We start from the raw sequence: 57,671 nt of genomic DNA, 5'->3' as shown, positions 1-57,671 counted from the left end.
AGAAACGCTTCCTTAATGAGGAAGGCCTGATCATGGTTGCGACCATCGCGTTCGGCATGGGCATCGACAAACCCAACGTGCGTTTCGTCGCGCACATGGCCCTGCCAAAGTCGCTGGAGGCGTACTACCAGGAAACCGGCCGGGCAGGGCGCGACGGTCTGCCCGCCGATGCCTGGATGGCCTATGGTCTGCAAGACGTGCTGATGCTCAAGCAAATGCTGCAGAATTCCGAAGGCGACGAGCGACACAAGCGACTCGAGCACCACAAACTCGACGCCATGCTGGCGCTCTGTGAAGAAACCCGCTGCCGCCGTCAGACCTTGTTGGCGTATTTCGACGAAGACATGCCCAACCCCTGCGGCCACTGCGATAACTGTGTCGATGGCGTGCAGACCTGGGATGCTACCGAGCCTGCGCGTCAGGCGCTGTCGGCCATTTACCGCACCGGCCAGCGCTACGGAGTCGGCCATCTGGTGGACGTCCTGCTCGGCAAGTCCAATGACAAGGTCGAAAGTTTCGGTCACCAGCACCTGTCGGTGTTCGGCGTCGGCAAGGGACGTTCCGAAGGCGAATGGCGCTCGCTGTTCCGCCAACTGGTCGCCCGCGGGCTGGCGGACATCGATCTGGAAGGCTACGGCGGCCTGCGGCTGAGCGACACGTGCCGCCCGTTGTTGCGTGGCGAAGTCACGCTGGAACTGCGTCGCGACCTCAAGCCACAAACCACGGTCAAGAGTCATTCCGCCAGTCAGGCCAGTCAATTGGTGCGTGGCGAGGAGCGCGAGCAGTGGGAAGCGTTGCGCACCCTGCGCCGCAAACTGGCCGAGGAACACGCCGTGCCGCCTTACGTCATCTTCCCGGACTCCACGCTGCTGGAAATGCTGCGCAGCAAACCCGGATCGATGGCCGAAATGGCCAGAGTCGGCGGAGTGGGCGCGCGCAAGCTGGAGCGTTATGGCGAAGCCTTCCTGGAAGTGCTCAGTGGCAAGGCCGAGGCACCCCGGGTGGTGGCCGATATTCGCCACGAACTGATCAGCCTGGCCCGCGCCGGCATGACCCCGATGCAGATCGCCGGTCAATTGCAGTGCTCGGAAAAGAACGTCTACACCCTGCTCGCCGAAGCCATTGGCAAGCAACAGCTGTCTGTCGAGCAGGCGCTGGATCTGCCGGAGGACCTGCTGGGCGAGATTCAGGATGCGTTTCTGGATGGAGAGGGCGAACTGCCTCCGGTCTCGGCAGTGATCGAACAATTCACTGGGCGTGTTCCTGAAGGTGTGCTGTATTGCGTGCGCGCTGCTCTGCAATCCGAATTCGAGATATAGAAGCCTGCGACGAGACGCCACGGTCGGCCGCTTGCCTGTTTGCAAGGAGCATGCTTAGCTCGCTAACAATTAGTTTTGATCATGAGTGCTCTATGCCATTGACTGATGAACACCGTTTCGGGATGCAACTTGCGCACCTTACGCGCGGCTGGAGAGCCGAACTGGATCGTCGTCTTGCTGACCTGGGTCTGTCGCAAGCCCGTTGGCTGGTCCTTCTTCATCTGGCCCGTTTCGGCGAACCGCCCACTCAGCGTGAGTTGGCGCAAAGCGTTGGCGTCGAAGGGCCAACCCTGGCGCGGTTGCTCGACAGCCTTGAAGGTCAGGGGCTGGTGCAGCGTCAGGCCGTGGTCGAAGACCGCCGCGCCAAGAAGATCCTGCTCTGCGACAGCGCCTTGCCGCTGATCGAGCAGATCGAAACCATCGCTAATGTGTTGCGAATCGAGTTGTTCGAGGGCGTGGACGAAGAGGATCTGCGGGTGTGCATGCGCGTGCACGCGCAAATTCTGGCCAATCTCGAAAGATCCTGAGACGCGTCTGCGAGTTCTCCCCCATACTCTGGCTACGGATAGTGAAGTTCATCGGGATAGGTGAGAAGCCTGCTGTGGTTTCCATAAGGGTTAGCATGCTGAAGAGTTCTCAGGCGGGTATCGAGCGGAGTGGCCTCACGGTGTCCAAGGTCCGCAGTCGCTTTCACGCGCCGATGATGGCTGTCTCGGTACTGGCCTCGTCGCTGTTTTATTCGACGTTTGCTTCGGCGCTGGGCCTGGGTGAAATCACCCTGCATTCCGCGCTCAACCAGCCGTTGAATGCCGAGATCGCGTTGCTCGAGACCGATGGTCTCGGGCCTGAAGACATCATTGCCAGGCTGGCTTCGCCCGAGGCGTTCGCCAAGGCCGGCGTCGAGCGCGTGTTCTTTCTCAATGACCTGCGTTTCACTCCCGTTATGCGGGGCGGCCGTGGTGTGATCCGCGTGGTTTCGAACAAGCCGGTCACCGAACCCTACCTGAGTTTTCTGGTGCAGGTGGCTCGCCCCAATGGCGACCTGCTGCACGAATACACCGTTCTGCTCGATCCCGCGACTTCACCGGCGGGCGTTGCCGCGACCCGCAGTCGCAATGCGCAGGGCTCGCCGCAGTCGGCGGTGCCCGAGTCGCGCATGCCGGTCGCGCCGCCGCCTGCCGTGCAAGGCAAGCATTACACCGTCGTCGGTGGCGACACCCTCAATGCCATCGCCGGACGCCTGACAGGTTCGGGCAGCAAAGTGCCGGCCAGTCAGATGGCTGACGGCATTCGCGCCCTCAACCCTCAAGCGTTTGCGCAAGGTGCCAGTTCCGGGCTCAAGCCGGGGCAGGACCTGCTGTTGCCCGACTCGGCCGTGCTGCCGACCACCACTGATCCCGGCACAAATGCGGCCACGCCACAGACGCAGGGGCAGGCGCAGCCTGCGCAAATGCGTGAAACCGCCGAACAGATGACCGCTGCCGCCATCCAGACTCAGCAGTTGACCAAGGCGCTGGACGAGCTCAAGGCCCAGACTCAGGATCTTCAAGAGCAGTTGGTCGGCAAGGACAAGCAGATCATTGCTTTGCGAACCGATCTTGCGCAGGCCCAGTCAACGGTGAGGCCGGTTGCTGCACAGCCAGCACCGGCTGCAACCCCTGTCGCACCTGTTCAGCCGCCCGCTCCAGTGGCGGCGTCGGTCAGCGAACCGTTCGTGAGTGTGCCGGTCCTGTTGGGCGGTTTGCTGATTCTGTTGCTGCTTCTGGCATTTGCCTACAACCGCCGACGTCAGCAGCGCAGCCAGACCGCGACCCCAGCCGCCACGCCGGATGATTCGCTGATAAAGCCCGCCCAGGCTGCAATTCTGCCAGTGTTCGAAGTGCCCGCGGTGGCCGCGCAACCGGTCAATACACCTGCGCCGACACCGAGCAAAGCACCGGCCTCCCAACGAATGGCCGGTGCCGCGCCCGACGCGCTGGATGGCGTGAGCATCTACATCGCCTACGGGCGATTCAGCGAAGCCATCGGCATTTTGCGCAACGCGCTTGAAAAACAGCCTGACCGTGAAGACATCCGCATTCGATTGCTTGAACTGCTGGCCGAGCAGGGCGACAGCGCCGGGTTCGCGCTCGAAGAACAGGCGGCGTTGGAGCATAACGTGACGCCACAGGCCATTCAGGACATTCGTGAACGTTACCCGCAACTAAAGGCCCGCGAGGCGCAACGGGCTGCCGCCGTGGTACCGGCAGCCGCCCTCGGGGCAATGTCGCTGGACAAATCCGACGCGGCACCTGCGGCAGATGTTCTGTCTGAAACCAGTCAGCCTGCTATCACCGAGCTTGATGAAACCACCGCAGCAGCGCTCAACCCTGAGCCGTCAGACGAGTTTCAATTGAACCTGGACGATCTGTCGATGGATGCCGACTGGGATCTCGTTGACCCCTTCGATGCGCCGCCGACACGCAGCAAACCGGCCGCCGCTGTGGTCGCGGCGCCTGAGATCGATCCGGGATTCTCGTCCGATCTCAATCAGTTGCCGGAAGTCTTCGAACTGTCGGACGAGCAGTTTCTCAGCGACTTCTCCGAAGAGGATTCAGTCGAGCCTATCGAGGTGATACCGCCGTCGGGTACTGACGACCTCAGTGACGACTTTCTCGACAGTTTCATGAACGACGACTCGGAGTTCGACCTGCTGGATCTCGACGAGGCACCGTTGAGCCAGATCAATCAGGCGCAGGTGTTGATTGACGACGGGGATATTGAGTCGGCGCGGAAAATCCTGCAGCAGGTCATCGCCGAATCGGACGAAGATCACCAGCGTCTGGCGCGGGAAATGCTGGCAGGGATCAGCTGAGAACGCCTGAACCGGCGCTTTGCAAAGGGTGCCCGGCGCCGCGATAAACGTCCCCGTGCGTGAGCACGGGGCCGTTCAGTTCGGCCAGGTTGTCGCTCAGTGTTTGCTGCCCTGAGTCGACATCGCCAGCAGTTGCTTTTCCTGATTCCAGTCAAACGGCTCGTCATTCTGCCCGGCTTCGTAACGACGTTCTTCGAGCGCCTGATACAGGTCGATCTCGTCGTCCGGCATGAAGTGCAGACAGTCACCGGCGAAGAACCACAGCAGATCACGTGGGACCAGATGCGCGATCTGCGGGTAGCGCTGAATCACCTGGCACATGATGTCCTGCCCCAGGTACTGACTTTCGATCGGGTCTTGCGGCAATTGCTCGACCAGTTCGTCGAAGCGCTCCATGAACAGTGCATGGCTTTCTTCGGGAACCTGCTCGGCCTCGCCCAGCGCGACCAGAATACTGCGCAAGTGCGCCAGCAGACCGAGATGGTGGTCGAGAGTGGCGTCGGCCATGGTGTAATCCTCAAATGCAAAAACAGGCGCGAGAGTATAAAGCTCTACGCGCCTGTTTTGTGGATCGGCTGAGCGATCGGCTCCGGTTTAGCGAATCTTGCCCGGTGTCGCCGTCAGTTCTTCCTTGTCGAAGTCGTCCACATCGATCACCTTGCGGCGTGCCGCTTCAGCGGTTCTCAGTGTCTGCGCCTCGTCAGCCTGCAACACGCCGACACGCAACGCGGCGTCGATGAGCGGCTCGCCTGCGTCGGGCACCACCTGCCCACCTTTGACAGCGGTCTGCAGCTTCCTGTGCAGGGGATACGCGGCACTCAGCAGGTCGCTGGCATGTTGCAGCGCGCCGACCGGATCTTCGGCCGATTGCGGGCGATAACAGCCTGCGAGCAGCTCTTCCAGCGTCGGATCGCCCTTGGCACGGCCCAGCACTTGCGCGACTTCGGCATCGAGCCTGTCTGACGGGCCTTTGTGTCGACGGCCGAACGGGAAGACGATGACTCGCAACAGTCCGCCCAACAAACGGTTCGGGAAGTTGCTGAGAATCTCGTCCATCGCACGTTCCGAATGCCCCAGGCTTTCTTCCATCGCCCAGCGGAACAGCGGACTCATGTGATCCGGTGATCCGAGGTCGTGGTAGCGCTTGAGGGCCGACGAGGCAAGGTACAGATGGCTGAGCACGTCGCCCAGGCGTGCAGACAGACGCTCGCGACGTTTCAGCTCGCCACCCAGCAGCATCATGCTCAGATCGGCAAGCATGGCGAATGCCGCCGCCTGACGATTCAGTGACCTGAAATAACCCTGGCTCAGGCTGTCGCCCGGTGCGCGTTCGAAATGACCGAAGCCCAGGTTGAGGATCAGCGTGCTGGCTGCATTGCTGACAGCGAAGCCGATGTGCTTGAGCAATAGCGTGTCGAACTCGGCCAGCGCATTGTCATGGTCGGCACGTCCGGCCAGTGCCATCTCCTTGAGTACGAACGGATGGCAACGAATCGCGCCCTGGCCGAAGATCATCAGGTTGCGCGAAAGGATATTGGCGCCTTCGACAGTGATAAAGATCGGCGCGCCTTGCCAGTTGCGACCCAGGTAGTTGTTCGGGCCCATGATGATGCCTTTGCCACCGTGCACATCCATCGCATGGCCGATGCACTCACGGCCGCGTTCGGTCAGGTGGTATTTGAGAATCGCTGACAGGACCGAAGGTTTTTCTCCCAGGTCGACGGCGTTGGCGGTCAGCATCCGTGCGCTGTCCATCAGCCAGGCGTTGCCACCGATGCGCGCCAGCGCTTCCTGAATGCCTTCGAAGGCTGAAAGCGGCACATTGAACTGCTCACGCACCTTGGCGTATTGGCCGGTCACCAGACTGGTGTACTTGGCTGCGCCAGTGCCCACGGCAGGCAGCGAAATCGAGCGGCCCACCGACAGGCAGTTCATCAGCATCATCCAGCCCTTGCCGAGCATGGGCTGACCGCCGATCAGGTAGCTCAACGGCACGAACACATCCTTGCCGGAGTTGGGGCCGTTCATGAATGCGGCACCCAATGGCACATGCCGGCGACCGATTTCGACGCCCGGTGTGTCGGTCGGGATCAACGCCAGGCTGATGCCCAGGTCTTCTTCCTCGCCCAGCAGATGCTCCGGGTCGTACGCCTTGAAAGCCAGGCCGAGCAGGGTCGCGACCGGACCGAGGGTGATGTAGCGTTTCTCCCAGGTCAGGCGCAGGCCGATCACTTCTTCACCTTGCCATTGGCCTTTGCAGATGATCCCGGTGTCCGGCATGGCGCCGGCATCAGAACCTGCCAGCGGGCCGGTCAGAGCGAAGCAGGGGATGTCATCGCCGCGGGCCAGGCGCGGCAGGTAGTGATTGCGCTGTTCGTCGGTGCCGTAGTGCAGCAGCAATTCGGCCGGGCCAAGGGAATTGGGGACCATGACGGTTGAGGCCAGATCACCGCTGCGGGTCGCCAGCTTCATGGCGACCTGCGAGTGAGCGTAGGCCGAAAAACCCTTGCCGCCGAATTCCCTGGGGATGATCAGTGCAAAAAAACCGTGCTGCTTGATGTGCGCCCAGGCTTCAGGCGGCAGGTCCATAGCCTGGCCGATCTCCCAGTCGCTGACCATCGCGCACAGTTCTTCGGTCGGGCCGTCGATGAACGCCTGCTCTTCTTCGGTGAGGCTGACTTTGGGGTAGGCCAGCAGCTTGTCCCAATCGGGACGTCCGCTGAACAGCTCGCCGTCCCACCAGACCGTACCGGCGTCGATGGCGTCACGCTCGGTCTCCGACATGGGGGGCAAAACTTTCTTGAACCAGCTGAACATTGGCGCGGTGAAATGTTTGCGGCGTAGATCGGGCAGTATCAGCGGTATGAATACCGCCAGCCACAGCACCCAGAAAAGGGTCAGCAGCCAGCCCGGCGCATGGCTGAAAATACCCATCGCCAGCAGGTACACCGCGACCACGCCAAGCGCGGGCAGCGGGTCGGTACGTCGATGAGCCAGCCAGGCAATGCCCACGACCAGCACAACAATCCACAACAGCAGCATACGTATTCCTCCGTGATGAAAGCCGCTCTGGCGGCCATCAAGAACTGGTCGCCAGGCAGAGGTGTGGCGACATCGATAGTGACCCTGTGTCGACAAGGAAGTTGCCAGCGGATCAGGTAGACTGAGCAGTCAGTTTTCACAGTCAATGCGAGGGGAACGCAATGCTCAAGATCTGGGGACGGAAGAATTCCAGCAATGTGCGCAAGGCACTCTGGATTGCCGAAGAAGTCGGGGTGCCCTATGAAACGCAGGATGCCGGCGGTGCATTCGGCCTGGTCAACGAGGCGGCCTATCGCGCCAAGAACCCCAACGGGCGCATCCCCATGATCGAAGACGGCGATTTCGTGCTCTGGGAATCCAACGCTATAGTGCGCTATCTGGCAGCTCGTCATGCCCCTGATTCCGACTTGTATCCCGCTGATCTCAAGGCCCGTGCGCTGGCCGACAAGTGGATGGACTGGACCTCCTCGACCATCGCCGCGCCTTTCAGCCCTGTGTTTTGGGGCGTGGTGCGTACCCCGGCCGAGCAGCAGGACTGGGCGGCCATCAACGCAGGTATCCAGCAATTGCACGGCCTGTTGCTGGTCGCAGACGACGCATTGTCCCGTCAGCCCTACCTGTCTGGCGAAGCTTTTGGCATGGGCGACATCCCGCTCGGTTGCTTTGCCTACGGCTGGTTTGAAATGCCGATTGAACGTCCGCCACTGCCTCACCTCCAAGCCTGGTATGAACGCCTCAAGACGCGTCCGGCCTACCGCAAGGCCGTCATGAGCCCGTTGACTTGACATCAGAGCTACGCAGAAGCCGCGCCGGGCAAGGCCCGACGGCTTCTCTTCGCGCTTCGATATTTACTATTAACAAATGTGTCTGTACTTGAGTGGCCCGGCCACGCACCATTGTTTGATCGGGCGCCAGTGACGTGCACGGCGGCTTTCAGCCCATCCCCTTCTTTCCATTCTGATTTGGTACTTTTTCCGATATGTCTTCAGCTCTGTCCATCCGGCAGCTAACCAAAACCTATGGCAACGGTTTCCAGGCCCTGAGTGGTATCGACCTGGACGTTGCCGAAGGTGACTTCTTCGCCTTGCTCGGCCCCAATGGCGCGGGCAAATCGACCACCATCGGCATCATCTCGACGCTGGTCAACAAGACCAGTGGCACGGTGAACATTTTTGGTCACGATCTGGACCGTGAGCCGGCTGCGCTCAAGCGCTCCATCGGTGTCGTGCCGCAGGAATTCAATTTCAATCAGTTCGAGAAAACCTTCGACATCGTCGTGACCCAGGCCGGCTACTACGGCATTCCTGCCAAGGTCGCCAGGGAGCGCGCCGAGCAGTACCTGACCCAACTGGGATTGTGGGACAAGCGCGATGTGCCTTCGCGTTCGCTGTCAGGCGGCATGAAGCGCCGTCTGATGATCGCTCGCGCGCTGATTCACGAGCCGCGTCTGCTGATTCTCGATGAGCCGACCGCAGGTGTGGACATCGAACTGCGTCGCTCGATGTGGACCTTCCTCACAGAGCTGAACCGCAAGGGCATCACCATCATTCTGACCACGCATTACCTGGAAGAGGCCGAGCAACTGTGCCGCAACATCGGCATCATCGACCATGGGACGATAGTGCAGAACACCAGCATGAAGCAGTTGCTCAGCACCCTGACCGTCGAGACATTTCTGCTCGACCTCAAGGCGACCTGGCAGACCGCGCCTCAGTTGCCGGGCTTTCCGAGCCGTCTGCTCGACAGCCACACGCTGGAAGTACAGGTCGACAAGAATGTGGGCATCACAGCGCTGTTCAGCCAGTTGGCCGCGCAAAACATCGAAGTGCTGAGCCTGCGCAATAAATCCAATCGTCTCGAGGAACTGTTCGTGTCTCTGGTGGAAAAAAACCTGGCAAAGGTGGCGCTATGACTGCTCAGACCGGCGAGCTGCGCCCCAACCTGATTGCCCTGAAGACCATCGTTTACCGTGAAGTCCATCGCTTCATGCGCATCTGGCCGCAGACTCTGCTGCCGCCTGCGATCACCATGGTTCTGTACTTCGTCATCTTCGGTAACCTGATCGGTCGTCAGATCGGTGACATGGGTGGCTTCACCTACATGCAGTACATCGTGCCGGGGCTGATCATGATGTCGGTGATCACTAACTCCTACGGCAACGTGGTATCGAGCTTCTTCGGTGCCAAGTTCCAGCACTCTATCGAAGAGCTGATGGTTTCGCCGGTTTCACCGCACACCATTCTGGTCGGGTACACACTTGGCGGCGTGCTGCGGGGTCTGATGGTCGGTTTCATCGTCACGATGCTCTCGATGTTCTTCACCGACCTGCAGGTGCATCACCTGGGCGTGACCATTGTCGTGGTCGTGCTGACCGCTACGATTTTCTCGCTGCTGGGCTTCATCAACGCGGTGTTTGCGCGCAACTTCGACGATATTTCGATCATTCCGACGTTCGTGCTGACGCCGTTGACCTACCTGGGCGGCGTGTTCTATTCGATCAATCTGCTGCCGCCGTTCTGGCAGACCGTGTCGCTGGCCAACCCGGTCCTGCACATGGTCAACGCGTTTCGCTACGGCATCCTCGGTGTGTCTGACATCAAGATCAGCATCGCGCTGGCGTTCATGATCGTCGCCACCTTCGTGCTCTACTTCGGCTGCGCACGGTTGCTGGTAAGCGGGCGCGGCATGCGTCAGTAACATCTTGCCCGGTAACATCCTGAACAGTGACCCGCCACTCGGCGGGTCACTGCGTTGAGCCTGCCTGTTCAGATCATGAAACACACCCTTCACCCGCTATCCCTCGCCTGCGACCATCCTTGAGGCTTTCCGTCTTGAGGATCACCCATGCGCACAGGGATGATCGCGCTTGCTCTGGGCCTGCTGGCCCTGCGTTTGCTGCCTGTTTTGCCTGGCACCGGGTTACTGCTGTTGATGCCCGTTCTGGCACTGATGCTGTTGCCGTTTCGCACTTACCCGCTGGCCTTGTTTCTGTTGGGGTTTACTTGGGCCTGTCTGTCGGCGCAATGGGCGCTGGACAATCGTTTGCCAGCCAGGCTCGACGGCCAGACGCTCTGGTTGCAGGGCAAGGTGGTCGGGTTGCCGAGTGTTGCCGAAGGGGTGGTGCGGTTCGAACTGGCCGACGGTGTGTCGCGCCGGGCGCAGTTGCCGAAATTGATGCGCATCGCCTGGTATGGCGGCCCCGACGTGCGCAGTGGCGAGCGGTGGCGATTAGCGGTAAAACTCAAACGGCCAGGTGGGCTGGTCAATCCCGATGCATTCGACTACGAGGCGTGGCTGCTGGCCCAACGCATCGGCGCGACCGGCACGGTGGTGGACGGTGAGCGTCTGTCACCGGCTCGCGCTGCCTGGCGCGACACCCTCCGCCAGCGACTGCTGACCGTCGATGCGCAAGGGCGCGAAGGTGGGCTGGCAGCGTTGGTGCTGGGTGACGGCTCAGGGCTATCGCCCACTGACTGGCAGGTGCTGCAAGACACCGGAACCGTGCATTTGCTGGTGATCTCCGGTCAGCACATCGGTTTGCTGGCCGGCGTGGTCTACGCGCTGGTTAGTCTCTTGGCGCGTTGGGGGCTGTGGCCGCGATCTGTGCCGTGGTTACCCTGGGCCTGCGGTCTGGCATTCGGTGCGGCGCTCGGTTATGGATTGCTGGCCGGGTTCGATGTGCCGGTGCGACGAGCCTGTGTGATGGTCGGCATGATCCTGCTGTGGCGTCTGCGCTTCCGGCATCTGGGCATGATCTGGCCGCTGCTGCTGTCACTCAATGCCGTGCTGATCTTTGAGCCGCTGGTCAGCCTGCGGCCCGGCTTCTGGCTGTCCTTCGCCGCCGTAGCGATTCTGATGCTGATTTTCAGTGCACGCCTCGGTGCCTGGAGCTGGCTGCAAAGCTGGACCCGCGCCCAGTGGCTGATCGCGGTCGGGCTGCTGCCGATCCTGATGATGTTGAACCTGCCCATCAGTGTTAGCGGGCCGCTGGTCAATCTGCTGGCGGTGCCCTGGGTCAGCGTAATCGTCCTGCCGCCAGCATTGATCGGCACATTGTTGCTGCCGGTTCCTTATTTGGGTGAATCCCTTCTTTGGCTGGCGGGTGGGGCCTTGGACGCACTGTTCGTGTTTCTGGGCTGGATGGCGGGGCATATGCCCGCCTGGCTGCCCAGCGCACCGCCGACCTGGGCGCTTGGATTGAGCCTGCTCGGGGCGTTATTACTGTTGTTGCCCAAGGGCGTGCCGATCCGGTTGCCGGGTTGGCCGCTGCTGCTGTTGTGTATTTTTCCACCGCTCAAGTCGGTGCCGCTCGGGCAGGTCGAGGTGATGCAACTGGATGTCGGTCAGGGGCTGGCCATCGTGCTGCGCACGCGTCATCACACGCTGTTGTATGACGCCGGACCGCGCTTTGGCGAGTTCGACATCGGCCAGCGCGTGGTCGTACCGGCCATTCGCAAGCGCGGCGTACGGCATCTGGACCTGATGCTGCTCAGCCACGCGGATGCCGATCACGCCGGTGGCGCCTTGGCGGTTCTGGATGCGCTGCCGGTCAGGCGCGTACTGGGTGGTGATGTGGTCAGGCTCGCGCCGCAACTGGGTGCCCGCTCATGCGAGAACGACGAGCGCTGGGAATGGGATGGCGTGGTGTTTTCGACCTGGCGCTGGGAACAGGCGCCGCAAGGCAACGCGGCGTCCTGCATGCTGAGCGTCGAGGCCAGCGGCGAGCGTCTGTTGCTGACCGGCGATATTGACGTCGATGCCGAACGGGCAGCGCTCGACAGCGGCTTCGATCTGCGCGCGCACTGGTTGCAGGCGCCTCATCATGGCAGCCGTACATCGTCTTCCAAAGCGTTTCTCAAGGCGGTGATGCCGAACGGCGTGCTGATCTCGCGCGGCCGCAACAATGCGTTCGGTCACCCGCATCCGCTGGTCATGGCCCGCTATCGATGGCTGGGCATCGCCCCTTACGACAGTGCCGAGATGGGCGCGATCCGCCTGCAACTCGGGGCGTTCGGCACGCCTCAGGCCCAGCGGGCGCAACGGCGTTTCTGGCGTGACTGAATCCACGGATATCGATCTGGTCGTTCGGCACCCGTCGACCCTATGGTAGAGTGGCGCCAATTTTTCAAGGGAGTGGTCACTGTGTGGGAACTGGTCAAATCGGGCGGCTGGATGATGTTGCCGATCATTTTGAGTTCCATCGCCGCTGCCGGCATCATCATCGAGCGTCTCTGGACCCTGCGGGCCAGCCGCATCACGCCGCCGCATCTGCTGGGGCAGGTCTGGCAGTGGATTCAGGAACACAAGCTGGACAACGACAAGCTCAAGCAACTGCGTGCCGACTCGCCGCTGGGTGAGATCCTCGCGGCGGGCCTGGCCAATTCCAAGCACGGTCGCGAGATCATGAAAGAGTGCATCGAAGAAGCCGCTGCCCGGGTCATCCACGATCTGGAACGCTACCTCAGTGCGCTGGGCTCGATTGCTGCCATGGCGCCGCTGCTCGGTCTGCTGGGCACCGTGCTGGGCATGATCGATATCTTTGGCTCGTTCAACGCCTCGGGCGCCACCGCCAATGCGGGTGTGCTGGCGGGCGGTATCTCCAAGGCGCTGATCTGCACGGCATCCGGCCTGATCGTTGCGATCCCGGCGATTTTCTTCCACCGTTTCCTGCAGAGCCGTGTCGATGAACTGGTGGTCGGCATGGAGCAGCAGGCGATTCGCCTGGTCGAAGTGGTGCAGGGTGACCGGGATGTAGATCTGATCGACGCCAAGGTCGACCTCAAAGCCCTGGCCAAGGCGGGCGGGAGCAAGAAGAAGTGAAGTTTCGTCGCCGCAGGCCGCGGGAGACCATCGACATCAATCTGGTTTCATTGATCGATGTGGTGTTCATCCTGCTGCTTTTCTTCATTGTGACCACCACGTTCACTCGCGAAACCCAACTGCGGGTCGATCTGCCGCAGGCGGTTACCGGTACGCCGGAAGTGGATGCGAGCGTCAAACATCTGGACATCGCGATCAACGCCGACGGGATCTTTTCCCTGAACAATCAATTGCTGCCCAAGAACGATCTGGCCACCCTGATCGAAGCCTTGCAGCGTGAGTCGGCTGGCGATACCAGCCTGCCGCTGTCGATCAGTGCCGATGGCAAGACGCCTCATCAGTCGGTCATTACCGCGATGGACGCCGCAGGAAAACTGGGCTTCAGTCATCTGCGCATGACCACGGTCGAGGCCACACAGGCTAACTGATGGCATTCACTGACCGTTTGCTTGACGCCTGGTACAACGGCCACCCCGCGCTGGCGCTGCTGCGTCCTCTGGAAATCCTCTATCGTCGGGTCGTCGACGGCAAGCGTGCGCGATTCGTAGCGGGCGAGGGCGATATCTACCGGGCGCCGGTGCCGGTCATCGTGGTCGGCAACATCACCGTGGGCGGCACTGGCAAAACCCCATTAATTCTGTGGATGATCGAGCATTGCCAGCGGCGCGGTCTGCGGGTAGGGGTCGTCAGTCGTGGCTACGGCGCCAAACCGCCGAGCCTGCCGTGGCGTGTGCGGTCCGAGCACGGTGCCAGCGAGGCGGGTGATGAGCCACTGTTGATCGTGCAGCGTTGCGGCGTCCCGTTGATGATCGACCCCGATCGCAGTCAGGCGGTCAAAGCCCTGCTAGCCGCCGAACCTCTCGACCTTATTCTGTCCGATGACGGATTGCAGCATTACCGGCTGGCGCGTGATCTGGAACTGGTGCTGATCGATGCTGCCCGAGGGCTCGGCAATCGCCGTTGCCTTCCTGCCGGTCCGTTGCGCGAGCCCGCCGAACGACTGGCCAGCGTCGATGCGGTGCTGTTCAATGGCGCAATGGCAGATCGCGACGACGGCTATGCCTTTACCCTCAAGCCTGCTGCCTTGGTCAACTTGCACAGTGGCGAGCGTCGGCCGGTTGATCATTTTCCGCCTGGCCAAGCTGTGCATGCAGTGGCCGGAATCGGTAACCCGCGACGTTTCTTCAATACCCTCGAAGGATTACACTGGCGGCCTGTGCAGCACGCATTCGCTGACCATGCTGTCTACAGCGCTGAAACGCTGACCTTCACGCCATCGCTGCCACTGGTCATGACCGAGAAGGATGCCGTCAAATGCCGCGCCTTTGCGGCTGACGACTGGTGGTATCTGGCGGTGGATGCAGTGCCTTCCGACGCGTTTGTCAGCTGGTTCGACGAACAGCTGACACGTCTTTCTCCATGACTGCTTCAGGATCTCCTATGGACACCAAACTACTCGATATCCTTGCATGCCCGATCTGCAAAGGCCCCTTGAAGCTCAGCGCAGACAAGACCGAACTGATCAGCAAAGGCGCAGGCCTGGCCTATCCGGTTCGTGACGGGATTCCTGTGATGCTGGAAAGCGAAGCGCGCACATTGACCGCCGATGAGCGCCTCGAAAAATGAGTGCAGACTTCACTGTTGTCATCCCGGCGCGTTACGGTTCCAGCCGCTTTCCGGGCAAGCCGTTGAAAAGCATCGCTGGCAAGCCGATGGTTCAGCTTGTCTGGGAACAGGCACTCAAGAGCGGCGCGCAGCGCGTGGTAATCGCCACCGACGATGCCCGTATCGTCGAAGCCTGTCAGGCGTTCGGTGCCGAAGTCCTGCTGACGCGCGACGATCACAATTCCGGAACCGACCGCCTGGCCGAAGTGGCTGCGCAACTGGGTCTGGCGTCGGATGCCATCGTGGTCAACGTGCAGGGTGACGAGCCGATGATTCCGCCGTCGGTGATCGATCAGGTGGCAGACAATCTTGCCGCGCACCCCGAGGCCGGAATCTCGACACTGGCCGAACCCATTGACGATGTGGCTGCGCTGTTCAATCCCAATGTGGTCAAGGTTTCTTCTGACATCAACGGTCTGGCACTGACGTTCAGCCGTGCGCCGCTGCCTTGGGCGCGTGACGCCTTGGCCGCCAGTCGTGACGAGTTGCCCGAAGGCGTGCCTTATCGTCGCCACATCGGGATTTATGCCTACCGGGCCGGCTTTCTGCAGGACTTCGTCAGTTGGGGCCCGTGCGTGCTGGAAAATACCGAAAGCCTCGAGCAACTGCGCGCGCTCTGGAATGGCGTACGGATTCATGTTGCCGATGCCCTCGAATCCCCGCCGGGCGGTGTCGATACGCCCGAAGACCTCGAGCGCGTAAGACGCTTGCTGGAGGCTTGATGGTGCCTCTCCAGTGGTTCGAGAGGTCCGCTCGATGACCTTGCAGGTACGGCCCGCCGTTTCGCTCAAGCCGTTCAATACCTTTGGCGTGGACGTGCAGGCGAAGTTGTTCGCCGAAGCGCACAGCGACGACGAGGTACGCCAGGCACTGGCGTACTCGGCTGAGCACGCTGTGCCACTGCTGGTCGTCGGCGGCGGCAGCAATTTATTGCTCAGTGGCGATGTGCAGGCATTGGTGTTACGTATGGCCAGTCGCGGTATCCGTATTGTGCGAGAGGACTGTTCTGAAGCCATCGTCGAAGCTGAGGCGGGCGAGCCGTGGCACCCTTTCGTGCAGGCCTGTCTGCAGATGGGGCTCGCCGGGCTTGAAAATCTCAGCCTGATCCCCGGCACCGTCGGCGCTGCGCCGATGCAGAACATCGGTGCCTACGGCGTGGAGATCAAGGACGTCTTCCATAGCCTGACCGCACTGGATCGCCAAACCGGAGAGCTGCGCGAGTTCGTTCTGGAGGATTGCGCTTTCGGCTACCGAGACAGTGTGTTCAAACGCGAGGCTGGCCGCTGGCTGATTTTACGTGTGCGATTCCGGCTTACTTCCCAAGCCAGGCTGCATCTGGAATACGGCCCGGTTCGTCAGCGTCTGGAGCAGATGGGTATCAAGCAACCCACGCCCTTCGACGTCAGCCGTGCCATTTGCGCTATCCGCAGCGAAAAACTGCCAGACCCCGCGGTGTTGGGTAACGCTGGCAGTTTCTTCAAGAATCCGGTCGTTTCTGCCGAGTCCTTTGCAGCACTCAAGCTTGAATACCCGGATGTGGTCGGTTATTCCCAAGGCGATGCCGGTGTCAAACTGGCGGCTGGCTGGTTGATCGAGCGGGCTGGCTGGAAGGGGTTCCGTGAAGGCGACGCAGGCGTGCATGCGCTTCAGTCACTGGTGCTGGTCAATTATGGGCAGGCCACTGGCGTGCAACTCTTGAACCTTGCGCGCCGCATACAGGCTGACATTGCAGAGCGATTCAAGGTGGAGCTGGAGATGGAGCCGAATCTTTACTGATTCATTGGGCTTTGGCTGGCAGTCATGAGCGCGCGGCTCGATCTGCTTTTAACGTCCAGTAATGCTGGCATGCCTTTCTAGCGCTATAGTGGAAACACCACCATTTGCGGCGACCCCCGAATCAGGGTCAGGACGAAGGAGCCCCAGCGCAGCCGGGGCCGGAACCGGAGCCAAGGGGCTTGCCTACTTTGCCCCGTCAAAGTAGGGCGCCGTAAGGGCGCAAAGGTGACTCGAGGCGAGCGCCAAGGTCACTGAGTCCGCAAACCATGGCTGATACGACCCACCTGCACGGATCGAATGTCCGCGCTGAAAGGCTCGATCAATTCTCCAGGCCCTAAATCGCAGGTATAAAAAAGCCCCGCCTGTTTACACAGGCGGGGCTTTTTCATGCGCCGTGATTAGACGAGTGGTTTAGGCTCGTTCTCTTTCTCGGCATGTGGCGACTCAGCGTTTTCCTCAGTATGCAGCGCAGGCTGCACCGATTCTGCTTCTACGACAACAGGTGCAGGCTCCGCAGCAGCCGGCGCGGCAGAAGCAGCCTGTTCGGCTTCCTTCTGACGGCGAGCTTCTTCTTCGCGCTTGCGACGACGAACCTCACGAGGATCGTTCGGCGCACGACCGGTGCTGCTGACCGGCAAGGCCGGTGCTTCGACAACTGCAGGTTCCTGAGCTTCCTGCACGGCAGGGGCTTCTTCAGCGACCGGAGCTTGTGGCGCGAAGTAAGAAGCTGGCTCCTCCTTCACGAACGCAGGCTCGGCAGCAGGCGCGGGTGCAGGTGTCGGCAGTTCCGCAGATTCAGTGACGTGCACTTCTTCTTCCTGAGCCTTGGCCTCGACCGGAGCTTGCGGCTCTGGAGTCGGTTCAGGCGTTGGCTTGAACGGTACGACGCGTTCTGCGTGAGGGGCTTCGAACAGTTCGGTCTGCGCGGCGAAGGCTGGCGCCTCGGTCACTGCTGGCTGAACTTCGACCTCCGGAGCTGCATGCGCCTTCGGTGCCTCATCCGCAACGGGTGCTTCGACAGCAGGCAGCTCGACCGTCGGCTCAGCCGCAGCAGGTGCTTGCTCGGTGGTTGCTTCAACGACAGGTGCATCAACAACCGGCTTGTCGATAGCTGGCGCTTCGGTAACAGGCGTTTCAGAGGTCGATGCAGGTTCGGCAGCGGCGGCCGGAGCTTCGACGGTGTCGTTGGCGCGTTCAGCCTGCTGATTGGCCTGAGCCTCGGCGGGAGCGCTGATCACGATGCCTGCGGCCGCAGCGGTAACGGCCAGAGCGGCGGCGTTATCGGAGCCTTGCTCTTCTTCATTGCCGTTTTCTTCCGAGCCTTCGATCACGTTGCCATTGGCATCGCGCTGGCGTTCGCGACGATTGCTGCGACGACGCTGACCACGGGAGCGACGACGAGGGCGTTCGCCTTCATTGTTGTCCTGATTGTCATCGTTTGCCTGCTCTTCGTTCAGCAACACTTCTTCTTCGCTGGCCTCGGCAACGGCCTGCTCGGTACGTGGCTGACGCTCTTCACGCGGAGCGCGAGGCTGGCGTTCTTCACGAGGTGCGCGTTCCGGGCGCTCTTCGCGAGCCAGGCTCACCGCAGGGGCGGCATCCAGTGGCTCACGCAGTTCACGTACCGGACGCTCTTCGCGACCTTCACGCGGCTTGCGCTCGCGGGAAGTGCGGGCCGGGCGTTCTTCACGCGGCGCTGCGGTCTCGTCACGGGCCTCGCGAGGGGCACGCTCTTCACGCGGTGCACGTTCTTCGCGTGGGGCGCGTTCCTCACGTGGCGCACGCTCTTCGCGCGGTGCGCGTTCTGCTCGTTCTTCACGTGGCGCACGCTCTTCACGAGGCTTGCGCTCTTCGTCGCGGCGGTTGTTGCGGCCACGGCTCTGTTGGCGACCGTTACGGCGCTCTTCATTGCGGGCAGGGCGTTCAACGGCAGCCGGTTTTTCGACGACGGCCGGTGCGGCAGGCTCTTCCTTGGTGGCGAACAGGCTCACCAGGGATTTCACCAGGCCCTTGAACAGGCTTGGCTCGGGCAGAGCTTGCGCAGGCGCAGGCGCCGGCGCAACGGCTTCTACCGGAACAGGCGCGTTGGCACGGGCTGGCGCGGTCTTGACCGCGGCTTCCTGGCGAACCAGGGTGCGGGTCGCTGCAGCCAGTGGGGCGATTTCTTCCACTTCGGCAGCGGCAGCGGCGATTTCGTAGCTGGACTGGTTGTTGTTGGCCTCCGGGCTGTCATCACGCAGACGCTGGACTTCGAAGTGCGGCGTTTCCAGGTGATCGTTCGGCAGGATGATGATGCGCGCACGGGTGCGCAGTTCGATCTTGGTGATCGAGTTGCGCTTTTCGTTGAGCAGGAATGCAGCGACCGGGATCGGCACCTGGGCGCGTACTTCGGCAGTGCGGTCCTTCAGGGCTTCTTCTTCGATCAGGCGCAGAATGGCCAGCGACAGCGATTCGACGTCACGGATGATGCCGGTGCCGTTGCAGCGTGGGCAGACGATGCCGCTGCTTTCGCCCAAGGACGGACGCAGGCGCTGGCGGGACATTTCCAGCAGGCCGAAGCGCGAGATGCGGCCAACCTGAACGCGGGCGCGGTCAGCTTCAAGGCTTTCGCGGACCTTTTCTTCCACGGCGCGCTGGTTCTTGGCCGGCGTCATGTCGATGAAGTCGATGACGATCAGGCCGCCGATGTCGCGCAGGCGCAACTGGCGGGCAATTTCTTCGGCCGCTTCAAGGTTGGTCTGCAGGGCGGTTTCTTCGATATCGCTGCCTTTGGTGGCGCGGGCCGAGTTGATGTCGATGGACACCAGGGCTTCGGTCGGATCGATGACGATGGAACCGCCGGAAGGCAGTTCAACGACGCGCTGGAAGGCGGTCTCGATCTGGCTTTCGATCTGGAAACGGTTGAACAGCGGAACGCTGTCTTCGTACAGTTTGATCTTGCTGGCGTATTGCGGCATCACCTGGCGGATGAAAGTCAGGGCTTCTTCCTGAGCTTCGACGCTGTCGATCAGGACTTCGCCGATGTCCTGGCGCAGGTAGTCACGGATGGCGCGGATGATGACGTTGCTTTCCTGATAGATCAGGAACGGCGCGGAGCGATCCAAGGACGCTTCCTTGATGGCGGTCCACAGCTGAAGCAGGTAATCGAGGTCCCACTGCATTTCTTCGCTGCTGCGGCCCAGGCCTGCGGTGCGAACGATCAGGCCCATGTCGGCAGGAGCGATCAGGCCGTTGAGCGCTTCACGCAGCTCATTGCGCTCTTCGCCTTCGATGCGGCGCGAGATGCCACCGGCACGCGGGTTGTTCGGCATCAGGACCAGGTAACGGCCCGCCAGGCTGATGAAGGTGGTCAGGGCTGCGCCCTTGTTGCCACGCTCTTCTTTCTCGACCTGAACGATGACTTCCTGGCCTTCGCTCAGGACGTCCTTGATGTTGACGCGACCCTCAGGGGCTTTCTTGAAGTATTCGCGGGAGATTTCCTTAAGGGGCAGAAAGCCGTGGCGCTCAGAGCCGAAATCGACAAAGGCAGCCTCAAGGCTTGGTTCGATGCGAGTGATTCGGCCTTTGTAGATGTTGGCCTTCTTCTGCTCGCGTGCACCTGACTCGATGTCCAGGTCGTAGAGGCGCTGGCCGTCTACCAGTGCAACACGCAACTCTTCGGGTTGAGTTGCGTTAATCAGCATTCTTTTCATGTAGTACCGTCGGTTTCCGGGCTGCCGGAAACGGCGTTCGGCACACACGACTTCTCACGGTCGGTGTCAGGGCACGTCAAGAGTGGTTGGACACTCCAGTGTCTAGCGATGTTCTCGTCCAGAAGGGGCGAGGCGTCGCGACGACGTTTCCTGCTTGCTGTGGTGACCTAGGACACCCTTTCAGCAAAAGCTTTGTCAGGAGGAGGAATCGACCATCGGTAGCGGACGAGATGAAGCGTCTAGAACAAGCCTTTTGCTACACAGTCCGATGGTTGTGCGTCTCCACCCTACACGTATCCCTGATAATTCGGGTGCTGCCGCGCGCAGAATCCGCAGCGGGTTGGCATTTACCGCGATCTTCGATAGGGAAGGTCGCGCATCATGGCTTGAGGCGTTGTTCCCGAAACGTTCGCTCGTAGCGTCTGGAAGCGACTGCACCTTGTGAACTGGCCGTGAATTATTCGCACTGAATGCGAGCAGTCTGCTCAGCGATCTGGCGTGTTTCCGGCCTCATGTCACCCGCGCTTGTTACGTTTCCAGCATGCTGCGTTGTCACCGAAAGCCCCGTAGGACGGCCTCACGTCCTCGTGAATTGCGTTGGTCAGGGTCGGTTGTCAACCGTTGGTCCGCTGTCCGGCCGCTTTTGGCGGCGTTCGCGACTATAGCAGCAATCATTAAGTGCTTCAAATCCATAAAAAATTGTTATGATTTGCCGCATGACGAATATTGCCCCTCCAACCCCCGGCGTCCAGCTGGTTGAGGTTGCGCCGGAACTTGCCGGTCAACGCATCGATAATTTTCTGATCACTTATCTCAAAGGTGTGCCCAAAACCTTGATTTACCGCATTTTGCGCAAAGGCGAAGTGCGTGTGAACAAGGGGCGGATCAAGCCCGAGTACAAGTTGCAGGCAGGAGATATCGTCCGCATTCCTCCCGTTCGCGTCCCCGAGCGCGACGAGCCCGTGCCCGTTGCGCAGGGTTTGCTGCAGCGCCTCGAAGCGGCGATTGTCTACGAAGACAAAGCGCTGATCGTGCTCAACAAGCCGGCTGGCATTGCCGTGCATGGCGGCAGCGGCCTGAGCTTCGGGGTCATCGAGGCGTTCCGCCAGTTGCGGCCGGATGCCAAGGAGCTGGAGTTGGTCCATCGCCTGGACCGTGACACTTCGGGTCTGCTGATGATCGCCAAGAAGCGCAGCATGTTGCGTCATCTGCACGAGGCCCTGCGCGGCGACGGTGTCGACAAGCGCTACATGGCGCTGGTGCGTGGCAACTGGGCGACGGCCGTCAAGCAGGTCCGCGCGCCGTTGCTCAAGAGCAATCTGCGCTCGGGCGAGCGCATGGTCGAGGTCAACGAGGAGGGCAAGGAGGCGCTGACGATCTTCAAGGTGCTGCGTCGCTTCGGCGATTTCGCCACCATGGTCGAAGCAAAGCCGGTGACCGGTCGTACTCACCAGATTCGCGTCCATACCCTGCACGCCGGGCATGCCATCGCCGGTGACACAAAATACGGCGATGAGGACTTCAGTCGCGAAATTCGCGATCTGGGCGGCAAGCGTCTGTTTCTGCACGCTTATATGTTGACGGTGCCGCTGCCGGACGGCGGCAAGCTGACGCTGCAGGCACCTGTGGATGAAATGTGGGCCAAGACTGTGGAGCGTTTGAGTGCGCCGTGATTACGATCTGCTGATTTTCGACTGGGATGGCACGCTGGCAGACTCGATAGGGCGCATCATTGAGTGTATGCGCACCGCCGCGATCGGTGGCGGCATGGAGCCCCGTGACGACGATGCGATCAAAGGCATTATCGGCCTGGGTCTGCCCGAGGCGATACGCACCCTGTATCCGTCGATCACGGCCAACGACCTGATTGACTATCGTCAGCGCTATGCCGACTGCTACATGGCGCTGGATAACGCGCCTTCGCCACTGTTTGATGGCGTTCGCGAATCCATAGAGGCCTTTCGGCAGGAGGGCTATCGTCTTGCCGTCGCTACTGGCAAAGCGCGTCGCGGGCTGGATCGGGTGCTCAAAGCCAACGCCTGGCTGGATTATTTCGACATCACCCGGTCTGCCGACGAAACCGCCAGCAAGCCTGATCCGTTGATGCTGAGCGAAATCATGGCGCACTGTGAGGTTGCGCCTGGACGTGCACTGATGATCGGTGATTCGTCATTCGATCTGCAGATGGCGCGCAATGCGGGCATGGACTCGATCGCGGTGGGGTATGGTGCGCAATCGCTGGATTCTCTGCGTGAGTATCAGCCTCGCCTGGCCATCGAGCATTTTTCAGAACTGCGCAGCTGGCTGAATCGGCGCAGCGTTTAATTATCGGGTTGGAGCAAGTTGAGCATGTCTGACGAATGGAAAGTGCCTGCCTCCCAGAGGGCGGATGAGGCTGTTGCTGGCAGGGAAGAGGCCAAGAGCTGGAAGTTGCTGGAAAAAACTTTGCTGGCCAGCGTGCAGGAGCAGCGCCGTGCGCGTCGCTGGGGAATCTTTTTCAAGCTGCTGACTTTTGCAGTGCTGTTTACGGTGCTGATCGTCCCGATGCTTGATCTGAGTGGTGGTGCCTCTCGCAGGGCCAGTCATACGGCAGTCGTTGATGTGCAGGGCATGATCGCCGACAAGGAGTCTGCCAGCGCCGACAACATCATCTCCGGCCTGCGTGCGGCATTCGAGGATGCCAAGACCAAAGGTGTGATCCTGAACATCAACAGTCCGGGTGGCAGCCCGGTGCAGTCCGGCTATGTATATGACGAGATTCGTCGCCTGCGTGCGCAGAAGCCAGACATCAAGGTCTATGCGGTGATCAGTGACCTGGGGGCGTCCGGTGCGTACTACATCGCCAGCGCGGCCGACCAGATCTATGCCGACAAGGCGAGTCTGGTCGGTTCCATTGGTGTTACGGCGGCCGGTTTCGGTTTTGTCGGGGTGATGGAAAAACTGGGTGTGGATCGGCGTACCTACACGTCCGGCGAGCACAAGGCCTTTCTTGATCCGTTCCAGCCGCAGAAAGCCGATGAAACGCAGTTCTGGCAAGGTGTGCTCGACACGACACATCGTCAGTTTATCGCCAGCGTCAAGCAGGGGCGCGGTGATCGCCTGAAGGACAAGGATCATCCGGAGTTGTTCTCCGGTCTGGTCTGGACCGGCGAGCAGGCGGTTCCGCTGGGGCTGGTGGATGGCCTGGGCAGTGCTGACTATGTGGCGCGTGAAGTCATCGGTGAGAAGGATATCGTCGACTACACCGTCGAAGAGTCGCCTTTCGATCGTTTCTCCAAGAAGCTGGGCACCAGCATCGCCGAGCGGCTCGCGATGCTGGCCGGTTTCAACGGCCCGACGCTACGCTGATCGTCAAGTTGCGCTTATAAGCGCCTGGCCGATGGTCGGGCTCTTTTGTTTCAGGCTCGGCTTCAAGTCTGATCAGGGGATCGAGATGCCTTCCTTTATTAGCATGTCCACCAGGCGAATCAGTGGCAGGCCGATCAGGCTGGTTGCGTCGCTGCCCTCGGTGCTGCGAAAAAGACTCACGCCCAGTCCTTCGGCCTTGAAGCTGCCGGCGCAGTCGAAGGGCTGTTCGGCGCGCAGGTAGCGCTCAAGGGTCGGCGTGTCGAATTCGCGCATGTGGACGGTGAAGGGCACGCAGTCCACCTGGCAGTGACCGGTCTGGGTGTTGAGCAGGGCCAGGCCGGTCAGGAAGGTGACGCGATTGCCGCTGGCGGCTGACAGCTGCTCCAGAGCGCGCTCGAAGGTGTGAGGTTTGCCCAGCATCCGGTCGTCAAGTACCGCTACCTGGTCCGAGCCTATGATCAGATGGTCTGAATATTCGCCAGCCAGTGCCTGGGCTTTTTCCTGCGCGAGGCGTTTCACGAGGTCCAGGGCCGTTTCGTCGGGGCGTCGGCTTTCGTCGATATCGGGCGATTTGCAAGTGAAGGGCAGGCGCAGTCGGGCAAGCAGTTCGCGTCGGTAAGATGAGCTGGAAGCTAAGAGCAGGGAAGGCATGCGGTTCTCCATGGGCTGAGCGCCGATTCTAATGAGAGGCGCTAGTTGCGAACAGGCCTGAATTTCCTTTGACATGCCAAGGGGGCATCCCTAGAATGCTGCGCCTATGTTGAATGACCCGATTCCACCTCACGTTGACCCGCGCAAATTGGCTGATCGCGGCACTACCCTTCAGGGTGAAGTGCTGCTGGCCGATTTGGAGAGACTCTGCGACCCGCTTGCCGACAATGTCGGTACGGTGCAGGCCAAATTCGTTTTCGAGCGTGACGAACGCCGTTCCGTGGTTATCCACAGTGCGATAGACGTCTCGGTCAAGATGGTTTGCCAGCGTTGTCTTGAGCTGGTCACCCTGCCGATCCACAGCGAGTGCAGTTACGCTGTGGTGAAGGAGGGTGCGAATACCCAGTCGTTACCGAAAGGTTATGACGTGCTGGAACTGGGCGAAGATCCATTGGATCTGCTGGCATTGATCGAGGAGGAGCTCTTGCTCGCCTTGCCAATCGTGCCTGCTCATCATCCGGAAGAATGCCAGCAACCGGCGGGTCTCGATGAGCCCGAACCGAGCGTGGACGAGGTGACACGGTCCAACCCGTTCAGTGTATTGGCGCAGTTAAAGCGTGACCCAAACGTTTAGGAGTTAATCAATTATGGCTGTTCAGCAGAACAAAAAATCCCGCTCTGCCCGTGACATGCGTCGTTCGCACGACGCTCTTGAGGCAAGCACTCTGTCGGTAGAAAAGACCACTGGTGAAGTTCACCTGCGTCACCACGTATCGCCAGAAGGCGTATACCGTGGCCGTAAAGTGATCGACAAGGGCGCTGACGAGTAATTTCTTGTCCGCTCCGATCATTGCGATCGACGCAATGGGCGGGGACTTCGGTCCCCGCAACATTGTTCGGGCAAGCCTCGCGTGCCTGACTGCTACGCCCTCGCTTCATCTGGCCCTCGTCGGCCAAGCCTCCCTTATTGAAGAACTCATTGCCCGCCATCGTGGTGTGGATCGCTCGCGCCTGCAGATCGTACAGGCCGACGAGGTCATCGCAATGGATGAGCGTCCGTCCCAGGCCTTGCGCAGCAAGCCTGGCTCGTCGATGCGTGTCGCACTGGAGTTGGTTGCGGACGGAAAGGCTCAAGCCTGTGTCAGCGCAGGAAACACCGGGGCGCTGATGGCTCTTTCTCGATTCGTGCTCAAAACGTTGCCCGGCATTGACCGTCCGGCGATGATCGCAGCCATTCCGACGCGTACGGGCTATTGTCAGTTGCTGGACCTGGGCGCCAACGTCGATTGCAGTGCCGATACGCTGTATCAGTTCGCGGTCATGGGGGCGGTGATGGCCGAAACGCTGGGTGTGACCAGACCAAAGGTTGCGTTGCTGAATATCGGCACCGAGGACATCAAGGGCAATCAGCAGGTCAAGCTTGCCGCTGGCTTGTTGCAGGCAGCGCCGGGTCTCAATTACATCGGCTACGTCGAAGGCGATGGGCTGTATCGCGGTGAGGCCGATGTGGTGGTGTGCGACGGTTTTGTCGGCAATGTGCTGCTCAAATCCAGTGAAGGCCTGGCATCGATGATCGCTGCCCGGGTCGAAATGCTGTTCGGTCGCAATCTTCTGACTCGCGCCGTGGGTGCCTTGGCGTTGCCGCTGTTGAAGCGCCTGCAGGCCGATCTTGCCCCTGCTCGTCATAATGGCGCCAGTTTGCTGGGCCTGCAGGGCATCGTAGTGAAAAGTCATGGTTCGGCGAGCGTCGAGGGTTTTCAGAGTGCGATACAGCGTGCGCTGATCGAGGTTGCACAAAACCAGCCGGAACGCCTTCGTGGGCGGATCGAGGCGATGTTTCAACACGGCCGGACGTGAAAATGTGACGCATTAGACTGCTCAGTCATCCAAACGGGCAGTCATGTAAATTTGGATACCTGTGCTCGGCCCGGCCGAGTACCTATTTTCAGCTCCAATCATTCAGAGGCTTGTTAAATGTCTGCATCCCTCGCATTCGTATTTCCGGGTCAAGGATCGCAATCGCTGGGCATGCTTGCCGAGCAGTCCGTACAGCATCCGCTGATCCTTGATACTTTTGAACAAGCGTCCGAAGCGCTGAGCTATGACCTCTGGGCGCTGACTCAGAGCGGCCCTGCCGAGCTGCTCAATCAGACCGACAAGACCCAGCCTGCGATTTTGACCGCATCGGTCGCGCTGTGGCACGTCTGGCTGGCTGAGGGTGGCGCGATTCCTGCGTTCGTGGCCGGTCACAGTCTGGGTGAGTACAGTGCACTGGTTGCCGCCCAGAGCCTGAGCCTGTCCGACGCAGTCAAGCTCGTCGAGCGCCGTGGTCAACTAATGCAGGAGGCTGTTCCGGCCGGTCAGGGTGGCATGGCTGCGATTCTGGGTCTGGACGACGCCGATGTTATGGCGGCCTGTGCCGAAGCGGCGCAGGGCGAGGTGGTGAGTGCGGTGAATTTCAACTCGCCCGGCCAGGTGGTCATTGCCGGTTCCGCCGAGGCGGTCAAGCGGGCGATGGAGCTGTGCAAAGCGCGTGGCGCCAAGCGTGCATTGCCGCTGCCGGTGAGCGTGCCTTCGCACTGTGAATTGATGCGTCCGGCTGCCGAGCGCTTCGCCGAGTCCATCGAAGCCATCGAATGGCAGGCTCCGGAAATCGCTCTGGTGCAGAACGTCAGCGCCAGCGCCGTCAGTGATCTGGCGACGCTCAAGCGTGATTTGCTGGAGCAGTTGTATAAGCCGGTGCGCTGGGTGGAGTCCATCCAGTGCCTGGCGAGCCGTGGTGCCACCCAACTGGTGGAGTGCGGGCCGGGCAAAGTGTTGGCTGGTCTGAACAAGCGTTGCGCCGATGGCGTGACTACTTACAACCTGGATACCCCAGATGCCTTTGCCGCCGCCCGTGCGGCACTGGTCTGATTAGGAGAAGCCTGCATGAGCCTGCAAGGTAAAGTTGCACTGGTGACTGGTGCCAGTCGCGGTATTGGTCAAGCCATCGCTCTGGAACTGGGACGCAATGGTGCGGTTGTCGTCGGAACAGCGACATCCGAGTCCGGCGCCGAGCGTATCAGCGCTGCGTTCAAGGAAGCCGGCATCGAAGGTTTCGGCCTGATGCTGGACGTGTGCAGCGCCGAATCCGTGGATTCGGTACTGTCGACCATTCAGGAGCGTGTCGGTGCACCGTTGATCCTGGTCAACAACGCCGGTATCACACGTGACAATCTGATGATGCGCATGAAAGATGACGAATGGTATGACGTCGTCAACACCAACCTGAACAGCCTGTTCCGCCTTTCCAAAGGCGTGTTGCGCGGTATGACCAAGGCGCGCTGGGGTCGTATCATCAGCATTGGTTCGGTTGTGGGTGCCATGGGCAACGCCGGTCAAGTAAACTATGCTTCCGCAAAAGCCGGGCTGGAAGGTTTCAGCCGTGCTCTGGCCCGTGAAGTGGGTTCGCGTGCAGTGACCGTGAATTCGGTAGCGCCAGGTTTCATCGATACCGACATGACGCGTGAGTTGCCGGAAGCGCAGCGCGAGTCCCTGCTGACCCAGATTCCTCTGGGCCGTCTGGGGCAGGCGCAGGAAATCGCCAATGTGGTTTCCTTCCTTGCGTCCGAAGGCGCAGGCTACGTGACCGGGGCGACAATCCCTGTCAACGGCGGCATGTACATGAGCTGATGTGACGAACTGTTTCAAAAAAATGTCATACGAGCTGTCTAAAATCCGTTATAAAGCTGCAATCTATTAATGGGCAAACGGGCGATTGGGTGAGGGGAAGAGCGTTATGCTTGAAATACGTAAAACCTCTTCTATACACTTACCCTCTGGCCAGATGCCTGAATATTTCCACTAGGAGTTAAAACTAGGTATGAGCACCATCGAAGAGCGCGTCAAGAAAATCGTTGCCGAGCAACTTGGCGTCAAGGAAGAAGAGGTTGTCAACACTGCTTCTTTCGTTGAAGACCTGGGCGCTGACTCCCTGGACACCGTTGAGCTGGTAATGGCTCTGGAAGAGGAATTCGAGACCGAAATCCCTGACGAAGAAGCGGAAAAGATCACTACCGTTCAAGCTGCTATCGATTACGTCAACAGCCACCAGGCTTAAGATTTGTAATCGCTGCTTGCTGTCACGGGAAAACCGCACTGCTTTAACCGGCGTGCGGTTTTTTCTTTAAAAAACGTTGTGATGTTCCGTTAACGAGAGAGAAGGAGAGTCCTGTGTCGCGTAGACGCGTCGTGGTCACCGGGATGGGCATGCTTTCGCCACTGGGTAATGATGTGCCCAGCAGTTGGCAAGGCATTCTGGCGGGCCGCAGTGGCATTGGCCTTATCGAGCATACGGATCTGTCGGCCTTCACCACCCGCTTCGGCGGCTCGGTCAAGGGATTCAACGTCGAAGAATACCTGGCGCCCAAAGAAGCGCGCCGGCTCGATCTCTTCATTCAATACGGCCTTGCAGCCAGCTTTCAGGCTGTGCGCAACGCAGGTCTTGAAGTCACTGACGCAAACCGCGAGCGCATCGGCGTGGCCATGGGTTCGGGTATCGGTGGCCTGACCAACATTGAAAACAGCAGTCGTCTGCTGCACGAGCAGGGCCCGGGGCGGATTTCTCCGTTCTTCGTGCCAGGCTCGATCATCAACATGATTTCCGGTTTCCTGTCCATCCATCTGGGTGCACAGGGACCCAACTACGCCATCGCGACCGCCTGTACCACGGCAACCCATTGCATTGGCATGGCGGCGCGCAATATTGCCTACGACGAAGCCGACGTGATGATCGCCGGTGGCGCCGAAATGGCGGCCTGTGGCCTCGGTCTGGGTGGCTTCGGTGCGGCGCGGGCGCTGTCGACCCGCAATGACGATCCGACCCGTGCCAGTCGTCCGTGGGACAAGGGGCGTGACGGTTTCGTTCTGTCCGACGGCGCCGGTGCCATGGTGCTCGAGGAGCTCGAACATGCCAAGGCGCGTGGCGCGACGATCTATGCAGAGCTGGTCGGTTTTGGCATGAGCGGTGATGCGTATCACATGACTTCGCCACCGGATGACGGTGCCGGTGCTGCGCGTTGCATCGTCAACGCGTTGCGTGACGCCAAGGTCAATCCCGAGCAGGTGCAGTACATCAATGCGCACGGCACATCGACGCCGGCTGGCGATCTGGCCGAAGCTTCGGCGATCAAGTCGGTGTTCGGCGACCACGCCTACAAGCTCGCGGTCAGCTCCACCAAGTCGATGACTGGCCACCTGTTGGGTGCGGCCGGTGCCGTCGAAGCCATCTTCAGCGTACTGGCGCTGGTCGATCAGGCCGCTCCGCCAACCATCAACCTGGATGAGCCGAGCGAAGGCTGTGATCTGGATTTCGTGCCTCACGAAGCCCGCCGCATGCCGATCGATGTCGTATTGTCGAACTCCTTCGGGTTTGGCGGCACCAATGGCTCGCTGGTGTTCCGCCGGTTTACGGAGTAATGATCAGCTGGATCGACGGCTGCCTGGCCGACGCTGTGTCCCTGAAGGACAGAGGCCTGGCGTACGGCGACGGGGTGTTTGAAACCGTCGCGGTCAGGGCAGGGCGGCCGTTGTTGTTCGAGCGTCACCTGCAGCGTCTTGAAACCGGTTGCCAGCGCTTGGCGATCCCGGTCGATGTCGCGCTGGTCCGTACGGAAATGACTCGCTTCGCCGCCCAGCTCGGCGAGGGTGTGATGAAGCTGATCCTGACCCGCGGCGACAGTCAGCGCGGTTACGGTCCGGCGCCGGACACCCATTCCCGGCGGATCCTGCAGGGCGGCCCTTCGCCCTTTTACCCGACGGCGCATGCCGAGCAGGGTGTTCGCCTGTTTCCCTGCAAGACCCGTTTGGCCGAGCAGCCGCTGCTGGCCGGTCTCAAGCACATGAATCGTCTGGAACAAGTGCTGGCACGTTCGGAGTGGCAGGACGGTGAGCATGCCGAAGGTCTGGTCTGCGATACCTCCGGTCGTCTGATCGAGGGCGTGTACAGCAATCTGTTTTTCGTTATTCAGGGGCGACTGCTGACCGCCGATCTGAGTCGTTGTGGCGTGGCGGGCGTGATGCGCGCCGAGTTGCTGGATCAGGCACGAATGCTGGGCATCACGGTCGAAATCCGTGATGTGCACGCGTCTGACCTGGAGCAGGCTGACGAAGTGTTTCTTTGCAACAGCGTCTATGGCATCTGGCCGGTTCGTCGCTTTGAACACCTCGGCTGGCCGGTTGGGCCGCTCACCCGTAAACTGCAAGGCATTGCTCGCGCCCTTCTGGATATCTGATTCGTGATCCGAAAAATATTGGTGTTGCTGGAAACCGCTATCGTCCTGGCAGGCTTGGCGTTGGGCTTCGCGTACTGGCAGCAGTATCAGGCGTTGCACCAGCCACTCGAGGTGGTTCAAGAGCAATTGCTGGACGTGCCTGCCGGTTCGACGCCGACTGGCGTACTCAATCGTCTACAGGCCGATGGCGTCATCAAGGATGCGTTCTGGCTGCGCCTCTACTGGCGCTTCAATCTTGCCGGCCAGCCGCTGCACAGCGGTGAGTACCGCATGACGCCGGGCATGGACGTCGAGGCACTGTTTGGCGTCTGGAAGCGCAAGGAAGTGGTGCAATACAGTCTTACGCTGGTCGAAGGCTGGAATTTCCGGCAGGTTCGCGCCGCACTGTCCAGGCAGGCCAAACTCGATCAGACGCTGGCGGGCCTGAGTGATACCGAGTTGATGGCGAAGATCGGCCACCCGGATGTGTTTCCCGAGGGGCGATTCTTTCCCGACACCTATCGCTACGTGCGCGGCATGAGTGACGCCGAAATACTCAAGCAGGCCTACAGTCGCCTGGAAGAGGTTCTGGAAGAGGAGTGGGTCGCGAGAGCGGCGGATGCGCCGTATGCCGATCCCTATCAGGCCCTGATCATGGCCTCGCTGGTCGAGAAGGAAACCGGTGTGCCTCAGGAGCGTGGCCAGATCGCCGGCGTGTTCGTGCGCCGCCTGAAGCTGGGCATGCTGTTGCAGACCGATCCGACCGTGATCTATGGCATGGGCGAACGCTATAACGGCAAGCTGACCCGCGCCAATCTGAAGGAGGCCACGCCCTATAACACCTACGTGATCACCGGCCTGCCGCCGACGCCTATCTCGCTGGTCGGGCGCGAAGCCATTCATGCCGCGCTCAATCCGGTAGCAGGCGACAGCCTGTACTTCGTGGCCAAGGGCGACGGCAGTCACGTGTTTTCCAATGATCTGGACGCTCATAACGCGGCGGTTCGTGAATATCAGATCAAGCGGCGCGCAGATTATCGATCAAGCCCTGCGCCGCTCCCTGCGCCCGCTCCGACGGCCGCGCCCGAGCCCGATTCAACCCCTTCGGAGCCGGTGCCCGGCGCTGTTCCGGATACCTCGCAAAGCGAGCCTGACTCGCAATGAATATGACTAAGGATTGCCTGTGACTGGCCTGTTCATCACCCTCGAAGGCCCGGAAGGCGCCGGGAAAAGCACCAATCGTGAATACCTGGCGGCGAAATTGCGCGCTCAGGGTGTGCCGGTGCTGCTGACCCGTGAGCCCGGCGGTACGCCGTTGGCCGAGCGCATTCGCGAGCTGTTGCTGGCGCCCAGTGACGAGTCGATGTGCGCCGATACCGAGTTGCTGCTGGTGTTCGCCGCTCGTGCGCAACACCTGGCCGAGGTGATCCGTCCGGCACTGGCGCGTGGTGAGGTGGTGCTCTGCGACCGTTTCACGGACGCCACGTACGCTTACCAAGGCGGTGGCCGTGGCCTGTCGGTCGAGCGCATCGCGACGCTTGAGCGGTTCGTTCAGGGTGACTTGCGGCCTGATCTGACGCTGGTCTTCGATTTGCCGGTCGAAGTCGGTCTGTCGCGCGCTGCGGCACGCGGCAGGCTCGATCGCTTCGAGCAGGAAGGCCGTGCCTTTTTCGAAGCGGTGCGCAGCACCTATCTGGCTCGAGCTGCCGCCGAGCCTTTGCGCTACCGGCTGGTGGACGCGGCGCAGACTCTGGCGCAGGTTCAGCTCTCACTGGACGCCTTGCTCCCGCAACTGCTGGAGCTGCGACGTGGCTGAGGCCTACCCATGGCAGCAGGCGCTCTGGCAGCAAATGGCCGGGCGCGCCCAGCATGCGCACGCTTACCTGCTGCACGGTCCGGCCGGCATCGGTAAGCGGGCGCTCGCTGAACGGCTGATGGCCAGTCTGCTGTGCCAGCGGCTCGACGGCGGGCTTGAGGCCTGCGGAACCTGCAAGTCCTGTCTTTTGCTGGCGGCTGGCAGCCATCCGGACAATTACGTGCTGGAGCCGGAAGAGGCCGATAAGCCGATCAAGGTCGATCAGGTCCGCGATCTGGTCAGTTTCGTGGTGCAGACTGCGCAGATGGGCGGGCGCAAGGTGGTGCTCATCGAGCCGGTCGAGGCCATGAACATCAATGCCGCGAACGCGCTGCTGAAAAGTCTCGAAGAACCTTCCGGTAACACCGTGCTGCTGCTGGTCAGCCACCAACCCAGTCGCTTGTTGCCGACGGTCAAGAGCCGTTGCGTGCAGCAGGCCTGTCCGCTGCCTGACGAGCGGACAAGCCTGGCCTGGCTGAGCAACGCATTGCCTGATTGCCCGGAGCAGGAGCGCCTCGAACTGCTGACGCTGGCGGCTGGCTCGCCGCTGGCCGCCGTCACGCTTCATGCCCAGGGCGTGCGTGAACAGCGCGCCCTGGTGGTGGACGGCGTCAAGAAACTGCTCAAGCAACAGCAGTCGCCGACTCAATTGGCAGAAGGCTGGAAAGATATTCCACTGTTGTTGCTGTTCGACTGGTTCTGCGATTGGTCGTACCTGATCCTTCGTTATCAACTGACTGAGGATGAAGAAGGTCTCGGACTGAGCGACATGCGCAAGGTGGTGCAATACCTTGCCCAGAAATCGCCACGCGGCAAAGTGCTGGAGATACAGGATTGGGTGCTGGCGCAACGACAGAAGGTCATGTCCAAGGCCAACCTCAATCGTGTGCTGTTGCTCGAAGCGTTGCTGGTGCAGTGGGCAGGCCTGCCCGGACAGGCGTAGACTCCGGGTCATCAACCGTTGAGGTATTGTCATGAGCTTGCCGCTTAACCCAGGTCCGCGTAACGGCATTCTGTCCCTGACCATCAAGGACAAGGCCGTTCTGTACGCCGCCTACATGCCGTTCATCAGGAATGGCGGTCTGTTCATTCCGACCAGCAAAAGCTACAAGCTGGGCGACGAGGTGTTCATGCTGCTCAACCTGATGGACGAGGCCGAAAAGGTTCCGGTAACCGGCCGCGTCGCCTGGATCACCCCCAAAGGCGCGCAAGGCAATCGAACCGCCGGTGTCGGCGTGCAATTCAATGACGGCGACAATACCGCCCGCAATCTGATCGAAACCTACCTGGTCGGCGCTTTGAAGTCCGACCGTCCCACTCATACGATGTAGTTGTGCGCGTGCCCATGCTTGTAGATTCCCATTGTCACCTCGACCGACTTGATCTGACCCAGCACGATGGCTCCCTTGATGCAGCCCTCCAGGCGGCGCGGGGCAGGGGAGTCGGGCATTTTCTGTGCATCGGTGTCAGCGCTGACAACGCCGGTGCGGTGAAAGCGCTGGCCGAGCGCTACGACGACGTCGATTGCTCGGTCGGCATTCATCCGCTCGATCTCAAGCCGGGCGAGGCGCCTGCGCTGGACTGGCTGCTGGCCGAACTCAATCATCCCCGGGTGGTGGCGATTGGTGAAACCGGCCTGGATTATCACTACGAGCCGGAAGCTGCTGAATTGCAGCAGGCATCGTTCCGCCTGCACCTTCAGGCTGCGGCCACCACCGGCAAGCCGGTCATCGTGCATACCCGTGGCGCACGCGCCGATACCCTCGATCTGCTGCGTGAAGCTGCCTTGCCGCAGGCGGGCGTGCTGCACTGTTTCACCGAGGATTGGGACATGGCCAGGGCGGCGCTTGACCTGGGCTTCTACATCTCGCTCTCCGGCATCGTGACATTCCGCAATGCCGATGCCTTGCGTGACGTGGCCCGGCAGGTGCCTGCCGACCGGTTGCTGGTCGAGACCGATTCTCCTTATCTGGCACCGATCCCCTATCGAGGCAAGCCGAACCTGCCGCAATACGTACGCGAGGTTGCCGAGTTTCTGGCCATGTTGAGAGGCGAGTCGTACGAGCGCTTCGCCGAGCAGACCACTGAGAACTTTGCCCGGCTGTTTCCGCTCGCGCACCTGTCACGCTGAGCCGACGAACCCTGAATCGCAGACAAAAAAAACCCGGATTCTGGGGGGGTGAAGCCGGGTTAAGACCATTAGGAGTAAAACAAAGGCACGCTGTCCATTGGCGCCTTTACTGGCTCGTCACTTGGGGGGATGACGCGCCAACGGTTTAATTATTGACCAGTATTGCCGGGCGTCCAGTGCGGACTGTTCATTTTTTAAACAGTTTTGGAATACCAAACCGGTTATTGAGCACCATAACCACTCAAGCCTGATGGCGCTGTCTTCAAATGCCCGCAGTACGGGAGCGAAACCCGACCATTGCAATCCACGGATGACCGATAAATGCCTCGATTCGCTCATATCCGGCGATATGGTCGGATGATCCGTGCAATTTGTCGCCAATTGGGCATAATACGCGGCTTCGATTTCGATCCCAATCAGACCTTCCTATGCAGAAAGAACCTCGTAAGGTCCGTGAGTTTCGCCGCCGTGAGCAGGAAATTCTCGACACCGCGCTAAAGCTGTTCCTTGAGCAGGGCGAAGACAGCGTCACGGTCGAGATGATCGCGGACGCTGTTGGCATTGGCAAAGGCACGATCTACAAGCACTTCAAATCCAAGGCGGAAATCTACCTGCGCCTGATGCTCGACTACGAGCGTGATTTGAACGAGCTGCTGCACTCGGCCGATGTCGATAAAGACAAGGAAGCGCTTTCGCGTGCCTATTTTGAGTTCCGCATGCGCGATCCTCAGCGTTATCGCCTGTTTGACCGTCTCGAAGAGAAAGTGGTCAAGGGCAATCAGGTTCCCGAGCTGGTCGAGGAGTTGCACAAGATCCGCGCCTCCAACTTCGAGCACCTGACGCTTCTGATCAAAGGCCGCATCACTGAAGGCAAGCTCGAAGACGTCCCGCCTTACTACCACTACTGCGCAGCCTGGGCTTTGGTACATGGCGCTGTGGCGCTGTATCACTCGCCGTTCTGGAGCAACGTGCTGGAAGATCAGGAAGGCTTTTTCCACTTCCTCATGGATATCGGTGTGCGCATGGGCAACAAGCGCAAGCGCGACGGTGATACGCCTCCCGAAACCAGGCCGGATCCGGCTTCTGCCTGATTGTAGCGGCGGCATTCAGAGTGCCGCCGTTCAAGGTTATGCACACCTCCAGGCAGATATGGCGCGGAAGCTGCATCCGACGACCATTCGCCGGTTTTCCGTCACCGGTATCTGGAGGGGATGATGCGTAGCCTGGTTTTGCTGCTGACGTTTTTGGCGTTGGGCGGCTGCATGAAAGTCAGCGACATGGGGGAGGGGGTTCGCGAGCAATTCAGTGATGCGGGGCTGCTCGATCACAGTGAAACCCGCCGAATTGCCAATTGGCGCGTACAGCCCGATTCGTTCATCTACATCGCACAGGGTCCCTTCGTGCCGCCTGGCAGGGCTTATCCGCGCCCCAATGTCGTGGCGGAAGAAGCCTTCAAGGGTTTCGTCGAGTATTTCCCGATGGTTCGTCGGGCTCCGGCGCCGTTGGGCCTGGACGATGCCATGATCGAGGCGCGCAGTGCCGGTGCGCACTATCTGCTCTATACCCGCTTCGCCAAGGCGGATGATCGCATCAGCAACGGCGATCAATGGTCCGATCAGGAAGCTGTCGATCGTCTCGGCGTCGACACAGGTGTCATCCAACTGATGCTGATCGAAACCAGTACCCGCTTCCTTATCGACAGCGCGCGGATCCGCAGCCGTGGCGGATTGCTGACGCTTTACGACAAAAGCCCCGAAGATTTGCTAGGTCCGCCCCTTGAGGACTACGCTCGTACCTTGTTGGGTGTTGAGCGTTAGGAGTAAGGCATGACCGATTCAGGCAAGGCTAACGATTTGTTCGCGCAGATCCCCAAGAGCAAAGGGTTGCCGCCTGTACATCTGTGGAATCCGGAATTCTGTGGCGATATCGATATGCGTATCGCCCGCGACGGTGTCTGGTATTACCAGGGCACTCCTATCGGACGCAAGCCGATGGTGCGCCTGTTTTCCACCATCCTGAGTCGCGATGGCGACGATTACTTTCTCATCACGCCGGTCGAAAAGGTCGGTATCAAGGTCGATGACGCGCCTTTCGTGGCGGTCACGTTGCAGGTGAGCGGCGAGGGCGAGGATCAGGTTCTGCGTTTCGTGACCAATGTCGAGGACGAGACCGAAGCCGGTCCCGAGCATCTTCTGCGGGTGGTCACCGATCCACAGACCCAGGAGCCCGCCCCTTATATTCACGTGCGGACCAATCTTGAGGCGCTGATTCACCGCAACGTGTTTTATCAGTTGGTGGAGCTGGCGGTCACTTGCCAGATCGACGGGCAGCGCTGGCTGGGTGTATGGAGCCATGGTGTGTTCTTCCCGATCGGCCTGGAGCCCTGATCGGCCCGGTATAGGGCAGGCTCAATTGCCTGTCGGCAGTTCGGCGGTTAAAGTGCCGCTCCCTGATTTTCCTGAGGTTTTTGCATGAGCCAGTCCATTGCTATCGCCGTTGTAGGCGCGACCGGTACTGTCGGCGAAACCATCGTCCAGATTCTGGAAGAACGCGATTTCCCGGTGGGTGATCTGCACCTGCTGGCCAGCCTCGAGTCGGCAGGGCATTCCGTGCCTTTTCGAGGCAAGAACGTGCGCGTGCGTGAAGTCGAGACGTTCGATTTCAGCAAGGTCAGGCTGGCGTTCTTTGCCGCAGGGCCTGCAGTCAGCCGTAGCCATGCCGAAAAAGCAGCGGCTGCCGGGTGCAGCGTCATCGACCTGTCCGGCGAACTGTCGGTTGAACGGGCACCCAATGTCGTTCCTGAAATCAACGCGCAGTTGCTTACAGCGCAGGGTGCCTCGCCACACCTGATCTCCAGCCCGAGCGCTTCAGCCACGGCCGTTGCGTTGGTGCTGGCGCCCTTGCGCTCGCTGCTGGACCTGCGCCAAGTGGCGGTAACGGCGTGCCTTGCGGTCTCGGCACAAGGCCGCGAGGGTGTGAGCGAGCTGGCGCGTCAGACCACCGAGCTGCTCAACGTTCGTCCGCTGGAGACCCGTTTCTTTGATCGGCAGATGGCGTTCAACGTGCTGGCCCAGGTCGGCAAGCCCGATGAGTCGGGACACCTGCCGCTGGAAAGACGCCTTGTCCAGGAGTTGCGTGAATTATTGAGCCTGCCTTCACTCAAAGTCGCCGCCAGCTGTATTCAGGTGCCGGTTTTCTTCGGTGACAGTTTCACCGTGTCCCTCCAGGCTTCGGCCCCGATCAATCTTGATGCCGTGAATGCAGCTCTTGAGGCGGCGCAAGGCATCGAGCTGGTGGATGCCGGTGATTATCCGACCCCCGTCGGCGATGCCGTTGGTCAGGATGTGGTGTACGTAGGACGCGTGCGGGCCGGAATCGATGATCCGGAACAACTCAATCTGTGGTTTACGTCCGACAATGTTCGCAAAGGTGCGGCGCTCAATGCTGTGCAGGTTGGCGAATTGTTGATAAAAGACTATGTGTAAAAGATACTTGGCAACACTTTGAATAATTGTTCTAGCGGCGATACGCCTTACACCCAACGCAGGACTACCTCTCCGGATACCGGAGAATCTTTAAACAAGGGATGGGCTATGGTTCAGGTTCGTAAACTGGTATTAGCGATCGCTGCGGCTTCGGCGCTGTCATCAGGGATGGCGCAGGCGTTGGGGCTCGGGGAATTGTCTGTCAAGTCGATCCTGAACCAGCCACTGGTAGCCGAGATCGAGTTGACCGATGCGCAGGGCGTCAATGCCGCGCAGGTTGTGCCCAGTCTTGCAACAACCGCTGATTTCGCTCAGGCGGGCATTACACGCCAGGCGTTTCTCAATGATTTGAGTTTTACGCCGGTCATCAATGCCAACGGCAAGAGTGTCCTGCGTATCACCTCCAGCAAGCCGGTACGCGAGCCTTATGTAAAGTTCCTGGTTCAGGTGCTGTGGCCGAACGGACGTCTGTTGCGTGAATACAGCCTGCTGCTGGATCCGCCGAAGTTCTCGCCGGAGGCCGCCGCCGCCGCTGCCGCCGCTCCTGCTCCGGCAGCCCCTGCGGCTCCCGCTCCCAGCGCTGGCGCACCGGCTCAGTTGCCGACCGTCGCTCCGTCGGCCGAGGTAGCGCCGGCCGCCGAGCCTGCCCAGCCACCCGCCACTCCGGGCGCGGCCTTGCCGCCGCCTGCTGCGGACAAACAAGCCCAGTACGTCACCGCCAATAACGACACCTTGTGGGAAATTGCCGCAAAGGTTCGCACTGCGGGCACCGTACAGCAGACCATGCTTGCCATTCAGGCGCTCAACCCTGACGCGTTCATGGGCGGCAACATCAATCGGTTGAAGAAAGGTCAGGTCCTGCGCCTGCCTACGCCTCAGCAGACCACGGCCTTGCCGCAGCCTCAGGCAGTCGCGGAGGTTTCGCGGCAGTACAGCGCGTGGCGTGAAGGTCGTCGCTTGCCCGCCGGGCCGCGTCAGGTCGACGCCACGCGTCGTGATCGTGCCGGTGCCGCGCCTTCCAAAGTCGATACTTCCGACAACCTGAGCCTGGTTTCGGCCAGTGGCAAGCCTGCCGCCAAAGGCGCGGCCGGTGACAGCGATCTGAGCAACAAGCTCGCCGTGGCACAAGAGGCGCTGGACACCTCGCGTCGTGATAACGCCGAGCTGAAAAGTCGCATGAATGACCTGCAAAGCCAACTCGACAAGTTGCAGCGTCTGATCGAACTCAAGAATGACCAGTTGGCCAAGATGCAGGCTGCCGGTGCGAGTGTGCCGCCGGCCAACCCTGCGGCCGCCACGCCAAATCCGGCCACTGCGGCGGTTCCGGCTTCGCTGGTCGATGCCAATGGCACGCCTGTGAAGCCTGCTGGTGAAATTGCACCTGAAGACGCGTTGCCGGCAGGCGCTGCCGAAGTGGCTACGCCTGCTGCCGACCAACCGCTGGCGGTGGAGCCGGTTGCGGCTGCGGAAGAAGAGGATTCGCTGCAGAAAATAATCAACAACCCGATTCTGCTGGGCTTGATTGGTGGTGCGGTGCTGTTGCTTCTGGCCTTGATCCTGCTGTTCCTGGCCCGTCGCCGCGCAGCGAAGGCCGAGGCCGAGAAGCATCGGCGCATGGCGCGGGCGCTGGCTGAAGAGTCTCAGTTCGTGTCCGACATGGACATGAACGCTCCGCCTGCCAGCTTCGATGGCCTTGACGTGCCGCCACCCAACGTCCGGATGGGCGCGGCACCTGCGGCAGCGGCCGCCGCACGTGAGCGACCGGCCGATCCGCTGGTGCAGGCTGAAATCCATATTGCTTACGGGCGCATGAATCAGGCTGTCGAGCTGCTTGAAGAGTCGATCAAGGAATCGCCTGAACGCGACGATATCCGTCTCAAGTTGATGGAAATCTATGCCGAACAAGGCAATAACAAGGCTTACGCTGCGCACGAGCGCAAACTGGTGGCCTCGGGAAAGCGTGAAGCTGAGGGCGAGCAGCTAAAAGATTCACACTCGACCCAAACGTCTGTGGCACCGGTTGCTGCGCCTGCGGCTATTGAGCCGGCCTCCGTGGCGGCACCTGTCGCAGCAGCGGCCGCGGCTGCCAGTGCCGCTGCCCTGGCGGCTGAGCTGGACGCCAAATATGTCGAAGAATTGTTGGCTGACGATGCTGCAGAGCCAGAGCCAGAGCTGACAGCTGCGCCTGAACCCGAGCCAGCGGTTATCGAGCCGCAGCCTGAGGCAGAGGCGTTCGATCACGATTTCGATCTGAGTCTGGACGAGTTCGACGAGCCTTCCGCTGCGCCATTGCCAACCGTGACCGATCCTGACGATCTGTTGCTGGACGAACCGCTCGTTGCGACAACGCCTGACGATGACGAGCTCAGCTTCGAATCCATCATGCAGGAGCAGGAAGCGGCCCGTGCGGCGGCAACGTCTGATGACCTCGCCGATTTTGATCTGGACCTTTCTGAAGAAGACCCGGCGCTCAAGAACGAGGATGACTTCCTGCTGGGGCTTGGCGATACGCCTGCGGAGCCTGCTGTCAGCGCTGCGCCGCCGGTCAGCGATGATCTGGAGCTTCCGGAAGATTTCGACCTGTCGCTGGCGGACGAGATTGAGTCGGATCAGGCCAGTCAGGCCTTCGCCTCGGAGATCGATGATGTCAACGCCGAGCTGGACCGTCTGTCGCAGAACCTTGAGCATCCGCCGCTCGACGAGCCAAGGTTTACCGCCGAAGACGCCATGGCGCTGGATGACGAGCCGGATTTCGACTTCATGGCCGGTACCGATGAGGCGGCGACCAAGCTGGATCTGGCGCGTGCCTACATCGACATGGGTGACGCCGATGGCGCTCGGGATATTCTCGACGAGGTCGTCAATGAAGGGGATGACGGTCAAAAGAGTGAGGCCCGGGACATGCTTTCGCGCCTTGCCTGATTGGATTCTTGTCTGAACCCGGACGGCCGCTTTTGCGGCCGTCTGCTTTTGGCACGTTATGTGGCGTCTTTTTCCGGTGGCCGTATAATGGCCGACTTTTCGCAAACCCACAGGCTGTAACACCTTGGCGAACATAGATAACCCGGCCGCCGAGATGGCGCCCGAGGGCTTTTCCCGAATCGCGCTGGGCGTGGAATACAAAGGGTCGCGCTACAGCGGCTGGCAACGCCAGGCATCCGGTGTGCTGACTGTGCAGGAAACGCTTGAGAATGCGCTGTCCCGAGTGGCCGATTCGCCAGTCTCTCTGATGTGTGCCGGGCGTACCGACGCTGGCGTTCACGCGTGCGGACAGGTGGTGCATTTCGATACCCGTGCCGAGCGCTCCATGAAAGCCTGGGTCATGGGGGCCAACATCAATCTGCCTCACGACATCAGTGTGACCTGGGCCCGGGTCATGCCCGCCGATTTCCACGCACGCTTCAAGGCTATCGCCCGCCGTTATCGGTACGTGATCTACAACGATCAGATTCGTCCGGCACACCTGGGTCAGGAAATTACCTGGAATCATCGTCCGCTGGACGTGACACGAATGGCCGAGGCCGCGCAGCATCTGGTCGGAACCCACGACTTCAGCGCGTTTCGCGCCGGACAGTGTCAGGCCAAGTCACCGATCAAGCAGCTGCATCACCTGCGCGTGACGCAGCACGGCAAGATGATTGTCATCGATGTGCGCGCCAATGCCTTTCTGCACCACATGGTGCGCAACATTGCCGGTGTGCTGATGACCATTGGCGCGGGCGAGCGTCCGGTCGAATGGGCGCGTGACGTGCTGCAGAGCAAGGTGCGCCGCACGGGGGGCGTGACAGCGCATCCGTACGGGCTTTATCTGGTGCAGGTCGAGTATCGGGAGCAGTTTCCGTTGCCCGATCGCTACATCGGCCCGCACTTTCTCACGGGCTTCGCCGAACTTGACGGCTGACGCCCCGGCAAGCTTTTGCTAACATCCGGGACTTTCCGAAAGGTCTGAGGTTTTCACTACATGTCAGCCGTTCGCAGCAAGATCTGCGGGATTACCCGCATAGAAGACGCTCTGGCCGCTGTCGAGGCAGGTGCCGACGCCATTGGCCTGGTGTTTTACGCCAAGAGTCCGCGTGCCGTGACGGTGCAGCAGGCGCGCGCCATCATCGCTGCGCTGCCGCCTTTCATCACTACGGTCGGGTTGTTCGTCAACGCAAGCCAATGTGAACTCAACGAAACGCTGGATGCCGTTGCGCTGGATCTGCTGCAGTTTCACGGCGACGAAACGCCGGAGGAATGCGACGGCTATCATCGCCCGTACATCAAGGCGTTGCGTGTGAAGGCGGGTGACGATATAGAGCGGGCGTGCCAGGCCTATCGCAACGCACGTGGCATTTTGCTCGATACCTACGTCGAGGGCGTTCCGGGAGGGACGGGTGAGACCTTCGACTGGGCGCTTATTCCGAACGAGTTGAGCAAGCCGGTCATTCTCGCGGGCGGGCTGACGTCTGCCAACGTGGCGCAAGCGATTGGCCAGGTCCGGCCGTATGCAGTGGACGTCAGCGGCGGCGTCGAAAAAAGCAAGGGCATCAAGGATCGTGAAAAGATTCTCGCTTTCATGAGTGCGGTCCATGGTGCCTGATGTGACGGCTGCGCTTCGGCCGCCGTCCATAAGCCTGTTCCCGGCACAAGTCTTGCGGGTCGAATTGAGAGAAGGGCGGTGCCAGCGCGTATCGTCCTCGTTGCAAAAAAAACCGTGGTAGAGGGTGTGCAGGTCAGGCCGGCGGTCGACCGTTCCCCTTTCTCATCGCCAAATAAACGAATTTAGCTAAGGGCATGCGTCTGGCGTGTAAGCGCCATGCGTTCGAGCCACACCGGTACTGGAGAGATAAAGCATGAGCAACTGGTTGGTAGACAAACTGATCCCATCGATCATGCGTTCCGAGGTCAAGAAGAGCTCGGTCCCTGAAGGACTCTGGCACAAGTGCCCGTCCTGCGAAGCAGTGCTCTACCGGCCCGAGCTGGAAAAGACCCTGGACGTCTGCCCCAAGTGCAATCACCACATGCGCATCGGTGCGCGTGCGCGTCTGGATATTTTCCTGGATGCCGAAGGCCGTGCCGAACTGGGCGCCGATCTGGAACCGGTTGACCGTCTGAAGTTTCGTGACGGCAAGAAGTACAAGGACCGCCTGACCGCTGCGCAGAAGCAGACCGGTGAGAAGGATGCCCTGATCTCCATGAGCGGCACATTGCTGGGCATGCCGGTGGTCGCGTCGGCGTTCGAATTCTCCTTCATGGGCGGTTCGATGGGTGCCATTGTTGGCGAGCGCTTCGTGCGCGCTGCCGATTACGCACTGGAAAACCGTTGCCCGATGGTCTGCTTCGCAGCTTCCGGCGGTGCGCGCATGCAGGAAGCGCTGATTTCCCTGATGCAGATGGCCAAGACATCCGCCGTGCTGGCGCGTCTTCGTGAAGAGGGCCTGCCGTTCATCTCGGTGCTGACCGACCCGGTTTATGGCGGTGTGTCCGCCAGTCTGGCGATGCTGGGCGACGTCATCGTTGCAGAGCCCAAGGCGCTGATCGGTTTCGCCGGTCCACGCGTGATCGAACAGACCGTTCGTGAAAAACTGCCCGAAGGCTTCCAGCGCAGCGAATTCCTGCTGGATCACGGCGCAATCGACATGATCATCGCCCGCAGCGAGCTGCGTCCGCGCCTGGGTAATCTGCTGGCACAGATGATGAATCTGCCGACGCCCAAGTTCGTGGCGCCGGTTCTGGAACCTGTTGTCGTGCCGCCGGCTCCGGCCACGGTATGACCCCTTCCAGCCTGGGCGACTGGCTCGCCTATCTGGAGCAGTTGCATCCGTCCGCAATCGAAATGGGACTGGATCGCTCTCGCCAGGTAGCGCGGCAGATGGGACTTACGCGTCCCGCGCGCCGGGTGATCACTGTAACGGGCACCAATGGCAAAGGGTCGACCTGCGCCTTTGTCGCCGCCTTGTTGCAGGCTCAGGGTTTGAAGGTGGGTGTCTACAGTTCTCCGCACCTGTTGCGTTACAACGAGCGGGTGAAGGTGCAGGGCGTCGAAGCGACTGATCTTCAGTTATGCGACGCCTTCGCCGCCGTCGAATCCGCGCGTGGCGACGTCACGCTGACCTACTTCGAAATGGGCACGCTCGCGGCGTTCTGGCTGTTCGAGCGTGCGCAGCTCGACGCTGTCGTGCTGGAAGTCGGTCTGGGTGGCCGTCTGGACGCCGTGAATCTGGTCGACGCAGATATCTCGCTGGTTACCAGCATCGGCATCGATCATGCCGACTGGCTGGGTGACACGCGTGAGTCGGTCGCTTTCGAAAAGGCCGGTATCTTCCGTGTTGGTTGTCCTGCGCTGTGCGGCGATCTCGATCCGCCAGCGCCTTTGCTGGCCAAGGCGCGTGAACTGGGGTGCCCGTTGCTGCTGCGCGGTCGCGATTTCGACCTCTCGGTGGAGGGACAGGTGTGGAACTGGCGCGGTATCGCGCACGGTGAGGTGGTGGAGTTGCGCGGTCTGCCGCTGCTGGGTCTGCCGATGCAGAACGCCGCACTGGCGCTCCAGGCCTTTGCGCTGCTGGGCTATCCGTTACAGTCCGAGGTTATCAGCGAAGCCCTGGCGTTGACGCGCCTGACCGGGCGGCTGGATCGCCGCACCGTGCATTGGCAGGGCAGGGCGCTCAACCTGTTGCTGGACGTTGGCCATAACCCGCATGCGGCGCAGTTTCTTGCATGGCGTATGACGCAACGGCCAGTCGTCGGCAAGCGTCTTGCGGTATTCGGTCTGCTGTCGGACAAAGATCTTGAAGGCGTGGTCTCTGAGCTTGCTTCCAGCATTCAGGACTGGGCCGTTGCGCCGCTGCCTACTTCGCGCAGTCGTCCAGCCGCCGAATTGCAGTCGGCGCTGGAGAACCTTGGGGCGCGTGTGAAGTCCTACCAGAGTATTGCGCTGGCACTGGAGGCTCAGTGCGCGCATGCCACACCCGATGACGAAATTCTGCTGTTCGGATCTTTTTACTGTGTAGCCGAGGCCTTGGAATGGCTGGCCCGGCATACCGATGAGGACGCTGCAAATGGCTTTGCTGGATAACGTATTCAAGCAGCGAATGGTAGGCGCGCTGGTGCTGATCGCCGTGGCGGTGATCTTCCTTCCGATGTTGTTCACCCGTCAGGACGAGAGTCATCCGGTTCAGGTCGATGCGCCTGCCGCACCGCAGGCACCAACAACGCCACAGGTCAAGGTCGACCCGGTGCCTGTTCCTGAACCTCAGGCGCTGCCGCAGGAGCCGGTGCCGGGTGATGACGAGATCGCTTCGAACAGTTCGAGCAATCAACCGCCCGCGATGCCGATAGCCCCCGCACCCACCGTGCAGGCACCCTCGACCGCTACTCCACCGGCCACTGCGGCACCTGCGCCCAAACCTGCCGCCAAACCGGCACCTGCGCCTGCGCCGACCACACCGGCTGCGCCAGCGACGCCTGCCGCGCCAGCGGTTGCCAAGGCCGCACCCAGTGGTGTCGATGCCAACGGGCTGTCGGTCAGCTGGTCGGTGCAGCTTGCCAGCATGTCCAATCGTGCCAATGCCGACAACCTGCAGAAAACGTTACGTGCGCAAGGGTATAACGCCTACATCCGCACGGCCGACGGCGTGAATCGGGTGTTCGTGGGGCCACTCATCGAGCGCGCTGAAGCCGATCGCCTGCGCGATCAACTGGACAAGCAGCAAAAGCTGAAAGGAATCGTGGTGCGTTTTCAGCCTGAAAAAGGCTGATCCTCCCCGGCCGGGCTGGAGACGGCCGCTCTGCCGGCGCACTGTTTCAACGGAAAATACCGTCTGCCGATAATCGCTGCTTACCGGCAGGCGGGCGCTCTGCTAAAATGCGCCGCCTTATCCGTCTGCAGGCTGCAACGTGCCATTTACTCCGGTTGACTGGGCAATTCTGGGAATTGTCGCCATCTCCGCCCTGATCAGTCTGAAACGCGGCTTCGTCAAGGAAGCGCTGTCGTTGACGACCTGGATCATTGCAGGTGTCGTGGCCTGGATGTTCGGCGCGGGGCTGTCGCAGTATCTGGTCAACTACATAGAAACACCCTCGGCCCGCGTGATCGCGAGCTGCACCATCCTGTTCGTCGCCACCCTGCTGGTCGGCGCCATGGTCAACTTTCTGATAGGCGAACTGATTCGCGTCACCGGGCTTTCCGGGACCGATCGTTTTCTGGGTATGGTCTTCGGCGCAGCGCGCGGAGGTCTGCTTGTCGTTGTAGCGGTCGGGCTGCTGAGTCTCGGGCCGGTGCAACAGGATCAATGGTGGCAGCAGTCAAGGCTGGTGCCGCAATTTCTCATGGTCGCTGACTGGTCGAAAAACCTGATTCTCGGGATGTCCAGCAAGTGGCTCGCCAGCGGTATCAGCGTTCCTGCTGAGATGCCGTTCAAGGAGCAGATCCTGCCGTCTACACTACCGCAGGATGTGCTCGGTAAATCCAGTTCCACTAAGTAGGGGTTGTGTCGCATGTGTGGCATCGTCGGTATCGTCGGTAAGTCGAACGTCAATCAGGCGCTGTATGACGCGCTCACCGTCCTCCAGCATCGCGGCCAGGATGCTGCCGGTATTGTGACCAGCCACGATGGCCGGTTATTCCTGCGCAAGGACAACGGACTGGTGCGCGATGTGTTTCATCAGCGCCATATGCAGCGTCTGGTCGGACACATGGGCATCGGTCATGTGCGCTACCCGACCGCGGGCAGCTCGACATCGGCCGAGGCTCAGCCGTTCTACGTCAACTCGCCTTACGGCATCACGTTGGCGCATAACGGTAACCTCACCAACGTCGAGCAACTGGCCAAGGAGATCTACGAGTCCGACCTGCGCCATGTCAACACCAATTCCGATTCGGAAGTGCTGCTCAACGTGTTCGCCCATGAGTTGGCTGTGCGCGGCAAGTTGCAGCCGACCGAAGAAGACATCTTCGCGGCCGTGACCGACGTTCATAATCGTTGCCGTGGTGGCTACGCCGTCGTTGCAATGATCACCGGCTATGGCATCGTCGGTTTCCGCGACCCGGACGCCATCCGTCCTATCGTCTTCGGCCAGCGTCATACCGACGAAGGCGTGGAGTACATGATCGCCTCGGAAAGCGTTTCACTCGATGTGCTGGGCTTCACGCTGATCCGCGACCTGGCGCCGGGCGAAGCGGTCTACATCACCGAAGACGGCAAGCTGCACACTCGCCAGTGCGCAGCCAGTCCGAAGTACGCACCGTGCATTTTCGAGCACGTCTATCTGGCGCGTCCGGATTCGATCATCGACGGTATCTCGGTCTACAAGGCGCGCCTGCGCATGGGCGAGAAGCTGGCCGACAAGATCCTGCGCGAGCGTCCGGATCACGACATCGATGTGGTAATTCCGATTCCGGACACCAGCCGCACCGCTGCGCTGGAACTGGCCAATCATTTGGGCGTCAAGTTCCGCGAAGGCTTCGTCAAGAACCGTTACATCGGTCGCACGTTCATCATGCCCGGCCAGGCGGCCCGCAAGAAGTCGGTGCGCCAGAAACTCAATGCCATCGAGCTCGAGTTTCGCGGCAAGAACGTCATGCTGGTGGACGATTCCATCGTGCGCGGCACTACCTGCAAGCAGATCATTCAGATGGCGCGTGAAGCCGGTGCCAAGAACGTCTATTTCTGTTCGGCCGCCCCGGCGGTGCGTTACCCCAACGTCTACGGCATCGACATGCCGAGTGCTCACGAGCTGATCGCTCATAACCGCTCCACCCAGGACGTGGCCGATCTCATCGGTGCCGACTGGCTGGTCTATCAGGACTTGACTGACCTGATCGAGGCGGTCAGCGGGAGCAAGAAGATCAAGATCGACAACTTCGACTGCTCGGTCTTCGACGGCAAGTACGTGACCGGTGATATCGACGAGCATTACCTGAACAAGATCGAGCAGGCGCGCAATGACGCCTCCAAGGTCAAGACCCAGGCTGTGAGTGCGATCATCGATCTGTACAACAATTAACTGGATCAGGAGTAGCGGCATGACTCAGGAATGGGACGCAGGTCGACTCGACAGCGACCTCGAAGGCGTGGGGTTCGACACCCTCGCCGTACGTGCCGGGCAACACCGCACGCCGGAAGGCGAGCATGGCGATCCGATGTTCTTCACCTCCAGCTACGTGTTCCGCACGGCCGCCGATGCGGCCGCGCGGTTCGCGGGTGAAGTCCCGGGCAACGTCTACTCGCGCTACACCAACCCGACCGTTCGTTCCTTCGAGGAACGCATGGCGGCGCTGGAAGGCGCTGAGCAGGCGGTCGCCACGGCCACGGGCATGGCAGCGACTCTCGCCGTGGTCATGAGCCTGTGCAGTGCCGGTGATCATGTGCTGGTGTCGCGCAGTGTGTTTGGCTCGACCATCAGTCTGTTCGACAAGTACTTCAAGCGGTTCGGTATCGAAGTGGACTATGTGCCGCTGGCGGATCTGAGCAATTGGGATGCGGCGATCAAAGCCAATACCAAAATGCTGTTTGTCGAGTCACCTTCCAATCCGCTGGCCGAGCTGGTGGACATCGCCGCGCTGGCGCAAATCGCCCACGCCAAAGGTGCGTTGCTGATCGTCGACAACTGTTTCTGTACGCCTGCCCTGCAGCAGCCGCTGGCGCTGGGCGCAGATATTGTCGTGCATTCGGCGACCAAGTTCATCGATGGTCAGGGTCGTTGCATGGGCGGTGTGGTTGCCGGACGCAGCGAGCAGATGAAAGAGGTCGTGGGCTTTCTGCGCACGGCCGGGCCGACGCTCAGTCCGTTCAACGCATGGATTTTCCTCAAAGGTCTCGAGACGCTGAACCTGCGCATGCGTGCCCACTGCGGCAATGCTCAGGCACTGGCCGAATGGCTGGAGCAGCAGGACGGGATCGAGAAGGTTCACTACGCAGGGCTCAAGAGCCACCCGCAACACGAACTGGCCAAACGTCAGCAGAAGGGCTTCGGTGCGGTCGTGAGTTTTGAGGTCAAGGGTGGCAAGGATGGCGCGTGGCGCTTCATCGATGCAACGCGGTTGATTTCCATCACCGCCAACCTGGGCGATACCAAAACTACCATCACTCACCCGAGCACCACGTCACATGGGCGTCTGGCGCCACAGGAGCGTGAAGCGGCGGGGATTCGTGACAGCCTGATCCGGGTCGCGGTGGGGCTGGAAGATGTCGCAGATCTGCAGGCCGATCTGGCGCTCGGTCTGGCGGCATTGTGACGGGTGAAGTGAGTCGCGACGCGAGTGCAGGCATGAGCGACGACTGGACCATGAAATTCGCCAGTACCCACAACGGCCGTGTTGCGCTGGTGACCGGTGCCGCACGCGGCATCGGGCTGGGCATCGCCGCCTGGCTCATTACTGAAGGGTGGCAAGTGGTGCTGACCGATCTGGATCGCGCCCGCGGTCCGAAGGTGTCGGCTGCACTGGGCGAAAATGCCCTGTTCATTGCCATGGATGTTGCCAGCGAGGAGCAGGTCGCTGCCGGTGTTGCCGAGGTGCTCAGGCGCTTTGGCCGACTGGATGCGCTGGTGTGCAACGCGGCGGTCGCCGATCCGCACAACACCACCCTGGAGAGCCTTGAGCTGTCTCACTGGAACCGCGTGCTGGGCGTCAATCTTGGCGGACCGATGCTGTTGGCCAAGCACTGCGCGCCTTACCTACGTGCGCATTGCGGCAGCATCGTCAACCTGACCTCGACTCGCGCCAGGCAATCCGAGCCCGATACCGAGGCGTATGCCGCCAGCAAGGGAGGGCTAATGGCCTTGACCCATGCGCTTGCGATCAGCCTTGGGCCGGAGATTCGGGTCAATGCGGTCAGCCCTGGCTGGATTGATGCCAGGGATCCTTCCCTGCGGCGTGCCGAGCCGTTGTCGGAGGCTGACCATGCGCAGCATCCGGCAGGACGTGTGGGGACGGTGGAGGATGTCGCGGCGATGGTTGCCTGGCTGCTTTCCCGAAACGCCGGTTTTGTCACCGGCCAGGAATTCGTCGTCGATGGCGGCATGACTCGCAAGATGGTGTACGCGGAGTAAATCTGTGTCTGGCGTCGCCGGTCGTCGGGTTTGGCCGTGTAGGAGGTCGGGCACGATTGAAGCAGTTTTGAAAAAAACTTCAATCAGGCTATTGACTTAGGTTCGTTAGGTGCGTAAATTTCGCGGCCTCAACGAAGCAAAGGGTGATTAGCTCAGCTGGGAGAGCAGCTGCCTTACAAGCAGCGGGTCGGCGGTTCGATCCCGTCATCACCCACCATCGTTGAGTTTGAAAGCTGATGCACGAGGGCTTTCAAAGTTGAATCGGACGTCAGTCCACACTGCGCAGCGGTAGTTCAGTCGGTTAGAATACCGGCCTGTCACGCCGGGGGTCGCGGGTTCGAGTCCCGTCCGCTGCGCCATTATTTGTACAGATTCGGTTCGCCGGGTCTGAGATTGAAAGGCTCAAGTCGTTCAGTCCGATGTACAGGAAACAGACTGCCAAAGGTTTGTTTCAAACAGGTTTACAAGCGATACGCAGCGGTAGTTCAGTCGGTTAGAATACCGGCCTGTCACGCCGGGGGTCGCGGGTTCGAGTCCCGTCCGCTGCGCCATACAAAGCTTCGAGGCCCTTGAACTCCTCGAAGCAACAAAAAAGCGACCTCTGGGTCGCTTTTTTTTTGTCAGCATTTTGCCAACGCAACGGAAGTGACGTGCCTTGTATCGAATCCTTTCGAACGCCACGTTGATCCTGCGGCGGCCTTGTTGCAGACTTACTGCCATTTTCCAGTCTGCAGTCTTGCTGGCAGTTACTCCCTTCCTCAGGATTTCCGATGTTCAAGTTACTCAACGTTCGTATCGCGTGCGGTCTGTCAATGCTGCTCCTGGCTGCCGGCTGTTCATCGCCCAAACAGGCGGTCTATGACCACGAGCATTTCGACGATGCAGGGACTTACTCCCGCAGCTACCCGGCAACCGATCTTTCGTCCTGTGAAGCCGGACGACGTGCCTTGCTGAGCCAGGGCTACATCATCACCAGTAGCGACCCGAAAATGATCAGCGGGCGCAAGAGCTTCCAGCAGACCGGCGAAACGCATATCGAGATCAGCTTCAACCTGGTCTGTGCGGCTGATGTCAACGCGGGCAGCTCCACGATGTTCGCCAACGCCCTGCAGGATCGTTACGCGCTGAAGAAAACCAACAACTCGGCGAGCCTTGGTGTCGGGGTGCTGGGTTCGGTGTCGATGCCGATTGGTTCTACCGACGACTCCATGGTCAAAGTCGCCAGCGAAACCGTGGCGTCTGCCAAGTTCTATGAGCGCTTTTTCGGTCTGGTGGAAAACTTCCTGCCGCCAGAGGTGAAGCAAGCCGCGCACATTGTCGAGAAGCCCAAGGCCGATCTGGGCGTTCCCGACGCTGCGCCTGCTGCGGTGGCGCCCAAAGCCTCAGAGCCTGCGCCACTGGCACCCAAGCCTGAGGAGACCGCACCCAGGGCCGAACCTGCTGCTGAGCCTGTCACTCCCGCTGCGAGCGAGCCTTTGCCTGCTCCCGAAGAGCCCGCCTCGTTCAAAGCCGAAACCGTAACACCGCCCGAGCCCCAACCAGTCGAAATGACCGCGCCTGCGCCGGTCGAAACTCCAGCGGCGCAGTAACAGCCCATCCTGAGCGCTGCTGACGCTGCAGTTGCGGAACAGCAGCGCCTCCTCCCTCCCTGCAAAAGAGGTTGCGGAATTTCTGGAGGCACCTCCTTTGTCTGTCAGTCGTTATAGCTGACATACCGTTCCATCAGGTTTGGCCGTGTGAAGGTGTCAATGGAGTAGGCACGCTGCCACATTGCATCGACTCGCTGTTTGAATGTGTCGTCGTCCATATCGATCCAGTAGCGTGGGTTGCGGCCGTTTTCCCTGTCGTATTGAGCCGTGACCGGGTCCAGATGCCGGTGCGCTTCGAAGTAGGGAATGTCAGGCAGGGGGCGACTGGTGTCCATGAAGTTCTGAAAGAAGTCCCACAGCGCACAGGGACGCTGCCGGATATCGTCAGGGGCAAGCAGCGAGTGAAAGTTGATTAGCCGCTCTTCGTAGCGGTGGCGCAGCAACAGCCCGTAATTGGAGCCGTACCGATCCCGAGTGGTGATCATGTAGGCATCGAACTCGTAGAACGGCGCGACGAACTCGTCGATCACGCCTTCCTTGCGGTGGCGTTTGTAGTCGAAGATCGTGACCAGACCGGTTCGACGGTTGAGTTCCCAAAGTGGACCTTTTGGAGGCCGGAACCAGATGCGTGGGCAGTGGCTGATGACAATATGGCCGAGCAGCCAGCATAGAAGAGGGATTCCTACAAAAATGGGATAAACCTCTTGCAGTACAGTAACGGTTACGTCCTGCCAAGAATCTCTTGATGTGGATATGTCGAGTAGGTGCGTAAATATAATTATAGGCGTCAGTAGTATGCATCCAGCTTTTCCCAATTGCAGTAGGTATATCCATATCTGTGATGTGAATGGTAATTGTGCGAATCTAAACCGCTCATGGTTGTATTTGCTATGAAGCTCGACATGTTCGTAGGGCGGGCTCACGTATGTTCCATTAGCCTTTTTTTCGATTTTTTCCTTTTCTGCCTGCTCCCAGAACTTCATATTTCGTGGGTTGCACTCCTCCATCAGTCCAGTAGGGGCAACCTGTTGAGTGGAGCCCCACGGTAGGCGCACTGAAGCTGATATGAGCGATTTTTCTCTCAGGCATGGTTTTTGAAAGGTTATTTTGTCGGGCCTGTAGGCTTGATCACTGTAGTAAGCCAGGCTTTTTAATTCAGTCACTTTGGGAAAGCTCCGTGTGCGATTTCGTCAGCCCAGAATGGTTGATTAGTCTTTTCGAAGTCAGGCTTGGCCCATTGCTGTTCATAACGCGTTGTCTCTTTAATGGGAGGTGCGGGTAAGTACCGATTTTCTCCTTCTATGGTTAAGATGAACTGCGCTCGTACTGCCCAAGTGAAATTGTGCGTGGTACTGGACCATGCGGTAGCATTGATGTTTTCTGGAGTGGAGAAGAAAAGCTCTAGCCTCCCTGGTGAGAGAAGTTGCCCTTTTGGCCGCTCTGATTGTTCGCTAAGTTCATGTGTCTCCCGGTGCATGCCCTGATTGTCGAAACGACCCCGCGTACTGCGCAATCTGCACTCGGCATTGATAGTCAGACTATCAAGACGCCCGATAAGGCCAGGTAACCGGCTTTCAATGCGAACAATGGTATTCGCACTACGTATCGCTTGTGGTATTTCGGCTCGAAAGTCGAGTTTTGCTTGTTGTTCATATACTGGGTTTTTTTCTGTGGTAATACTGATACCCGCGAGCAGGCTGATGAGTCGGTAAAATGCTTCCAATGGCTCTTGCAAGTGTTCATTTTTTGGGTGTGCTTCGCCGAATGGACCATTTTTTAACCAGGTTTCCATCGGGGTTAATGTTTGCATTAAGACTTGAGTGATGCCTGCCCCTGGTAACAGCAATGCGACCCAGCCCAATGGATGCAGGCCGAGTACCGGTGCTACTCCGCCAAAAATCGAACTCAATAACGCTGCCGAGCCTCCTGCGGCCATCATTAGATATCCGTACATGGCTGGATCGTTCCACTGCCAAGCGTAATAGGCGTCGTAGAGATTTATGCCAGTCAGCAGCGCCGCTGAAAGAATTTGCGCGCCAATTCTTAGTGATATTTTTTTGGTTAGTACGGAGCCAAGAATCAGTCCAATCCACCTCCTCGCATTTGCTTCAGAAATTTGCAGCAGGATTTTTCTAGTGAACGCCACCTTTGATTGAGCGCTCCTTAATTTAATCGCTAACGCCTCCGCAGCTATCGTCAAATCGAGTACCGCAGCAGCAATCCCGCCGTGAGCTCTGCCACTGTTTTTTTCACGAGTTGTCTGTTTAAGTGCGTTGACCTCCGAGTTAACATTCCAAACTTCCAACATCACCACCGCCACACAAAACCGCGTCGATCTCAAAAACCGGTAAACAGGCCCATTCTTGGTCGCATCAAGGTTTTCAATCGCCTGGCTCAGTCCGCTTCTCGCTCGCACGTAAGCCTGTTCTGCTTCTCGAACTGAATGGCCCGCTTCCTGGGCTGCTTTGAGTTTTCGGTTGACGTCGCTGATCAGTTGCGCGGTTTTGTGATTACGGGGGATCACCAATACCAGGTGTTCGCCTGAGGTCAGTGGTCCGCGCAGGGTGATGGGCGGGTCGATGTCGCGGAACGGGTTGCCGTCAGGGTCCAGGTATTCGCCGTATCGTGCGTTGGGCATGGTACTGCGGCTAGGCAGGTCTTCCAGGCCGAACACATAGTGCTGTGGCGTGACCTGATTGCGCTTGAGCAGGAATGCGGCTCCGAAGTGCTTGGGCATCATGCTGCGCAGTTGCTGGACGCCTCTGCCTTGGCGGTTGACGTCGATTCGACGAGCGTTGGGAGCAGGCTGGTCTCGAATTTCGGCCAGTTGATCGAAGGCCGACCGATTTTTGATGTCGGCGCTGGCGACCTCGGCTTTGCCGGAGGTGAGCGCCTGCTCGGCCTTGCCGACGGCATTCTCGGCGGCATCGACTGCGCCCTGCAGGTTTTCGAAGATGCCGACCAGTGCGGCAGTCGTGGCTTTGCCGGTGTTGATGAGAAAGAAATTCTGCAGACTGTCGCCCGCCAGCAGGTTGGCCAGCAGCGCAGCGTCCAGCGTGCTTTGAGTGACGGGGTTGGGTGCCGGAGCGTTTTCGAAACGCGCCAGTTCGGTCGCCCGAAAGCGGCCGTCACCGAGGTTTTCGTCGCGATCCGGTGGCGGTTCGTAAGGTTTGCAGACGGTCTCCAGGTCGCTTTCAGGCCAGAGCATAAGGTGCAGTGGGTGTTTACTGTCATTGGTTATCTGGGACAGCAGTGTCTGGCCCTGACTGGTTGCCGGTTCCCAGAGCCCGACTCCCGTGAGTGCATCCACGATTGTGCCACCAGGGGCGAGCGGATCGACATTCGACGGAGTGAGGGCAAGGGTGGTCATTGTCCGGCTCAGGTCATGCAGCGCGGCCACATACTTGAAGCCATCCAGGCTCAGGTGATCGGCGAGGGTCTGGAGTGTCACGCCGCGTTTGAGGTTTTCGACCATCAAGTTCTGAGTGCCAATCATCTCGCGCCCTACCAGCATACGCTGTACGGTGGCTGTGCATCGGTTGATGGCCTGTCGACCTGTGTCGGCGAGCGATGTGATGACTGCACTCAGCGGGTTTTTCGAGCCACCTATCGTTGGCGGGACGATCAACTGATGCACCAGCAACGCACTGGCGTGATGAGGCTGCTGGATGGCGTAGCGAGCGCAGATTTCCAATAGCTGCTGATGAGTGTCGATGCGCTGGCGCAGATGACGCAGCCGGTGACTTGAGTCATCCAGCAGTACACCGCATATCTGACGCTGACGCGCCCTGTTCAGTACGTCACTGACGCTGGGTTGGGCTTGCCAACATGTCGAGGTGTCGTCGGGCTCATCATCATCGCCAGGCAGGCTGGCCTGCATGGCGTCGGCAAGCGCCGACAACTCCAGAGAACACGTATCGTTGATCGTTCTGCCTTGGCCGGCTTCGGCGAGGAAAGCGTTTGCCTGTTCGAGAGCCTTGACCGGGAATTGTCCGGACAGATCACACAAATAAAGCGCAGGGTGATCCAGCAGGCGTTCGAAACCGGGCTGCCGTGCGCGTTGTGGCGCTGCGAGGCTGACCGGGAAAATCGACTGCTCAAGGCCCAGGCGTGCAGCCATGATCGGCGCCAGCATGCGCTGAGCGACCTGATCATGCGCATCGAAGTCTGCAAACGCCTTGAGCATGGTATGGCCGTCGGGCTGGCCCTTGTACAAACGGTGAGCGCGCTCTTTCGAGTATCCGAGGTCTGGACGGGTGCAGCGCTTGGCCCTCGATGCCGCATCCTGCTCCAGACGTTCCAGTCGAGGCGCACTGAGTTGTATCTCGGAAAAGCACAGCTGAATGTCCAGCACACGCTGGTTGTTCCAGGCTGCGGGTAGCCAGATGTCGTCGAGCGCCGCGCCGATGGCCCGCCGTTCGCCCGGTTTGAAGCCGTCTCGCTGACGAAACCGGGCCACATCGACATCGTGATAGGTCGTCGCGGATTCAGCGATCCGTACTTCCAGTTCTCGCCAGAGCGTTTGTCGATAGAACACATATATGTAACCCGCACGGGCCAGCACCGGCGTGCCAAGGTCATACGCGCTTTTGGAGCCTGGCAATGCGACAAAGGGCAAGACTGGCACGACCTGATTGAACTGTGCGTCAGCCTGTCTCGGCGTGACACTTGTGCCATTGAGCAAAGGGAGACGAATCGGCGTGCCCTCGGTCGTTGCGACTTCGAGTTCGAGCTGCGCACCGGTAACGTGGTCCCAGACTTCCAGTACACAGCTGCCTTGCTCGCTTTCTAGTGTCTGCGGAAGCGACGGGTAGGTACGTGCGTCGTCAGCGCTGGTCAATACCAGTTTTTGGCTGGCTTCATGATCTTTGCCAATGATCTGAACGATCAGTTTGCCGGCTTCGCAGGAGGGTCCGGCACTCAGACTACCAATGCTCATCGGGTGAACTCCGTGCTGTGGCGAGGTTGCTGCAGCACATGTTGCAAGGCATTCAGGCGTTCTTCGCCCGTGTCGCCATGCTGACGCGGCGGCGATTGATGGTCAGGGTGACGTGCGCGTATCGAGAGGTAGCGGTTCATGAGTGCCGGGTCTGTCTCGAAACCGTGAGCCATGCCCTCGTCCAGATAAGCAAGTGCATGGGGGAAGGGTGTATCGGTGTGTTTTTTCCACCATCCGTATACGAAGCGTTCGCGTTCCTGGAGACGCAAGGCGTCTTCGTGGGCGACGTTCAGGATCGGCGTGAAGGCGTGCGCTGGTCGCGCCCGGTTGCAGGCGTGTGGGTTAGCGATCTGGAACCAGCGAAGCGTGCCGTGGGCGTGGTCCGCCCAGGTCCCGCCATACCACGACAGGTTCGCAATCGGGCCCAGCCATAGCGGGCTTTCGTCGATGCCTGAAGAGGTGAAAAAGTAGCTGGCTGTTATCGGGTCCCAATAGCGCAGAACCCCCCGACGTCGGGCGTCGAATATGATGATCAGGATGTGCCTGAGATGGTCAAACACGCAGTCGGCCGACCAGGAGCTTTGCATGATCAATCCCGGCCAGATCTCGGGGTTCGCATGGATCGCGTCCAGCAGTGCGCTGTTGTCATCAATAGTCAACCACAATGGACTTTTGTCCCGGCAGGGCGCCAGTTCGGTCCTGTCGAACAACACGTTGTGTTTGGGGGCAGGCAAAAGCTGGTAAAGCTTTTCCAGTAACCGCTCGGTGCGCTCAAGCAGCACGCAGACCGTCATGAACGGTCACCTTGCTGCAAGGCCTTTCGGCAGCCGCAGTCGCTCAGAGGGCAGTCCATCGGCGTGCCGCCTTCCGGTTTCTGACACAGCTCTATGATCGGTGCCGGTTCAGTCAGACGCTGCTTCAGCAATTCGCCCGCCTTGTCTGTCAAAACCTGTTTGACCAGCCCCGGCAGATTGGGCAGAGCGCCTGTGCCGCAGTCTGGTTTGCCCCCGGAATTGAGTTTCACCTGCGGGCCGTTAAGGGTGACCCCGCCCGCATCAATCTTGATGAAGCTGCCGCCAGCCTTGACGGTAATCTCCATGCCGGCCTCGACGACCAGGCTGTCGCCCGCCTTGAAGTGAATTTCCTGCCCTGCATCGGTCAGCAGCGCCTCGCCGACTTTGACATGCCGGCTTCCGCTCACGGTCAGGTGATCGTCTGCAC

At 60.2% G+C, this 57,671-nt stretch carries 51 protein-coding genes, 3 tRNA genes and 1 pseudogene (1 of these 55 running past the window's edge); 47 read left to right on the top strand and 8 right to left on the bottom strand.

Annotation, left to right across the window (positions count from 1 at the left end; translation table 11 throughout):
• The 3 genes from recQ to BZK31_RS11155 form a co-directional block, all read left to right on the top strand.
• Nucleotides 1-1,319: the 3' portion of a DNA helicase RecQ gene (recQ, locus tag BZK31_RS11165; RefSeq protein ID WP_083182711.1), read on the top strand. The gene continues 811 nt to the left of window position 1, outside the view; 1,319 of the gene's 2,130 nt are visible here — the last part of the coding sequence; the start codon falls outside the window, past its left edge; the stop codon is at nt 1,317-1,319.
• A gap of 92 nt (nt 1,320-1,411) precedes the next feature.
• On the top strand, nt 1,412-1,846 hold the full coding sequence (locus BZK31_RS11160) for a MarR family transcriptional regulator (RefSeq protein ID WP_083182710.1): 435 nt from the start codon (nt 1,412-1,414) through the stop codon (nt 1,844-1,846).
• Between the two features lie 95 nt (nt 1,847-1,941).
• Nucleotides 1,942-4,173, top strand: coding sequence for a motility hub landmark protein FimV (locus BZK31_RS11155; protein WP_083182709.1), 2,232 nt, complete (start codon nt 1,942-1,944; stop codon nt 4,171-4,173).
• A 96-nt stretch (nt 4,174-4,269) separates the two neighbouring features.
• Here the strand turns inward: BZK31_RS11155 and BZK31_RS11150 are convergent, their stop codons facing one another.
• Together BZK31_RS11150 and BZK31_RS11145 are read right to left on the bottom strand one after the other, a co-directional pair.
• Nucleotides 4,270-4,680: a PA2817 family protein gene (locus tag BZK31_RS11150; protein ID WP_083182708.1), complete on the bottom strand. Its 411-nt coding sequence runs from the start codon at nt 4,678-4,680 to the stop codon at nt 4,270-4,272.
• An 87-nt stretch (nt 4,681-4,767) separates the two neighbouring features.
• A complete protein-coding gene (locus BZK31_RS11145; protein ID WP_083182707.1) occupies nt 4,768-7,215 on the bottom strand; it encodes an acyl-CoA dehydrogenase in 2,448 nt (815 codons plus the stop codon).
• Nucleotides 7,216-7,376: 161 nt separating this feature from the next.
• On the opposite strand from BZK31_RS11145, the gene BZK31_RS11140 reads away from it, so the two are divergent.
• The 10 genes from BZK31_RS11140 to murB all read left to right on the top strand — a co-directional run bounded on the left by BZK31_RS11140 (nt 7,377) and on the right by murB (nt 16,476).
• A complete protein-coding gene (locus BZK31_RS11140; RefSeq protein WP_083182706.1) occupies nt 7,377-8,000 on the top strand; it encodes a glutathione S-transferase in 624 nt (207 codons plus the stop codon).
• A gap of 194 nt (nt 8,001-8,194) precedes the next feature.
• On the top strand, nt 8,195-9,127 hold the full coding sequence (locus BZK31_RS11135) for an ABC transporter ATP-binding protein (protein ID WP_083182705.1): 933 nt from the start codon (nt 8,195-8,197) through the stop codon (nt 9,125-9,127).
• Nucleotides 9,124-9,912, top strand: a complete 789-nt coding sequence (locus BZK31_RS11130; protein WP_083182704.1) for an ABC transporter permease — start codon at nt 9,124-9,126, stop codon at nt 9,910-9,912. Before BZK31_RS11135 ends, BZK31_RS11130 begins: the two co-directional genes overlap by 4 nt.
• A 147-nt stretch (nt 9,913-10,059) precedes the next feature.
• Nucleotides 10,060-12,276, top strand: a complete 2,217-nt coding sequence (locus BZK31_RS11125; RefSeq protein ID WP_083182703.1) for a DNA internalization-related competence protein ComEC/Rec2 — start codon at nt 10,060-10,062, stop codon at nt 12,274-12,276.
• 42 nt (nt 12,277-12,318) lie between these two features.
• Nucleotides 12,319-13,035 carry a MotA/TolQ/ExbB proton channel family protein gene (locus tag BZK31_RS11120; protein ID WP_083182702.1) on the top strand — a complete coding sequence of 239 codons (717 nt, stop codon included), beginning with the start codon at nt 12,319-12,321 and terminating at the stop codon, nt 13,033-13,035.
• A complete protein-coding gene (locus tag BZK31_RS11115; protein ID WP_083182701.1) occupies nt 13,032-13,463 on the top strand; it encodes an ExbD/TolR family protein in 432 nt (143 codons plus the stop codon). Before BZK31_RS11120 ends, BZK31_RS11115 begins: the two co-directional genes overlap by 4 nt.
• On the top strand, nt 13,463-14,458 hold the full coding sequence (gene lpxK / locus BZK31_RS11110; protein ID WP_083182700.1) for a tetraacyldisaccharide 4'-kinase: 996 nt from the start codon (nt 13,463-13,465) through the stop codon (nt 14,456-14,458). Before BZK31_RS11115 ends, lpxK begins: the two co-directional genes overlap by 1 nt.
• A 17-nt stretch (nt 14,459-14,475) precedes the next feature.
• Nucleotides 14,476-14,661, top strand: coding sequence for a Trm112 family protein (locus BZK31_RS11105; RefSeq protein ID WP_004884599.1), 186 nt, complete (start codon nt 14,476-14,478; stop codon nt 14,659-14,661).
• On the top strand, nt 14,658-15,422 hold the full coding sequence (gene kdsB / locus BZK31_RS11100; RefSeq protein ID WP_083182699.1) for a 3-deoxy-manno-octulosonate cytidylyltransferase: 765 nt from the start codon (nt 14,658-14,660) through the stop codon (nt 15,420-15,422). Before BZK31_RS11105 ends, kdsB begins: the two co-directional genes overlap by 4 nt.
• A 34-nt stretch (nt 15,423-15,456) precedes the next feature.
• Nucleotides 15,457-16,476 (top strand): UDP-N-acetylmuramate dehydrogenase, encoded by a 1,020-nt coding sequence (gene murB, locus BZK31_RS11095; RefSeq protein ID WP_083182698.1) that lies wholly within the window; start codon nt 15,457-15,459, stop codon nt 16,474-16,476.
• 398 nt (nt 16,477-16,874) lie between these two features.
• Here murB and rne read toward each other — a convergent pair whose 3' ends face one another.
• The gene (rne, locus tag BZK31_RS11090; RefSeq protein WP_482822361.1) at nt 16,875-20,168 is read right to left on the bottom strand and encodes a ribonuclease E domain-containing protein; all 3,294 of its coding nucleotides are present in this window, start codon (nt 20,166-20,168) and stop codon (nt 16,875-16,877) included.
• Between the two features lie 716 nt (nt 20,169-20,884).
• On the opposite strand from rne, the gene rluC reads away from it, so the two are divergent.
• Genes rluC through sppA form a run of 3 tightly spaced genes read left to right on the top strand, consistent with a single transcriptional unit; the run spans nt 20,885 to nt 23,516 of the window.
• Nucleotides 20,885-21,841 (top strand): 23S rRNA pseudouridine(955/2504/2580) synthase RluC, encoded by a 957-nt coding sequence (rluC, locus tag BZK31_RS11080; RefSeq protein WP_083182695.1) that lies wholly within the window; start codon nt 20,885-20,887, stop codon nt 21,839-21,841.
• Nucleotides 21,831-22,493 carry an HAD-IA family hydrolase gene (locus tag BZK31_RS11075; protein ID WP_083182694.1) on the top strand — a complete coding sequence of 221 codons (663 nt, stop codon included), beginning with the start codon at nt 21,831-21,833 and terminating at the stop codon, nt 22,491-22,493. Before rluC ends, BZK31_RS11075 begins: the two co-directional genes overlap by 11 nt.
• Before the next feature lie 24 nt (nt 22,494-22,517).
• On the top strand, nt 22,518-23,516 hold the full coding sequence (sppA, locus tag BZK31_RS11070; protein WP_083182693.1) for a signal peptide peptidase SppA: 999 nt from the start codon (nt 22,518-22,520) through the stop codon (nt 23,514-23,516).
• 72 nt (nt 23,517-23,588) lie between these two features.
• On the opposite strand, the gene BZK31_RS11065 is transcribed toward sppA, so the two are convergent.
• Nucleotides 23,589-24,167 (bottom strand): Maf family protein, encoded by a 579-nt coding sequence (locus BZK31_RS11065; RefSeq protein WP_167377925.1) that lies wholly within the window; start codon nt 24,165-24,167, stop codon nt 23,589-23,591.
• Nucleotides 24,168-24,273: 106 nt separating this feature from the next.
• Here BZK31_RS11065 and BZK31_RS11060 point away from each other — a divergent pair, with 106 nt between their 5' ends.
• The 31 genes from BZK31_RS11060 (at nt 24,274) to BZK31_RS10910 (ending at nt 51,511) form a co-directional block, all read left to right on the top strand.
• Nucleotides 24,274-24,801: a YceD family protein gene (locus BZK31_RS11060; RefSeq protein WP_083182691.1), complete on the top strand. Its 528-nt coding sequence runs from the start codon at nt 24,274-24,276 to the stop codon at nt 24,799-24,801.
• Between the two features lie 13 nt (nt 24,802-24,814).
• A complete protein-coding gene (rpmF, locus tag BZK31_RS11055; RefSeq protein WP_003179396.1) occupies nt 24,815-24,997 on the top strand; it encodes a 50S ribosomal protein L32 in 183 nt (60 codons plus the stop codon).
• A gap of 4 nt (nt 24,998-25,001) precedes the next feature.
• Nucleotides 25,002-26,024 carry a phosphate acyltransferase PlsX gene (gene plsX / locus BZK31_RS11050; protein ID WP_083182690.1) on the top strand — a complete coding sequence of 341 codons (1,023 nt, stop codon included), beginning with the start codon at nt 25,002-25,004 and terminating at the stop codon, nt 26,022-26,024.
• A gap of 117 nt (nt 26,025-26,141) precedes the next feature.
• Nucleotides 26,142-27,080, top strand: a complete 939-nt coding sequence (fabD, locus tag BZK31_RS11045; protein WP_083182689.1) for an ACP S-malonyltransferase — start codon at nt 26,142-26,144, stop codon at nt 27,078-27,080.
• Nucleotides 27,081-27,095: 15 nt separating this feature from the next.
• Nucleotides 27,096-27,839, top strand: coding sequence for a 3-oxoacyl-ACP reductase FabG (fabG, locus tag BZK31_RS11040; protein ID WP_083182688.1), 744 nt, complete (start codon nt 27,096-27,098; stop codon nt 27,837-27,839).
• A 190-nt stretch (nt 27,840-28,029) separates the two neighbouring features.
• Entirely contained in the window at nt 28,030-28,266 is a 237-nt protein-coding gene (acpP, locus tag BZK31_RS11035) for an acyl carrier protein (RefSeq protein WP_004884578.1), read from the top strand.
• 113 nt (nt 28,267-28,379) lie between these two features.
• Nucleotides 28,380-29,624: a beta-ketoacyl-ACP synthase II gene (gene fabF / locus BZK31_RS11030; RefSeq protein ID WP_083182687.1), complete on the top strand. Its 1,245-nt coding sequence runs from the start codon at nt 28,380-28,382 to the stop codon at nt 29,622-29,624.
• On the top strand, nt 29,624-30,439 hold the full coding sequence (gene pabC / locus BZK31_RS11025; protein ID WP_083182686.1) for an aminodeoxychorismate lyase: 816 nt from the start codon (nt 29,624-29,626) through the stop codon (nt 30,437-30,439). Before fabF ends, pabC begins: the two co-directional genes overlap by 1 nt.
• 3 nt (nt 30,440-30,442) lie before the next feature.
• On the top strand, nt 30,443-31,582 hold the full coding sequence (gene mltG / locus BZK31_RS11020; protein WP_083182685.1) for an endolytic transglycosylase MltG: 1,140 nt from the start codon (nt 30,443-30,445) through the stop codon (nt 31,580-31,582).
• Between the two features lie 19 nt (nt 31,583-31,601).
• Nucleotides 31,602-32,234, top strand: a complete 633-nt coding sequence (gene tmk, locus BZK31_RS11015) for a dTMP kinase (protein ID WP_083182684.1) — start codon at nt 31,602-31,604, stop codon at nt 32,232-32,234.
• Nucleotides 32,227-33,216 carry a DNA polymerase III subunit delta' gene (locus BZK31_RS11010; RefSeq protein WP_083182683.1) on the top strand — a complete coding sequence of 330 codons (990 nt, stop codon included), beginning with the start codon at nt 32,227-32,229 and terminating at the stop codon, nt 33,214-33,216. The genes tmk and BZK31_RS11010 overlap by 8 nt, the downstream gene beginning before the upstream one ends.
• Before the next feature lie 31 nt (nt 33,217-33,247).
• Entirely contained in the window at nt 33,248-33,604 is a 357-nt protein-coding gene (locus tag BZK31_RS11005; protein WP_083182682.1) for a PilZ domain-containing protein, read from the top strand.
• 14 nt (nt 33,605-33,618) lie between these two features.
• On the top strand, nt 33,619-34,404 hold the full coding sequence (locus BZK31_RS11000; RefSeq protein WP_083182715.1) for a TatD family hydrolase: 786 nt from the start codon (nt 33,619-33,621) through the stop codon (nt 34,402-34,404).
• A gap of 428 nt (nt 34,405-34,832) precedes the next feature.
• Entirely contained in the window at nt 34,833-35,495 is a 663-nt protein-coding gene (locus BZK31_RS10995; protein ID WP_083182681.1) for a TetR/AcrR family transcriptional regulator, read from the top strand.
• Between the two features lie 123 nt (nt 35,496-35,618).
• The gene (locus BZK31_RS10990) at nt 35,619-36,221 is read left to right on the top strand and encodes a DUF4823 domain-containing protein (protein WP_083182680.1); all 603 of its coding nucleotides are present in this window, start codon (nt 35,619-35,621) and stop codon (nt 36,219-36,221) included.
• A 9-nt stretch (nt 36,222-36,230) separates the two neighbouring features.
• Nucleotides 36,231-36,791: a DUF1285 domain-containing protein gene (locus BZK31_RS10985; RefSeq protein ID WP_083182679.1), complete on the top strand. Its 561-nt coding sequence runs from the start codon at nt 36,231-36,233 to the stop codon at nt 36,789-36,791.
• An 84-nt stretch (nt 36,792-36,875) separates the two neighbouring features.
• The gene (locus BZK31_RS10980; RefSeq protein WP_083182678.1) at nt 36,876-37,889 is read left to right on the top strand and encodes an aspartate-semialdehyde dehydrogenase; all 1,014 of its coding nucleotides are present in this window, start codon (nt 36,876-36,878) and stop codon (nt 37,887-37,889) included.
• A gap of 108 nt (nt 37,890-37,997) precedes the next feature.
• Nucleotides 37,998-40,811, top strand: coding sequence for a FimV/HubP family polar landmark protein (locus tag BZK31_RS10975; protein WP_083182677.1), 2,814 nt, complete (start codon nt 37,998-38,000; stop codon nt 40,809-40,811).
• Between the two features lie 154 nt (nt 40,812-40,965).
• Nucleotides 40,966-41,790 carry a tRNA pseudouridine(38-40) synthase TruA gene (gene truA, locus BZK31_RS10970; protein WP_083182676.1) on the top strand — a complete coding sequence of 275 codons (825 nt, stop codon included), beginning with the start codon at nt 40,966-40,968 and terminating at the stop codon, nt 41,788-41,790.
• A gap of 60 nt (nt 41,791-41,850) precedes the next feature.
• On the top strand, nt 41,851-42,471 hold the full coding sequence (locus BZK31_RS10965) for a phosphoribosylanthranilate isomerase (RefSeq protein WP_083182675.1): 621 nt from the start codon (nt 41,851-41,853) through the stop codon (nt 42,469-42,471).
• 253 nt (nt 42,472-42,724) lie between these two features.
• The gene (accD, locus tag BZK31_RS10960) at nt 42,725-43,645 is read left to right on the top strand and encodes an acetyl-CoA carboxylase, carboxyltransferase subunit beta (protein WP_083182674.1); all 921 of its coding nucleotides are present in this window, start codon (nt 42,725-42,727) and stop codon (nt 43,643-43,645) included.
• Complete coding sequence (gene folC / locus BZK31_RS10955) at nt 43,642-44,946, top strand: bifunctional tetrahydrofolate synthase/dihydrofolate synthase (protein WP_083182673.1); 1,305 nt, start codon at nt 43,642-43,644, stop codon at nt 44,944-44,946. The genes accD and folC overlap by 4 nt, the downstream gene beginning before the upstream one ends.
• Entirely contained in the window at nt 44,930-45,628 is a 699-nt protein-coding gene (locus BZK31_RS10950; RefSeq protein ID WP_083182672.1) for an SPOR domain-containing protein, read from the top strand. The genes folC and BZK31_RS10950 overlap by 17 nt, the downstream gene beginning before the upstream one ends.
• A 139-nt stretch (nt 45,629-45,767) precedes the next feature.
• Entirely contained in the window at nt 45,768-46,355 is a 588-nt protein-coding gene (locus BZK31_RS10945; protein WP_083182671.1) for a CvpA family protein, read from the top strand.
• 12 nt (nt 46,356-46,367) lie between these two features.
• On the top strand, nt 46,368-47,876 hold the full coding sequence (gene purF, locus BZK31_RS10940) for an amidophosphoribosyltransferase (RefSeq protein ID WP_083182670.1): 1,509 nt from the start codon (nt 46,368-46,370) through the stop codon (nt 47,874-47,876).
• A 19-nt stretch (nt 47,877-47,895) separates the two neighbouring features.
• Complete coding sequence (locus BZK31_RS10935; protein WP_083182669.1) at nt 47,896-49,107, top strand: O-succinylhomoserine sulfhydrylase; 1,212 nt, start codon at nt 47,896-47,898, stop codon at nt 49,105-49,107.
• A 32-nt stretch (nt 49,108-49,139) separates the two neighbouring features.
• Nucleotides 49,140-49,922, top strand: a complete 783-nt coding sequence (locus tag BZK31_RS10930) for an SDR family oxidoreductase (RefSeq protein ID WP_087881657.1) — start codon at nt 49,140-49,142, stop codon at nt 49,920-49,922.
• A gap of 141 nt (nt 49,923-50,063) precedes the next feature.
• Nucleotides 50,064-50,139: transfer RNA gene (locus BZK31_RS10925), tRNA-Val, on the top strand.
• A 65-nt stretch (nt 50,140-50,204) separates the two neighbouring features.
• Nucleotides 50,205-50,281, top strand: a tRNA-Asp gene (locus tag BZK31_RS10920).
• Between the two features lie 115 nt (nt 50,282-50,396).
• Nucleotides 50,397-50,473 (top strand) — tRNA-Asp (locus BZK31_RS10915).
• A 219-nt stretch (nt 50,474-50,692) separates the two neighbouring features.
• Nucleotides 50,693-51,511, top strand: coding sequence for a DUF2242 domain-containing protein (locus BZK31_RS10910; protein ID WP_083182667.1), 819 nt, complete (start codon nt 50,693-50,695; stop codon nt 51,509-51,511).
• Nucleotides 51,512-51,615: 104 nt separating this feature from the next.
• Here the strand turns inward: BZK31_RS10910 and BZK31_RS10905 are convergent, their stop codons facing one another.
• The 4 genes and pseudogenes from BZK31_RS10905 to BZK31_RS10890 form a co-directional block, all read right to left on the bottom strand.
• The gene (locus BZK31_RS10905) at nt 51,616-52,518 is read right to left on the bottom strand and encodes a hypothetical protein (protein ID WP_083182714.1); all 903 of its coding nucleotides are present in this window, start codon (nt 52,516-52,518) and stop codon (nt 51,616-51,618) included.
• A gap of 152 nt (nt 52,519-52,670) precedes the next feature.
• Nucleotides 52,671-56,450: a hypothetical protein gene (locus BZK31_RS10900; protein WP_083182666.1), complete on the bottom strand. Its 3,780-nt coding sequence runs from the start codon at nt 56,448-56,450 to the stop codon at nt 52,671-52,673.
• Nucleotides 56,447-57,244, bottom strand: a complete 798-nt coding sequence (locus BZK31_RS10895; protein WP_083182665.1) for a DUF4123 domain-containing protein — start codon at nt 57,242-57,244, stop codon at nt 56,447-56,449. The genes BZK31_RS10900 and BZK31_RS10895 overlap by 4 nt, the downstream gene beginning before the upstream one ends.
• Nucleotides 57,241-57,671: pseudogene (locus tag BZK31_RS10890) on the bottom strand (type VI secretion system tip protein VgrG); the annotation flags it as partial. The pseudogene BZK31_RS10890 and the gene BZK31_RS10895, both read right to left, overlap by 4 nt.

Source organism: Pseudomonas floridensis (assembly GCF_002087235.1).
In the GTDB taxonomy this organism is placed as follows: Bacteria; Pseudomonadota; Gammaproteobacteria; order Pseudomonadales; family Pseudomonadaceae; genus Aquipseudomonas; species Aquipseudomonas floridensis.
This window is presented reverse-complemented; position numbering and strand designations above follow the sequence as displayed.

Bases quoted from the DNA above. Each gene is read 5' to 3' on its own strand.
- BZK31_RS10950 (WP_083182672.1), top strand. From the start codon at position 44,930: ATGGCTTTGCTGGATAACGTATTCAAGCAGCGAATGGTAGGCGCGCTG.
- kdsB (WP_083182699.1), top strand. From the start codon at position 14,658: ATGAGTGCAGACTTCACTGTTGTCATCCCGGCGCGTTACGGTTCCAGC.
- truA (WP_083182676.1), top strand. From the start codon at position 40,966: ATGGCGCCCGAGGGCTTTTCCCGAATCGCGCTGGGCGTGGAATACAAA.
- BZK31_RS11065 (WP_167377925.1), bottom strand. From the start codon at position 24,167: ATGCCTTCCCTGCTCTTAGCTTCCAGCTCATCTTACCGACGCGAACTG.
- accD (WP_083182674.1), top strand. From the start codon at position 42,725: ATGAGCAACTGGTTGGTAGACAAACTGATCCCATCGATCATGCGTTCC.
- sppA (WP_083182693.1), top strand. From the start codon at position 22,518: ATGTCTGACGAATGGAAAGTGCCTGCCTCCCAGAGGGCGGATGAGGCT.
- BZK31_RS11150 (WP_083182708.1), bottom strand. From the start codon at position 4,680: ATGGCCGACGCCACTCTCGACCACCATCTCGGTCTGCTGGCGCACTTG.
- BZK31_RS10985 (WP_083182679.1), top strand. From the start codon at position 36,231: ATGACCGATTCAGGCAAGGCTAACGATTTGTTCGCGCAGATCCCCAAG.
- BZK31_RS10990 (WP_083182680.1), top strand. From the start codon at position 35,619: ATGCGTAGCCTGGTTTTGCTGCTGACGTTTTTGGCGTTGGGCGGCTGC.
- lpxK (WP_083182700.1), top strand. From the start codon at position 13,463: ATGGCATTCACTGACCGTTTGCTTGACGCCTGGTACAACGGCCACCCC.
- BZK31_RS11000 (WP_083182715.1), top strand. From the start codon at position 33,619: ATGCTTGTAGATTCCCATTGTCACCTCGACCGACTTGATCTGACCCAG.
- rpmF (WP_003179396.1), top strand. From the start codon at position 24,815: ATGGCTGTTCAGCAGAACAAAAAATCCCGCTCTGCCCGTGACATGCGT.
- fabD (WP_083182689.1), top strand. From the start codon at position 26,142: ATGTCTGCATCCCTCGCATTCGTATTTCCGGGTCAAGGATCGCAATCG.
- folC (WP_083182673.1), top strand. From the start codon at position 43,642: ATGACCCCTTCCAGCCTGGGCGACTGGCTCGCCTATCTGGAGCAGTTG.
- BZK31_RS10965 (WP_083182675.1), top strand. From the start codon at position 41,851: ATGTCAGCCGTTCGCAGCAAGATCTGCGGGATTACCCGCATAGAAGAC.
- murB (WP_083182698.1), top strand. From the start codon at position 15,457: ATGACCTTGCAGGTACGGCCCGCCGTTTCGCTCAAGCCGTTCAATACC.
- BZK31_RS11105 (WP_004884599.1), top strand. From the start codon at position 14,476: ATGGACACCAAACTACTCGATATCCTTGCATGCCCGATCTGCAAAGGC.
- purF (WP_083182670.1), top strand. From the start codon at position 46,368: ATGTGTGGCATCGTCGGTATCGTCGGTAAGTCGAACGTCAATCAGGCG.
- BZK31_RS10995 (WP_083182681.1), top strand. From the start codon at position 34,833: ATGCAGAAAGAACCTCGTAAGGTCCGTGAGTTTCGCCGCCGTGAGCAG.
- BZK31_RS11125 (WP_083182703.1), top strand. From the start codon at position 10,060: ATGCGCACAGGGATGATCGCGCTTGCTCTGGGCCTGCTGGCCCTGCGT.
- BZK31_RS11130 (WP_083182704.1), top strand. From the start codon at position 9,124: ATGACTGCTCAGACCGGCGAGCTGCGCCCCAACCTGATTGCCCTGAAG.
- BZK31_RS11120 (WP_083182702.1), top strand. From the start codon at position 12,319: ATGGTAGAGTGGCGCCAATTTTTCAAGGGAGTGGTCACTGTGTGGGAA.
- BZK31_RS11135 (WP_083182705.1), top strand. From the start codon at position 8,195: ATGTCTTCAGCTCTGTCCATCCGGCAGCTAACCAAAACCTATGGCAAC.
- BZK31_RS10935 (WP_083182669.1), top strand. From the start codon at position 47,896: ATGACTCAGGAATGGGACGCAGGTCGACTCGACAGCGACCTCGAAGGC.
- BZK31_RS10895 (WP_083182665.1), bottom strand. From the start codon at position 57,244: ATGACGGTCTGCGTGCTGCTTGAGCGCACCGAGCGGTTACTGGAAAAG.
- BZK31_RS10930 (WP_087881657.1), top strand. From the start codon at position 49,140: ATGAGCGACGACTGGACCATGAAATTCGCCAGTACCCACAACGGCCGT.
- BZK31_RS10905 (WP_083182714.1), bottom strand. From the start codon at position 52,518: ATGGAGGAGTGCAACCCACGAAATATGAAGTTCTGGGAGCAGGCAGAA.
- BZK31_RS10900 (WP_083182666.1), bottom strand. From the start codon at position 56,450: ATGAGCATTGGTAGTCTGAGTGCCGGACCCTCCTGCGAAGCCGGCAAA.
- rluC (WP_083182695.1), top strand. From the start codon at position 20,885: ATGACGAATATTGCCCCTCCAACCCCCGGCGTCCAGCTGGTTGAGGTT.
- BZK31_RS11145 (WP_083182707.1), bottom strand. From the start codon at position 7,215: ATGCTGCTGTTGTGGATTGTTGTGCTGGTCGTGGGCATTGCCTGGCTG.
- BZK31_RS10980 (WP_083182678.1), top strand. From the start codon at position 36,876: ATGAGCCAGTCCATTGCTATCGCCGTTGTAGGCGCGACCGGTACTGTC.
- rne (WP_482822361.1), bottom strand. From the start codon at position 20,168: ATGAAAAGAATGCTGATTAACGCAACTCAACCCGAAGAGTTGCGTGTT.
- pabC (WP_083182686.1), top strand. From the start codon at position 29,624: ATGATCAGCTGGATCGACGGCTGCCTGGCCGACGCTGTGTCCCTGAAG.
- acpP (WP_004884578.1), top strand. From the start codon at position 28,030: ATGAGCACCATCGAAGAGCGCGTCAAGAAAATCGTTGCCGAGCAACTT.
- BZK31_RS11140 (WP_083182706.1), top strand. From the start codon at position 7,377: ATGCTCAAGATCTGGGGACGGAAGAATTCCAGCAATGTGCGCAAGGCA.
- BZK31_RS11060 (WP_083182691.1), top strand. From the start codon at position 24,274: ATGTTGAATGACCCGATTCCACCTCACGTTGACCCGCGCAAATTGGCT.
- BZK31_RS10910 (WP_083182667.1), top strand. From the start codon at position 50,693: ATGTTCAAGTTACTCAACGTTCGTATCGCGTGCGGTCTGTCAATGCTG.
- BZK31_RS11005 (WP_083182682.1), top strand. From the start codon at position 33,248: ATGAGCTTGCCGCTTAACCCAGGTCCGCGTAACGGCATTCTGTCCCTG.
- BZK31_RS11160 (WP_083182710.1), top strand. From the start codon at position 1,412: ATGCCATTGACTGATGAACACCGTTTCGGGATGCAACTTGCGCACCTT.
- BZK31_RS10975 (WP_083182677.1), top strand. From the start codon at position 37,998: ATGGTTCAGGTTCGTAAACTGGTATTAGCGATCGCTGCGGCTTCGGCG.
- fabG (WP_083182688.1), top strand. From the start codon at position 27,096: ATGAGCCTGCAAGGTAAAGTTGCACTGGTGACTGGTGCCAGTCGCGGT.
- BZK31_RS11155 (WP_083182709.1), top strand. From the start codon at position 1,942: ATGCTGAAGAGTTCTCAGGCGGGTATCGAGCGGAGTGGCCTCACGGTG.